The sequence below is a fragment of the Anaerostipes sp. Marseille-Q3525 genome (assembly GCF_018223505.1).
Lineage (GTDB): Bacteria > Bacillota > Clostridia > Lachnospirales > Lachnospiraceae > Anaerostipes > Anaerostipes amylophilus.
The window spans coordinates 57,672-110,241 of sequence record NZ_JAGTTT010000007.1 but is presented as its reverse complement, the minus strand read 5'-3'; the positions used below and the strand labels follow the sequence as shown (position 1 = coordinate 110,241).

The 52,570-nt window shown below is 37.2% G+C and carries 45 protein-coding genes (1 of these 45 running past the window's edge); 1 reads left to right on the top strand and 44 read right to left on the bottom strand.

Features of this window, described 5'->3' with window-relative positions; genetic code table 11:
* Positions 1-157: 157 nt before the first annotated feature.
* The 28 genes from rpsO to miaB form a co-directional block, all read right to left on the bottom strand.
* Entirely contained in the window at positions 158-424 is a 267-nt protein-coding gene (gene rpsO, locus KE503_RS05280; RefSeq protein ID WP_022375142.1) for a 30S ribosomal protein S15, read from the bottom strand.
* A gap of 127 nt (positions 425-551) precedes the next feature.
* Positions 552-1,370 (bottom strand): pyrroline-5-carboxylate reductase, encoded by an 819-nt coding sequence (gene proC / locus KE503_RS05275; RefSeq protein ID WP_212384643.1) that lies wholly within the window; start codon positions 1,368-1,370, stop codon positions 552-554.
* A 17-nt stretch (positions 1,371-1,387) separates the two neighbouring features.
* Complete coding sequence (locus KE503_RS05270; RefSeq protein WP_022375140.1) at positions 1,388-2,305, bottom strand: RluA family pseudouridine synthase; 918 nt, start codon at positions 2,303-2,305, stop codon at positions 1,388-1,390.
* Complete coding sequence (gene lspA / locus KE503_RS05265) at positions 2,289-2,798, bottom strand: signal peptidase II (protein WP_117944588.1); 510 nt, start codon at positions 2,796-2,798, stop codon at positions 2,289-2,291. The genes KE503_RS05270 and lspA overlap by 17 nt, the downstream gene beginning before the upstream one ends.
* 12 nt (positions 2,799-2,810) lie before the next feature.
* Positions 2,811-3,905: a 3-dehydroquinate synthase gene (gene aroB / locus KE503_RS05260; protein WP_055197307.1), complete on the bottom strand. Its 1,095-nt coding sequence runs from the start codon at positions 3,903-3,905 to the stop codon at positions 2,811-2,813.
* Positions 3,880-4,464, bottom strand: coding sequence for a DivIVA domain-containing protein (locus KE503_RS05255; protein ID WP_022375137.1), 585 nt, complete (start codon positions 4,462-4,464; stop codon positions 3,880-3,882). The genes aroB and KE503_RS05255 overlap by 26 nt, the downstream gene beginning before the upstream one ends.
* A gap of 9 nt (positions 4,465-4,473) precedes the next feature.
* Positions 4,474-5,226, bottom strand: a complete 753-nt coding sequence (locus KE503_RS05250; protein WP_212384642.1) for a YlmH/Sll1252 family protein — start codon at positions 5,224-5,226, stop codon at positions 4,474-4,476.
* 2 nt (positions 5,227-5,228) lie between these two features.
* The gene (locus tag KE503_RS05245; protein WP_022375135.1) at positions 5,229-5,777 is read right to left on the bottom strand and encodes a cell division protein SepF; all 549 of its coding nucleotides are present in this window, start codon (positions 5,775-5,777) and stop codon (positions 5,229-5,231) included.
* 13 nt (positions 5,778-5,790) lie between these two features.
* Complete coding sequence (locus KE503_RS05240; RefSeq protein ID WP_022375134.1) at positions 5,791-6,486, bottom strand: YggS family pyridoxal phosphate-dependent enzyme; 696 nt, start codon at positions 6,484-6,486, stop codon at positions 5,791-5,793.
* Between the two features lie 35 nt (positions 6,487-6,521).
* Entirely contained in the window at positions 6,522-7,901 is a 1,380-nt protein-coding gene (locus tag KE503_RS05235; RefSeq protein WP_212384641.1) for an HlyD family efflux transporter periplasmic adaptor subunit, read from the bottom strand.
* Complete coding sequence (locus KE503_RS05230; RefSeq protein WP_055197299.1) at positions 7,902-8,846, bottom strand: TIGR01212 family radical SAM protein; 945 nt, start codon at positions 8,844-8,846, stop codon at positions 7,902-7,904.
* Position 8,847: 1 nt separating this feature from the next.
* Entirely contained in the window at positions 8,848-9,810 is a 963-nt protein-coding gene (locus tag KE503_RS05225) for a D-alanyl-D-alanine carboxypeptidase family protein (RefSeq protein ID WP_249182969.1), read from the bottom strand.
* A 39-nt stretch (positions 9,811-9,849) separates the two neighbouring features.
* Positions 9,850-10,242 (bottom strand): methylglyoxal synthase, encoded by a 393-nt coding sequence (locus KE503_RS05220; protein ID WP_022375130.1) that lies wholly within the window; start codon positions 10,240-10,242, stop codon positions 9,850-9,852.
* Positions 10,243-10,254: 12 nt separating this feature from the next.
* A complete protein-coding gene (locus KE503_RS05215; protein ID WP_022375129.1) occupies positions 10,255-11,370 on the bottom strand; it encodes an FtsW/RodA/SpoVE family cell cycle protein in 1,116 nt (371 codons plus the stop codon).
* Positions 11,371-11,385: 15 nt separating this feature from the next.
* On the bottom strand, positions 11,386-11,646 hold the full coding sequence (gene minE, locus KE503_RS05210) for a cell division topological specificity factor MinE (protein ID WP_022375128.1): 261 nt from the start codon (positions 11,644-11,646) through the stop codon (positions 11,386-11,388).
* Between the two features lie 14 nt (positions 11,647-11,660).
* Positions 11,661-12,446, bottom strand: a complete 786-nt coding sequence (gene minD / locus KE503_RS05205) for a septum site-determining protein MinD (protein WP_022375127.1) — start codon at positions 12,444-12,446, stop codon at positions 11,661-11,663.
* Between the two features lie 18 nt (positions 12,447-12,464).
* Positions 12,465-13,205: a septum site-determining protein MinC gene (gene minC, locus KE503_RS05200; protein ID WP_022375126.1), complete on the bottom strand. Its 741-nt coding sequence runs from the start codon at positions 13,203-13,205 to the stop codon at positions 12,465-12,467.
* 20 nt (positions 13,206-13,225) lie between these two features.
* Positions 13,226-16,141, bottom strand: a complete 2,916-nt coding sequence (locus KE503_RS05195; RefSeq protein WP_212384640.1) for a penicillin-binding transpeptidase domain-containing protein — start codon at positions 16,139-16,141, stop codon at positions 13,226-13,228.
* A complete protein-coding gene (gene mreD / locus KE503_RS05190) occupies positions 16,141-16,656 on the bottom strand; it encodes a rod shape-determining protein MreD (RefSeq protein ID WP_022375124.1) in 516 nt (171 codons plus the stop codon). Before mreD ends, KE503_RS05195 begins: the two co-directional genes overlap by 1 nt.
* 11 nt (positions 16,657-16,667) lie before the next feature.
* Entirely contained in the window at positions 16,668-17,534 is an 867-nt protein-coding gene (gene mreC / locus KE503_RS05185; RefSeq protein WP_022375123.1) for a rod shape-determining protein MreC, read from the bottom strand.
* A gap of 27 nt (positions 17,535-17,561) precedes the next feature.
* Positions 17,562-18,518 (bottom strand): rod shape-determining protein, encoded by a 957-nt coding sequence (locus KE503_RS05180; protein WP_117944583.1) that lies wholly within the window; start codon positions 18,516-18,518, stop codon positions 17,562-17,564.
* A gap of 11 nt (positions 18,519-18,529) precedes the next feature.
* Positions 18,530-19,228 (bottom strand): RadC family protein, encoded by a 699-nt coding sequence (radC, locus tag KE503_RS05175; protein WP_022375121.1) that lies wholly within the window; start codon positions 19,226-19,228, stop codon positions 18,530-18,532.
* 124 nt (positions 19,229-19,352) lie between these two features.
* Positions 19,353-20,648, bottom strand: coding sequence for a methionine gamma-lyase family protein (locus tag KE503_RS05170; protein WP_212384639.1), 1,296 nt, complete (start codon positions 20,646-20,648; stop codon positions 19,353-19,355).
* Positions 20,620-21,582, bottom strand: a complete 963-nt coding sequence (gene miaA, locus KE503_RS05165; RefSeq protein ID WP_022375119.1) for a tRNA (adenosine(37)-N6)-dimethylallyltransferase MiaA — start codon at positions 21,580-21,582, stop codon at positions 20,620-20,622. The genes KE503_RS05170 and miaA overlap by 29 nt, the downstream gene beginning before the upstream one ends.
* Positions 21,583-21,586: 4 nt before the next feature.
* The gene (cdd, locus tag KE503_RS05160) at positions 21,587-21,964 is read right to left on the bottom strand and encodes a cytidine deaminase (protein ID WP_055197289.1); all 378 of its coding nucleotides are present in this window, start codon (positions 21,962-21,964) and stop codon (positions 21,587-21,589) included.
* A gap of 24 nt (positions 21,965-21,988) precedes the next feature.
* A complete protein-coding gene (gene mutL / locus KE503_RS05155; protein ID WP_212384638.1) occupies positions 21,989-23,971 on the bottom strand; it encodes a DNA mismatch repair endonuclease MutL in 1,983 nt (660 codons plus the stop codon).
* A gap of 3 nt (positions 23,972-23,974) precedes the next feature.
* On the bottom strand, positions 23,975-26,602 hold the full coding sequence (gene mutS / locus KE503_RS05150; RefSeq protein WP_212384637.1) for a DNA mismatch repair protein MutS: 2,628 nt from the start codon (positions 26,600-26,602) through the stop codon (positions 23,975-23,977).
* Positions 26,595-28,007, bottom strand: coding sequence for a tRNA (N6-isopentenyl adenosine(37)-C2)-methylthiotransferase MiaB (gene miaB, locus KE503_RS05145; protein ID WP_212384636.1), 1,413 nt, complete (start codon positions 28,005-28,007; stop codon positions 26,595-26,597). The genes mutS and miaB overlap by 8 nt, the downstream gene beginning before the upstream one ends.
* Before the next feature lie 314 nt (positions 28,008-28,321).
* Here miaB and KE503_RS05140 point away from each other — a divergent pair, with 314 nt between their 5' ends.
* Positions 28,322-30,004 carry a Na/Pi cotransporter family protein gene (locus KE503_RS05140; RefSeq protein WP_022375114.1) on the top strand — a complete coding sequence of 561 codons (1,683 nt, stop codon included), beginning with the start codon at positions 28,322-28,324 and terminating at the stop codon, positions 30,002-30,004.
* A gap of 353 nt (positions 30,005-30,357) precedes the next feature.
* Here the strand turns inward: KE503_RS05140 and KE503_RS05135 are convergent, their stop codons facing one another.
* The 16 genes from KE503_RS05135 to KE503_RS05060 all read right to left on the bottom strand — a co-directional run.
* Complete coding sequence (locus KE503_RS05135) at positions 30,358-31,641, bottom strand: M56 family metallopeptidase (RefSeq protein WP_212384635.1); 1,284 nt, start codon at positions 31,639-31,641, stop codon at positions 30,358-30,360.
* 133 nt (positions 31,642-31,774) lie between these two features.
* Positions 31,775-32,146, bottom strand: a complete 372-nt coding sequence (locus tag KE503_RS05130) for a BlaI/MecI/CopY family transcriptional regulator (protein WP_022375112.1) — start codon at positions 32,144-32,146, stop codon at positions 31,775-31,777.
* A gap of 194 nt (positions 32,147-32,340) precedes the next feature.
* Positions 32,341-34,263 carry a glycoside hydrolase family 13 protein gene (locus KE503_RS05125; RefSeq protein WP_212384634.1) on the bottom strand — a complete coding sequence of 641 codons (1,923 nt, stop codon included), beginning with the start codon at positions 34,261-34,263 and terminating at the stop codon, positions 32,341-32,343.
* Positions 34,264-34,290: 27 nt separating this feature from the next.
* Complete coding sequence (locus KE503_RS05120) at positions 34,291-36,729, bottom strand: glycogen/starch/alpha-glucan phosphorylase (protein ID WP_212384633.1); 2,439 nt, start codon at positions 36,727-36,729, stop codon at positions 34,291-34,293.
* A gap of 62 nt (positions 36,730-36,791) precedes the next feature.
* Positions 36,792-38,237, bottom strand: coding sequence for a glycogen synthase (locus KE503_RS05115; RefSeq protein WP_117944577.1), 1,446 nt, complete (start codon positions 38,235-38,237; stop codon positions 36,792-36,794).
* Positions 38,230-39,363, bottom strand: coding sequence for a glucose-1-phosphate adenylyltransferase subunit GlgD (gene glgD, locus KE503_RS05110; protein ID WP_022375108.1), 1,134 nt, complete (start codon positions 39,361-39,363; stop codon positions 38,230-38,232). The genes KE503_RS05115 and glgD overlap by 8 nt, the downstream gene beginning before the upstream one ends.
* 13 nt (positions 39,364-39,376) lie before the next feature.
* On the bottom strand, positions 39,377-40,561 hold the full coding sequence (locus tag KE503_RS05105; protein ID WP_022375107.1) for a glucose-1-phosphate adenylyltransferase: 1,185 nt from the start codon (positions 40,559-40,561) through the stop codon (positions 39,377-39,379).
* A 16-nt stretch (positions 40,562-40,577) separates the two neighbouring features.
* Complete coding sequence (gene glgB / locus KE503_RS05100; RefSeq protein ID WP_212384632.1) at positions 40,578-42,758, bottom strand: 1,4-alpha-glucan branching protein GlgB; 2,181 nt, start codon at positions 42,756-42,758, stop codon at positions 40,578-40,580.
* Between the two features lie 342 nt (positions 42,759-43,100).
* Positions 43,101-44,318: a threonine ammonia-lyase gene (ilvA, locus tag KE503_RS05095; protein ID WP_022375105.1), complete on the bottom strand. Its 1,218-nt coding sequence runs from the start codon at positions 44,316-44,318 to the stop codon at positions 43,101-43,103.
* Position 44,319: 1 nt separating this feature from the next.
* Positions 44,320-45,255 carry a signal recognition particle-docking protein FtsY gene (ftsY, locus tag KE503_RS05090; protein WP_022375104.1) on the bottom strand — a complete coding sequence of 312 codons (936 nt, stop codon included), beginning with the start codon at positions 45,253-45,255 and terminating at the stop codon, positions 44,320-44,322.
* A gap of 13 nt (positions 45,256-45,268) precedes the next feature.
* Positions 45,269-48,826, bottom strand: coding sequence for a chromosome segregation protein SMC (gene smc, locus KE503_RS05085; RefSeq protein ID WP_212384631.1), 3,558 nt, complete (start codon positions 48,824-48,826; stop codon positions 45,269-45,271).
* Positions 48,827-48,844: 18 nt separating this feature from the next.
* A complete protein-coding gene (rnc, locus tag KE503_RS05080) occupies positions 48,845-49,531 on the bottom strand; it encodes a ribonuclease III (protein WP_022375102.1) in 687 nt (228 codons plus the stop codon).
* Positions 49,532-49,538: 7 nt separating this feature from the next.
* On the bottom strand, positions 49,539-50,546 hold the full coding sequence (gene plsX / locus KE503_RS05075; RefSeq protein WP_022375101.1) for a phosphate acyltransferase PlsX: 1,008 nt from the start codon (positions 50,544-50,546) through the stop codon (positions 49,539-49,541).
* Positions 50,547-50,641: 95 nt separating this feature from the next.
* Positions 50,642-50,827: a 50S ribosomal protein L32 gene (gene rpmF, locus KE503_RS05070; RefSeq protein ID WP_008391606.1), complete on the bottom strand. Its 186-nt coding sequence runs from the start codon at positions 50,825-50,827 to the stop codon at positions 50,642-50,644.
* Positions 50,828-50,831: 4 nt separating this feature from the next.
* A complete protein-coding gene (locus KE503_RS05065; protein ID WP_055197272.1) occupies positions 50,832-51,341 on the bottom strand; it encodes a YceD family protein in 510 nt (169 codons plus the stop codon).
* 129 nt (positions 51,342-51,470) lie between these two features.
* Positions 51,471-52,570, bottom strand: partial view of an acetate/propionate family kinase gene (locus KE503_RS05060; protein ID WP_055197270.1) — the 3' portion only. It continues 91 nt past the right edge of the window; the window shows 1,100 of its 1,191 coding nt (coding positions 92-1,191); its start codon lies beyond the right edge, outside the window — the gene reads right to left on this strand; the stop codon is at positions 51,471-51,473.

Here is a 52,570-nt window from a genome sequence, read left to right as displayed (position 1 = left end):
GTATAAAGTCAACTATTTCAATAGGTTGTTCCTAATTTTAACCAATAATTGTCAATCTATTTATATGAAAATTCCTTTATTTTGACATATTATCTTATAATATAAAAACCTGCTGCCACATGACTGTAACAACAGGTCTTAAATTCGTATTGTAAGATTATTTTCTTAATCCTAATTTTTCAATTAATGCACGATATCTTTCAACATCTTTGCTCTTTAAGTAAGCTAATAAGTTACGTCTCTTACCAACCATCTTAAGAAGTCCTCTTCTTGAATGATGATCTTTAGGATGCTGATTGAAATGATCTTGAAGCTCGTTGATTCTAGCTGTTAAGATTGCTACCTGAACCTCTGGTGAACCTGTGTCTTTTGCGTCTTTACCGTATTTAGCTACGATTTCTGCTTTCTTTTCTGATGAAATCATTGTGTTTTCCTCCTTGAATTCTATTGATCGCCAGATACCAGGAAAGGGTTGGAGTGCCCAAATCTGAGTATCGGTTAACTAACTTCTATATAATATCATAATTATATTAGTTTTGTAAAGTATTTTTTTATTTTTCTTTCTTTTTTGGTTTCCCAAGCTCATGGTTTTTCTTTGCCGCCGCATTGACAGCTTCGATCACTGCACTTCTAAATCCTTTTTTCTCTAGTGTATTGACAGCCTCGATCGTTGTTCCTGCTGGTGAACATACGGCATCTTTTAATTCACCTGGATGCTGCCCTGTCTCTAATACCATTTTGGCACTTCCAAGTAATGTCTGTGCAGCAAATGTATAAGCCTGTTTTCTTGGGAGTCCCTGTGCTACCCCTGCATCTGCCATTGCCTCAATAAACATATAAACATATGCTGGTCCGCTTCCGCTGACTCCGACAACTGCATCCATCAGATTCTCTGTAATCTTTTCAGCTTTTCCAAAACTCTGGAAAATATGATGAACCTTATCAAATTCTTCTTCTGTCACATATTCATTACAGCATAATCCAGACATTCCTTCTCCGACAAGTGCTGGCGTATTTGGCATTACACGCACAATCTTCATTTCTTTTCCAAACTGGCGTTCTGTTGCCGCCATGGATACTCCTGCAGCAATCGTTACGATGATCTGTTCTGTTGAAACTTCATCTTTGATCTCTTTGATCACTTCCGGATACACTTGAGGTTTTACAGCCAACACTACAATCTCTGCTTCCTTTGCTGTCTTTTTATTATCCGTTGTCGTTAAGATTCCAAATTGTTCTTTTAATTTTGCTGTTTTTTCTTCGTGTGGGTTTGATACGATCAATTCATCTGGACTTACAACATTTTGTTTCAAAATTCCAGTGATCATTGCCTGTGCCATATTTCCACATCCGATAAATCCAAGTTTCATTGTGCCTTCTCCTCCTGTCATTGATCTAATTTCTTCAGTAGTTTTTCAAAATACTCTGGAAGTGGTACTTCAAACTCCATGTATTCTCCGGTTCTTGGATGTACAAATCCTAAAACCTTTGCATGAAGGCACTGACCTTCCAGTGTATATTTTGATTTCTTTGGTCCGTATACATCATCTCCGAGTAAAGGATGCTTGATCGATGCCATATGAACACGAATCTGATGGGTTCTTCCTGTTTCAAGCTGACACTCAATATAAGTAAAACCTTTTTTGAGTCTTCTTAAAACTTTGTAGTGTGTCACTGCATGTTTCCCATCCATAACGATCCCCATCTTCTTGCGGTCTTTCAAACTGCGGCCGATCGGAGCATTTACGGTTCCTTCTTCTTCCTTAATATTTCCATAAACGATCGCATGATATTTTCTTGTGATCGAATGATCATATAATTGTTTGGCAATGCTTTGATGTGCCATATCATTCTTACATACGATCAGAATTCCCGTTGTATCCTTATCTATCCGGTGAACAATCCCTGGACGCAGTACACCATTGATTCCTGACAGATCGTCTTTGCAGTGTGCCATCAATCCATTTACCAAAGTTCCTGTATAATGCCCTGCTGCCGGATGCACCACCATATTTTTCGGTTTATTGATCAGTATAACATCCTGATCCTCATAAACAATATCAAGATCCATTTTTTCTGGAAGGATTTCAAGTTCTTCTGGTTCTGGTATCTGAAGTGTGATCTTATCTCCCTCTTTGCATTTCTTATTGCCTTTGGAAATCTTATCATTTAACTTTGCACGTTCTTCCTTGCACAGTTTATTGATATAACTTCTTGTAAGATCATCACACTGTTCTGCCAATATAACATCCAGTCTTTTTCCAGCCAGATCACTTGTCACTTTAATTTCAATCGTTTCGTCCATGTTTTCCTTTCCTGCTCAAAAATTCAAAGTCTTCTTCTTTGTAATAAAACAAGATCAGTCCTATTAGTAATACCATTGTCACTGTAACATAAATATCAGCCACATTAAAAATAGGAAAATCAATCAGTTTAAAATAAAAGAAATCTACAACATAACCTCTTGCCACACGATCGATCAGATTACCAAATGCACCTGCCATCAGTAATACATAACAGATTCTTAATGGTGTATATTTTCTCTCTTCTGGTATTCTTATGGAGATATATGTTAACAATACTGCCACTGCCACTGTGATCAGCAAAAATAAGATCTGCTTATCTTGAAGTATTCCAAAGGCTGCGCCGCGATTTTCAAGATATTGCAGTTCAAACACCCCTGATATGACAGGAATTCCCTCACTGCCACGCAGATCCGCTAATGCCCAAAGCTTTGTCAGCTGGTCTGCAATGATCAATATGATAATCAGACTAAATATCTTTATATGCTTCTTCATTATCTTTCCCTGTTATTTTTTTAATGCATTTTCCATTTCATCATCGGTTACACTCATATCAATATATGCTTCTCCGATGGAATGTAATAATATGAATTTAATTTTATCTCCAACCATCTTCTTATCGGATTTCGTTGTTTTGATAATATCCTTAATAGAAAGTTCACTGATATCTCCATTCATACCAAACTTTATAAACACTTCTTTGATATCTTTTACTTCTTCTTCTGTAAGATTTCCTTTCATCTGCGATATTCTGGCTGCCAGACAACATCCTGCTGCCACACATTCTCCATGAAGCCATGTAAAATCTTTTAATTTCTCAATTGCATGTCCTAACGTATGACCAAAGTTTAATAAGGCACGTTCTCCTTTTTCTTTTGGATCACGCTCTACAACGTCTCCTTTGATCAGACAGCTTCTATAGATCATCTCTCTTACTGCTTCATGTTCTCTTTCTTTGATCGGTGTAATATTATCTTTGATCCAATCATAATATTTTGCATCTTTGATCAATCCATGTTTGATAACTTCTCCCATTCCAGAAAAATATTCTCTCTCTGGCAGAGATTTTAATGTCGCTGTATTAATATATACAAGCTTTGGCTGATGGAATGCACCGACCATATTCTTATATTGAAGAAAATCAACTCCTGTCTTGCCCCCGATACTACTGTCCACCTGTGATAACAATGTTGTTGGCACCTGCACAAAATCAATTCCTCGAAGATATGTTGCCGCCGCATATCCTGTCATATCACCAACAACCCCGCCTCCTAATGCGATCAGAAGATCCTGACGGTCAAAATGGTTAATGATCAGTTCTTCATATAACGCTTCTATCGTCTTTAACTGTTTGTGTTTCTCTCCTGCTTCAAAGCTGAATGTGATCGTTTTCGCAGCCTTTGAAGAAATCAAGTCATACATCTGCTTTAAATAAAATGGGGCTACATTGCTTTCTGTTACAATACATATTTTCTTGTGTTCAATTTCCAGAAATTCCATCTGTTTTAGAAAATCATCAAAAGAATCTTTCAAAATAATATCATATGATTTTCTACCATCTGTTCGAATCTCAATCTTACTGTTCTTTTCCAAATTGTTCATGATTCTTATCCTGCTCCTCTTCTTCCTTCTCTCCTGCGATCTGAAATTCCATCTCATATACAGGATTGTTTAAAATATCCATCTGTCCATTTATAAACTGTTTCATTCTTGCTTTATAGCTTTGATAATCACTTTCTAGCTTTCGGATCAATTCCTGATAATTCTTGATCATTTGTTCATGTTTTTCTTTTTCTTCCTTGAAATCTTCTTTTGCACTCACTCTGATTTTATCTGCTTCTGCCTGTGCCTCTGAAACAAGTTCTTTTGCATTTCTTGATGCTTCAGCTTCTAATGTCTGGGCTTTCTGTGTTGCATTCTCAATCGTTTCTTTGGATGTTTCTTCCGCAAGAACTAATGCTCTCTTTAATGATTCTTCAATTGTACGATAATGACTTAAATTCTCTGTCAGTGCAGATACTTTTTCTCTTAATTCATTATTTTCTTTGTAAACTTTTTCATAATCTTTTGCAAGATCTTCTAAAAATTCATCAACCTCAACTGCCTTATAGCCAAATCCCCTCTTTAGTTCTTTTCCTAATACTTCAACTGGTGTAATCATATATTCCTCCTATTGAAAGATCGCCAGTGTAAGAAACTGACGGCCTTTTTTTGATGTTTTGCCCAAATCTTCTACCAGAAACTTTCCATATCCTCTCACTGATATGATATCTCCTTGTCTGATCTTTTGTCCTGATGATATACAAAGTCTTCCATTATGAAATACTTTCTGGGCTTTTAACAGCTTATCGCTTGATGTTCTTGAAAGTCCATATGCCTGTGACACCAGAACATCTAACCGCATAGATGCCACAAACCCTTCTTTTCTCTTATATTTCTGAATATATCCTGTTTCTTCCCATACGACTTCTTCTACTGCTACTCTTGTATGCCTTACCTGTCCTAACTGTTCTTTTAGTAAATCCATAATATGAGACATACAAAAAATATAAGCACATTTTTCATCAACAAGAATATCCCCGATCAGATAACGTTCAATCCCCAGATTCATTAAAGCACCCAGATAATCTCTGTGGCTTAATGTTTCTGCAAACTTATCAAAAACAGGTGAGATCCTGGCACATGCCAATGGAATCTCACCCTCATAACCAAATAATTCTTTCGAACCAAACAGTACCACAGCTCTTGTAAAGTGTTCATGTCCTCCAACAAGCTGTGGATGTGCATAATCAAGTTCTTTCTTCATATCTTGATAAATACTCTGTTCGTATTCATTTAAAAAATGTGTATGTTTATAAACATTCTGGCTGTATGATTTTTGTGCCAGTTCCAAAAGTCGTTTCTTTAATAATTCTTCTTTCATGTTTACTTTAATTGTGGTGAGATCGTATTTCCATTCATGATCTCACTTTTCAGGTCTCCACTGACTTCAATACTGTCTGGTGCTGCAATAAAAATGTTGTTGGATACTGCCTGCAGGGAACCATTGATCGCATAAGTTGCTCCACCAATAAAATCAATGCTTCTTTGTGCAACTGTAAGTTCCACACCTTCTAAATTGATCACAACAGTTCTTCCTTTCTTTAAAAGATCTGCCGCTGTCTGCGCTTCTGCAAAATCCTGTGGTTTGATAACGTAGACTTCTACTCCTCTTCCATTCATGGATACCACCTTGCTTCCAGTACTTGTAAACCTTTTCTTCTTCTCTTCCCTACTTAATACATGATCAAAAGGCTGGCTTACTTCTTCTTCAGATTCTTCCACCGGTTCCTTTTCTTTCTTCTTAAAAAATGAAAAACCTACTTTCTCTGGTTCTTCCTCTTCTTCATCTTCGTATTCTTCATACTCTTCATCGTATTCTTCATCTTCTGTCAGCTTCATAAAGTTCAGCAGTTTGTCAACTGTACCTTTCATCGATCTTCCTCCGCTATATGTTATAATTGCGCTCTCCAAAAATTGCTGTACCAACTCTGATCATTGTCGCTCCTTCTTCTACTGCGATCTCATAATCATTCGTCATACCCATGGAAAGTATACTCATATTTACATTATCAAAGTTTTTGTTCTTGATGTCAACAGATAATTGTTTCATCGCGCGAAAATATTTACGGTTATCTTCGGGATCATCAACAAATGGTGCAATCTGCATCAATCCCTTGATCTTTACATGTTCAAGTTTTGAGATTTCTTTGATCACATCTTCTACGTCCTTTGGATCTAATCCAAATTTAGTATCTTCATGTGCAAAGTTAACCTGAATAAGAATTGGAACCTCTTTAACATTGTGTTTTACTGCTTCTTTATCAATTGCCTGTGCCAGTTTTACAGAATCCACAGAATGGATCAATGCTACCTTATCTACAATATATTTGATCTTATTTGTCTGCAAATGTCCGATCAGATGCCATCTTACCGGCCAGCTGATATTTGCATACTTATCTCTGATCTCCTGTACTTTGTTTTCTCCAAAATCCAGAACTTTTTCTTTTCTTAACTCTTCCACCATCTCTAATGGCTTTGTTTTGCTGACGGCAATGACTGTAACCTCTCTTGGATCTCGCCCCACGCGTTCGCAAGCTTCTTTCACATGTTCTTTCACTTCATTATAACGTTCTATCAGCATATTTCTTCCTTCTTTCTGTTGATTGATAATGTCATTTAATAAATAATCTGATTTTCCTTGATCGTCGTTCCATCCAATACGATAAAGTCATATGCACTGACTCCCTGATTCGTATCATTGGCTATGATCGAGTAATCATCTTTCTGTGTCAGAATATCGATCGGTTTAAAATCTGCATAACCACGATTTGTGCAATATACCCCTTGCAATGTCTTCTTCTTCTCGATCAAAAATGTCTGATTAGAGTCCATTGCCTGCAATACAACATTCTCCCCTACTTCATCAGGATCCAGATAACAGTATTTTTCACTTCTGCCATAAATGGTATACGTTTTTTGTTCTACCGTTACCTCACCATTCTTACTAGTGCTTCGTACGGCAAACTGTTCCGTCGTACTATTATCACCTTTTGTAAGGTATTTGACCGGAACCTGATAAAACTTTTTCTTAACAATTGATGTATTTGGAATCTTTAACCCTTTATAAGAATCTAAAGTAATGTCAACCTCAAGATAACGTTCACTCAAATAACGAACCGCATAATCATTTAATTTTAGATATCCAAAATAATTTTTACCTTTTTTGATGGTTTCTACTGTTGCTGTTGCTTTATTCTGATCTTGCATAAATCGTATTGATACTTCTTTTTTGTCTTTGAGCATCTTGTACTCTTCTTCTTTTAATGGAACAACAATCTGCCATTTTTCACTCTTATTGATCCTTGCAACAACTTTATTCTTTTTTACTTTATCTGCTGTATTATATTTTTGTTTTCGATATCTTGTCTGATCAAAGTCTGATGCATTGATATCACTTACTTTTTTCCCATCAAATTTATCCGAATAAAATTCTACCACACCACTTGAAGTACTTTTCTGTGTCTGAAAACTTTCTGTCCCCATCGCATCCTGTACTGATGCGATCACTTTCTTCATTGCATCTTCATTGATATTTAAAATAGCATTCTTAAGATCGTATTTTAAATCATACACTTCTGAAAAATTATTATCATTGTAAACGGACTGATACTCATTGATCTTACGTGATACCTCATCATCATCCATCACATTTGTCGTCTTTTGCAACTCTTCTACTTTTTCTGCAAATGTTTCCTGAACTTTCTTATCCTTGTCTACAGTAAAAACAGTTCCATCTTTCTTGACCCGCTTTCCTTCTTCTACATAATATGTAATGTATCCAGACTGTGATGTCTTTAATAACTGTTCATCCCTGACTGCAATTCCCGTCAATGATAATGTGTTTGTAATCTTATCTTCGGTAACTTTATATACACTCAGTTTTTTCTTGCCCATAAATATTATGACATTGATCACGATATAAACAAAAATTACCGCAAATATGATCATTCCAATATTCCAGCGCATTTTTATTTTTCGTTGTCGTTTTTTTGCCATTTAACAAATCCTCCATCGCCTGAGTGCTGCTCCGTTTTGATAGTCTGCCTTACACCCCTGTGTAAGATTTCTCTCCTCCATTATCGCATCAAACTGGTCTCTTAATTTCCACCAGCTGATTCCCCAATTTGAAAATGACGCATCTTCTTTTGGTACACGGCTGAATAGTCGTTCGATCACCATATCACTTCTAACATAACTGATAAAAGTTACAAGTCTTTCCAAATATTCTTCTGCGGAACACATACTGACCTTGCCTTCCTCAAATTCTTTGTACAATCTGGAACCTTTCGGCACATATAATGAATGTAGTTTTACGATCTGTACCGGAAGTACTGACAGGATCTTTGCCGTCTCTATAACATCTCTTATATCATCACCTGGAAGATTCAATATGATATGTGTACAAATTTCAAATCCATAAGGTGCTGTCATTAAAACCGCATCCAGATATTCTGCAAGACTGTGTCCTCTGTTGATCTTCTCCAAAGTCTTATAATTTACTGTCTGAAGTCCATATTCTATTGATATTTTCACACCATATGTGTCTGAAACATTCTTCATACAGTCAAGATAGTCTCTTGTAATGCAGTCTGGCCTTGTTGATATTGAAATTCCAACAATATCTTCCATCCTGGCTGCTTCGATCATATATTCTTCTAACTGTTTTACTGGAAGAAATGTGTTCGTATAATTTTGAAAATACGCAATAAATTTTTTTGCTTTGTATCGCTTGGCTATCTTTTCTTTTGTTGTTAATAACTGTTCACTTACAGAGGTTTCACAATTCATTGCTTCAAAGCCTGTTCCAACCCCTCCGCAAAAACTACACCCATCTCCATCCATACGATTCGGACAAGTCACTGGAAGATTTACCGGCAGCTTATATACTTTTTCTCCATATATTTGTTTTAAATGTCCACTGTAAGTTTTATATCGTTCCATTTTAGTTTTCCTTTGATAAAATATCTGTCATTGTATGGTAAAGTGCTGATTTTGTTGCTCCTTTTAATACCACTGAAATAAACTCTTCTCCGTCTTTATTCTTTGTAAGCAGAATCAGACAAGAACCTGCCTGTGTTGTTGTACCTGTCTTCCCACCAATCATGTATACATTACTTGGTAATGTATAAGTACCTGCAATATACTGGTTTGTAGATGCCATATCATAGACTTTCAACTGTCCTTTAGAGCCTGTATATTCAATTCTACTGCTTGATCTTCCCGCAATATTGAAAAATTCATTGTGTTTCGCTACTTCCTTAAAAATCAGGTATAAATCATATGCTGTAGAATAATGATTGGCTAAATGTAAACCATTTGGGTTTGCAAAATGTGTATTTGTTGCACCTAATTCTTTAGCACGCTTATTCATTAATTTTACAAAGCTTGTCAGATCTCCAGAGACTTCTTCTCCTAATGCTACTGCCGCATCATTTGCTGACATAATGATCAGGGCATTGAGTAGTGCTTCTACTGTGATCTTGTCTCCCTTTTTTAGATGAACTGCCACTGCTGCACCATCTGGGAATGTAATATCATGTTTGATCGTAACAACTTTATTTAAATCTAAATTCTCCAGTGTGAGAAGTGCTGTCATGATCTTTGTTGTACTTGCTGGATATGCCTGATCAAATACCTTCTGGCTTACTAATACTTTATTCTTTGTATTATTCACAAGAAGTACTTCTTTGGCATCTGGATAATCCTCATTCTCTGCCTTCTTCTTTGATACAACTGCTACTTTAGAGCCTTTAGATTCCCAGCGGTCTGACAATGCTGATTCTTTCATTGCTGTTCCTGTTGTTTTATAATGCTGTTCATAATCAAGTGATGCTGCGCTGGATGACTGGCACCCTGACATTGCTACCATCATGATCGACATAATCATACATATTATTTTCTTCATCTTCATAATCTTTGTAAAAAAAGACCGTCTCCTGACAGTCTATTTATACATATTCCTCCAATCCAAATCTCCTCGATCCAGTGCAAGGATCAATACTTCCGCAGTTGGAAGATTCGTAGCACATGGAATATTATACTGGTCACAGAGATTTAAAACATTATAAAAATCCGGTGTTCTCTTCTTATTTGACGGATCCTGTAAAAAAATCAAAAGGTCTATTTCATTGTTGGATATCTTGCTTCCCATCTGCTGCATTCCGCCAAAATGTCCCGCAAGAAGTTTATGAATCTTTAAATTGGCAACATCTTCGATCATCTGTCCGGTCGTACTTGTTGCATATAATTTATGCTTTTTTAAAATATCCTGATATGCAATACACAAATTCTGCATCAAGTTCTTTTTCCCATCATGGGCAACTAATCCTACATTCATAAATAGAACCTCCTAGTGTCTTTTTCTTTGTAAATATATGTTAAGTACCATTCCGATCGCAATCGATGCCGACATCAACGAGCTTAACCCATAACTGATAAACGGAAGTGGCTGTCCTGTATTCGGCATAGTTCCTGTCGCAACAGCTATGTTGATAAATGACTGAAATCCCATATAGCAGGCAACTCCCACAGCAACATAAGTACCGATCAGATTTCCTGATTTCTTCGCCACATTCATACATTGATATACAAGGCATGCAAATATAACGATCAAGATCACGCATCCAACAAATCCAAATTCTTCTCCGATCACTGAGAAAATAAAATCTGTCTGATTCTCGGATACCAAATTTACATCGCTGGCTGATACATTCGATATTGTATTACTTCCAAAACCTTTTCCAAATAATCCTCCAGATCCGATTGCCATAATTGAATTGCTTGTCTGAAGAGCTGTTGAATCTGCATAATTCTCTGGATGTAAAAATGACATGATCCTGGCCACCTGATGCGGCTCTAGTAAAACCTGTCCAGGCGTCTGGACGTACCATAAAAAGATTGCTAAAAGTGGTACTCCAATAATCAATACACGAACGATCAGTTTAGAAGACAATCCTGCCATAAATATCATTCCAAGAATGATAAAACAAATATCGAGTGTTGAGGAAAGACTTGGCTGCTTCAAGATTAAAAGAAGCGGTACTGCACATACTAATGCAAGCTTTCCAAGGATCTTAGGTTCGTTAAGATCATCCTGATGTTTGACAAGGAATGCTGCAATCACAATAATCATGATCACTTTACTAAGTTCTGATGGCTGAAATGTTCCCAATGGTCCAAGGGAAAACCACCTCTTTGCTCCATTCACATCTTTTCCAAATAACTTGACGCCGATCAGCATGATTACATTAAAAATATACAATATTTCTGCATTTCTTGTAAATACCTGAAAATCAATCAGTGATACTACAATAATAATACCAAGTCCCATTGTAATACCAAGTGCCTGTTTTACAACGAATGAAGGATTTGCACTATGAATAAATAAAAGTCCCATTGCCATCAGTACAAGTACATTAAATAAGAGTTTGAAATTGTAATTTTGCAATCGATAATTTCGCAGCATGTTCTTTCTCCAATGTTATTTTCTAAGCTCGCGAATCGGAATATTGGCATATAATGCCGGTCCTTCGGATTCTTCGCTGTTTTGTGTAATCTGAATGTCCAATCCGTCCGGGTCGATCTCCATATATTTGGAGATTACCTTAATGATGTCATTTTTGATCAGTTCCATCGTCTCAGGAGAGCAATTTGACCGATCTGAAACAAGCAGCAATTTCAAACGGTCCTTTGCTACTTCTCCTGAACTCTTTTTCTTAAAAAAATTATCAAAAAAACCCATCTTTTATCTCCCCTCTACTTTTTAAATACATGTGCAAGTCTCTGGAAGAAAGTTGGTCCTGTAATTTCCATAAATGGGACTTCTTTGCCCATCACGCGGTCACAAATATTTTTATAAGCTTTTCCTGCTGGTGTATTGCTTCCAACCAGCGGCTCTCCCTGGTTTGTGGAAATAACGATATTCTCATCATCTGGAACGATTCCGATCAGGTCAACTGCAAGAATATCAAGCACATCGTCTTTTGAGAGCATATCTCCTCTTTCTACCATATCCATACGAATTCTGTTGATCACAAGATCAATCTTATGTATGTCATTTGCCTCTAATAAACCAATGATACGGTCCGCATCACGGATTGCGGATACCTCCGGAGTTGTAACGATCAATGCTCTGTCAGCTGCAGCGATCGCATTCTTAAATCCCTGCTCGATTCCAGCCGGGCAGTCTAGAATGATATAATCAAATTCATCTTTTAATTCCTCTACAAGTTTTGCCATCTGTTCTGGTGTTACAGATGTCTTATCTCTTGTCTGAGCAGATGGTAATAAGAAAAGGTTTGGATATTTCTTATCTTTGATCATTGCCTGCTTAATTCTGCAATTTCCTTCCACAACATCAACCAAATTATATACGATCCTATTTTCAAGCCCCATGACAACATCCAGATTACGAAGTCCGATATCTGTATCAATCAATACAACTTTCTTTCCTTCTTTCGCTAATCCTGTTCCCACATTGGCAGTGGTTGTTGTCTTTCCAACGCCACCTTTTCCAGATGTGATTACAATAACTTCACTCATTTTATTTTCCTCCATTAACTATACTATGATTTCATTTAAGAGCGCTTTTGATATGGGCTCGATATAAATATTTCCTTCTTCAACAAATGCAATCTGTGCTTCCATCGGTTGATTATCACTGTTCTTGGATCTTCCAAAGAATTTTTTCTTCTTCTCCGGTTCTCCATCTGCACTTCTTGCTATATGCTTTCCAATGCGTATCTGCATGGGCTGCATGTCCAATGCCGCAACAAATGCATGATCATCTCCACCGCTTCCTGCACTTAGATATCCCTTAGCACAACCAAGAACAACAACATTTCCTTTCGCGCTGACTGATGCTCCAGGATTGACATCTCCGACAACAACAACACTTCCATCAGATTCAAGACTCTGTCCAGACCTTAAGGTTCCTCGGTAAAACTGTCCATCTCCCTTTCTTCTCTCATCAATCAGAGATTGCGATCTTTTCTGTTCCTTCTCCTCAAGTTTCTTTAATGCCTCTTTAAATGATGTCTCCATGATCTTATCATCTTCTATGACATATGCGATCGTCAATGTTGTCTTTTCGGCAATAATCCCTAAAACTTCTTCAAGCTGTTGGGATGTGAGTTTCCGACCTTCGATCTTCAATGCGATCTGGGTCTGTCCGTTAAAGAAATCTTTTGCCTGTATAAACTTCTCACAAATAGCAGCTTTGAGCTGTTCAAACTTCATCTCAGGATCAAGCACCATAGTAAGCCCAATGCTGTTTCCTTTTAACAATACCGGATGATTCATACGATTCCTCTCTTCTTTTCTTAGTCTCCCGCAGTACCTACATTGGTTTCTGTGACTGATTTATTATTCTTCTCCATCTTCGCCTTTGTCTTATCATTTGCAAAATAATACTCATAAATATCCTTTGCCGTAGATGCAGCATTGGATGAAGTATATCCAAACGGAATAACTACTGTCGTCGTGATCTCTGGTTTCTCATATGGTCCATAAGAAATAAACAGTGCATGGTTTGGACGTTTCTTATTCTCCTGTGCAGTACCAGTCTTTCCTGCAACCTTTACTTTCATTCCTTTGAAAATACTACTTACAGAACTGTCATTTCCATTCACTACACCTCTCATTCCTGTCTGTACCGCATTCCAGTACTTCGTATCATAATGGAGCTGTCTGACTTTCTTGACACCATACTTCTTAATCATCTTTCCATTATCGTCTGTGATCTTATCCATGATACTAAGATTATATACTGTACCTCTGTTTGATAACGTTGTCACATAATTAGAAATCTGACTTGGTGTGAAACTGTTACGTCCCTGTCCAATGGCAGAACGTACAGAAGTCTCATCAGAAACCTGTGGAGATGACTCATCAAGTTCAATTCCAGACTTCTTATTCAGTCCAAGATCTGTTGCGTATTTTTCCAGATATTTTAATCCTTCCTTACTGCTGTATGAACCTGATTTGTTTCCTAATCTATATCCTACTTCATAAAAGAAATAATTACAAGATGCTTCTATCGCTGTAGATACAGTTCTTGGTCCATGACGATCCGGATACTTCCAGCATTTTGCTGGTGGCGTGATCTTATCATACAAACCTGTACAGTTGATCACCGTGCTCGTTGTAATAACTTTTTCATTCAGACCTGCTAGTGCTGATAATGGTTTAAATGTAGATCCTGGTGCTGTTTTGTGTTTTAATGCCTGGTCATATAACGGCGTTGATGCTGAATTAGCCAGCTGTCTGTAATATCCGGAATCTGTTCCATTTGATAAACGATTACTATCATATCCTGGATAACTTACCAATGCTTTTACCTTTCCAGTCTTAGAGTCTGTAATAACAACAGAGCCAGAACATGGATCCATTCCAAGCTGTGCCGGTGTGATCTGCAAACTTTTTAATTTCTTACGGATAAAATCATAACTGTTTAAAGATCCAGATTTCAAGGCAGAATAATCACTGTCGCCTTTCTTCTTAAGGACTCCCTGTTCATAAAGCAGAAGACATACTTCTCTTCCACTTAATTTACCCTTCATGATACTCTGTTCACAAACCGTCATATCGAAATCATCTGCCTCAATCAATGCATCTTCAACATATGCTGCCAGTGCTTTCATGATCTCTTCTGTATCATTATACTTACTATTGATATTCAAAGATGAAATATCTATCCATTCTTTATTCACCGCATATCTTAAGAATTCGCTTAAACTGATTTTCTCATCTTTCCATCTCTGGTATGTTTTATCTGTCGTATCAATAGAGCTGCTTAAGAGAATCTTCTTACTTGATAACAAACTATATACATAAGATGAATATGCCTGTTTCTCATCACTTTCATCCTTATAAGCTTTCTTTTCATTCAATACCAGATTCTTTGATGTTTTGATCGCGGCATCTTCAAGCCTCTGAATCTTTTTGTACATCTTCTTTTCGTAAGATGTTGCATCATTGCCATTCAGATCCTCAAGATCGAGCACACTATTTCCAATAAATGAATAATATACTTTCTTGATCGGTATCATAATATTCTCACGGTCATTTCCTGCACTGTCAGAACTTGTGAGCTTGGATAATACGATTCCTGCGATCTTTTTCTCAAGAAGATTGTATACATATTCCTGCAGATCACTGTCTATAGATAATGTAATATTATTTCCTGTCCCGGATTTCACTGTCTTCGTAGTTTCTACGATTTTTCCCACATTATTGACAACCAATGTCTTGCTTCCGCTGTCTCCGTGCAGATACTTCTCAAACTGTTTTTCTATACCTGCTTTTCCAACTGTTTCATCACTGGAATAGTAATCTTTATCTTCTTCTTTTTTACCTTTGTTATAAGTTTCTAATTCGTCTGTGTTGACTGTTCCTGTGTATCCAATAATATGAGACACTGCCTCGCTTTTATTATATACACGAATAGACTTTGTATCAATATCGATTCCTGGAAGTTCTGAACTTCTTTCTTTGATCTCCGCAATACTCTTGCTATTAATCTCATTTGCAATCGTAACCTTCATATACTGTGAATATCTACTCAAAAATGCACTGTATCTTACTGACATGATCTTTAATGCATCTTCTTTGGAATATTTTTTATCAATATCAAACATCTTTCCAGTTCCTGATGATCCCATCGTTCCATCTCTTAAATACTGAAAGACTTCTTCTGCTGTCGCATTAAGCTGTTTGTTTCTTAATTCCTTCTCTGACTGTGAAAGATCAGAAGTATCACTTCCGATTCCAAAAACATCTCTCTTAAATTTCTTAAGTCTTGATCCTGTCTCTGTAAATCTTAGTTTACCGCTTCCTGTATATTCAATTGGAATATCATTGATAAATGAATCTCCATTACGTTCAAGAATCTTGATTACTTTGTAGATTACTTCATTCTTCTCATAACTCTCTGATGTCCCATTTTGCTTAGCAAGTGTCTGGAATGCACTGTCATTTTGGAAATTTACAGTGTAAACCAACTTATTATATGCTAATAATTTTCCATTGACATCATAAATATTTCCTCGTGTACCTGATGTCTTGACTGTCTTTTGTACTTTGTATGTAAAATCCTGCCTATGAGACTGTCCTTCCACGATCTGAAGCACAAATACCCTTCCGATCAAAACACAATAAAGTACTGCGATCAGTACGATCAGTGCAAGCAGTCTGTTTGCTAATAATTTTTCTGCTTTATCGTAAATTTTTCGTAACACTAGAACATACTCCTTTTTTCACCATCTCTGATCCTAATATCTACTTCCAACAATATCTTATAAATGATCAATGCTGTGATTCCTGTATAAACAGCCTCTGGAATCATTACTTTAAACAAATAAGAAAAGAACTGAAGTCTTCCTCTTAATGCAAAAAAGAAGAAAAAGATCACAAAGCTGTATACAAGAGAATTTGCTGTCAAAAGGCCGATCGGAAGTAAAATATCATCTTCATAAAAATATGCATGAAACCATCCATTTACATATCCAAACATGAGATATACAAATGCATATTGCCCTAGCACACTTCCTGAAAAAATATCAATCAACAACCCACAGACAAACCCTACCACGATCCCCGCTTTCTTTCCTCTAATAAATGCTATTGTAACTGTTAAGATCAGTAAGATATTCGGCATAACATCTGCAAGTTTTAAAAACTCAAACACTGATGTCTGCAATAGAAAGCAAACAAGTACAGATATTACATAAAACAAAATTCTCTTAATCTTCATATCTTCACCTGCTATTCCTTAGTTCCTGTATCGAGGTTCTCTGTTTTCTTAAGATCTGTGATAACTAATACTTCTTTTAAATGCTTAAAGTCAACGATCGGTGTAACCTTAGCTGTCTTTGTAAGTTTTGTAGAATCAAGCTTGATATCAGATACCTTTCCAATCGTGATCCCTTCATTAAATTTAGAACTTACATAAGATGTTACCAACTCATCTCCGTTCTTAACTTTCGCATCCTTACTGATATATACAACTTCCAGATATCCGTCTTCCATTGTATCAAGACTTCCATTTACAATGCAAGAATCATTCGTCTTTAAGAACATTGCACTGACCATGCTTGTGTCATTGATGATCGTTCGCACTTTTGCTGTATGTGCAGATACATCATAAACGATTCCTACCAGACCATTTCCTGCAATAACATTCATATCTTTTTTGAGGCCATCTTTGCTTCCTTTGTCGATCATAAATATATCAAACCAGTTTCCTGATCCTTTACTGATAACTCTAGCTCCGACTGTATGATATTTTTTGTATTTTTTCTTCAATTTCAGCAGATCCTGAAGTCGTTCTAATTCTACCTGATTCTGTTCAAGCACACGATTCTGCATCTTTAATGCATCAACTTTCTCCTGAAGCTTCTCATTCTCTGCTTTCAGTGCTTTCTTGCTTTTTGCCTTCTCATTCCATGAAAAAACAAAATTTCCGATGGAATTAGTGCCTTCCTGCATCGGTGATAAAACCGTAAAGAATACATTCTTTACCGGTGAGAGCACCCCTCCTGCAAAAACACTAATCCCTGCTAACAATCCACATATAACGATAAAGATTGCCAGCAGATGATTTGAATTAAATTTTTTCTTTTGCAATTTCATACATCTGTCCTCATTTCATCATTTACTTTATTTTAAATATGACTGCATTCCTAAAATTACATGATCTTGTGGTTCTGGTTTGATATGAACCGTTACCTTCAGTTCTTCTTTGATCCATTCTTCTGTCTTTGTAAATCCACAAGCTCCTCCAGATATATAGATTCCTTCATTCACAATATCAGTCGCAAGTTCCGGAGTGACAACCTCCAGTACCGCTTTTGCCTGCATACAGATCTCTCGAATCTGATCTCTTGCTTTTTCTTCCACAATTGCTGCCGGAATCTTTACTTCTTTTGGAAGTCCACTTACAATATCTCTTCCTTTTACAGAAATATCCTGCTGCGTCTCATTCTCGGCATATGCCATCTTTAATCGTCTTGCATTCTTCATACCGATCTCTAATTTGTAATTCTTCTTTACATAATCTTTGATCCACTCATCGATCTGATCCCCACCATATGGCAGTAATCTGCTTTCTACAATTCCGCCTAAGGAAATCACAGAAATTTCTGTTGTACCCGCCCCGATATCAATGATCATATTACCACATGGGGCTTCTACATCAATTCCGCTTCCGATCGCTGCAAGAATTGGTTTCTCTATCAGTTTGATATCCTTTACCTTTCCTGCGGCTTCCCATGCAAGATCATCAAATGCTCTCTTCTCTACATTTGTAATATCCACAGGTACAGCTATCACCAGCTCTGGCTTGTGTACTCTCTTAAAGTATCCATCAAGCACTGTTCCTAATAAATACCTCATATTTGTGTAATCTGAAATAACCCCATGTTCCATAGGTTTTATAACCCTCACACTATATGGCTGTTTCTCATACATATCAAATGCTTCATCTCCGATTGCTTTGACTTTATCATCTTCATCAAAAGCAATCATGTTCTTAATCTTTAAAAATTCTTTCTTCTTTGTTGCAGCAATTCTTAAATGTCTGCTTCCTAGTTCAATTCCTAACTGTGTCGTTTTCATATTTCTGCTCCTTATATCATGTGTTCTTCCCGAAAACTTATATATGTTCTGTCTCCAATGATAATATGGTCACACAATGGTATTCCAAGAAACTCTCCTGCTTCTTTCATGCGCTTCGTTGTGAGAATATCCTGCCTGCTTGGTGTTGGATCACCCGATGGATGATTATGGATCATTAGAACTGATACCGCTTCACACCGCAATGCCTCAAGAAATAGTTCTCTTGGCGAAGCCACTGTCTGATTTACCGTTCCTACAGAAACTTTAAGTTCTTTGATAACTTTATTTTTCCCATTAAAAAAGATTAAAATCATCTCTTCCCTGTTTAAATGCCGCATCTGTTCCATATAATAATCTGCAATCGATGACGGATCATGAAAACTTATCTTATCTTCTACTTTTGCCTGTGCTAATCGTTTGGATAATTCAGCAATGCATAAAATCTGCATTGCTTTTACTTTCCCGATTCCAGGTATCTTTTGTAATTCTTCTCTGGAAGTATGACAGATTCCAAGAAGCCCTTCATAAAAAGGATTCATTGATAAAATCTGCTTAGAAAGATCCACCACTGTCAGATCTTTCGTTCCACTTCTTAAGACTACTGCCAGCAATTCTGCATCTGACAAAGCCTCTACTCCACTTTTTTCACACTTTTCATAGGGTCTTTCTGAAATTGGTAATTCCTTTAATGTCTGATGTTTTTTCTCCATATCTGATCCTTTCTACCGAAAAAATCCCAAAGATCAAAAACATTTCCCATTTATAAATTTTATCATAACTTTTCTTTTATGTATAGAAATCAAACCGTTGTTTTCCTTAAATTTTTCTTATTTCTTATACTTCTGGAATTTCAACTAATCCTTTTTCTTCCATTCTCTGTAGTGACATGATAATTCCGTATTTTGCATGAGGGTAAGTAAGCCCTCCCTGGAAATAAACCGCATATGGTTCTTTCATCGGTCCATCTGCACTTAATTCAATGGATGCACCAGATACAAATGTTCCTGCTGCCATAATGACCTGACTATCATATCCTGGCATATCCCATGGAATTGGCGTTACATGGCTGTCAATCGGAGATGCTTTCTGAATTCCCTCACAAAATGCAACCAGTTTCTCTGGATCATGAAATTCTACTGCCTGAATGATATCATGGCGTTCTTCTTTTCCATCTGGAATGACTTTAAATCCTAATTTCTCATAAAGGTTTGCTGCAAAGATTGCTCCTTTAACCGCTGCATTAACAACCGTTGGTGCCATAAAGAACCCTTGGATAAACTGACGGTTTACCCCTAGACTTGCTCCTACTTCCTTTCCAAGTCCCGGTGTTGTAAGTCTGTATGCACACTGTTCGATCAGGTCACTTCTTCCACAGATATAACCACCGATTGGTGCTAGTCCCCCACCTGGATTCTTGATCAGAGAACCAACAATCATATCGGCTCCAACTTCTGATGGTTCCTTTTCCTCCACAAATTCACCATAGCAGTTATCAACCATAACGATCAGATCTTTGTTGATCTCTTTTACAAATGCAATCGCTTCCCCGATCACATCAACCGATAATGTTGGTCTTGTAGCATATCCTTTGGATCTCTGGATATGAATCAGTTTCGTTTTGTCATTGATCGCATCTTTGATTCCTTCAAAATCAAAACTTCCATCTTCTAACAGATCTACCTGTGCATATGTAATCCCATATTCTTTCAGGGATCCTTTGGATTCACGGATTCCGATCACTTCTTCTAGTGTATCATATGGTTTTCCTGAAATAGCAAGAATTTCGTCTCCTGGACGTAAATTTGCGGATAATGCCAGACCTAATGCATGAGTTCCACATGTGATCTGTGGTCTTACAAGTGCATCTTCTGTTCCAAAAACATCGGCATACAAAGCTTCCACTGCTTCTCTTCCAGAATCATTATATCCATATCCTGTTGTACCACCCAAATGCATCTCTGCGATCTGGTGTTTCTGCATCGCATTTAATACCTTGATCTGATTTAACTGTGCGATCGCATCTAATTTTTCAAAACGGTCTTTTAACCCTTTTTCTACTTCTTGTGCGTAGTCGAAGACTTTCTCTTCGACTCCCATTTCCTTATAATAGTTCTTTAACTGATTCATCATAGATCCCCTTTTCTTTTAATATTGTAAGCATATATGTTAAAATCTCATCTTCTGATCCAAATTTTGACTTATCTACCATGACAACTTCTTTTTCTCTTCCAAACCAAGTCAGCTGGCGCTTTGCAAAATGTCTGGTGTCTTTCTTGATCAGATCGATCGTATCTTCTAGAGATAAATTTCCTTCCAGGTATTCAAATACCTGACGATATCCAATTCCCTGCATGGAAACCATCGTCTTTTCATAGCCTTCTTCTTTTAATCGTTTTACTTCATCGATCAAGCCTTGTTCTGCCATGATATCAACTCTTTTGTTGATTCTGTCATATAAGATATCTCTTTTATGATTTAATACAAAATAAGCAAAATTATATGGTGATGTCTTTGCTGCTTCTTTCTCATTGTGTTCTGAGATCGGATATCCATTTAATTTATAAAATTCTAATGCGCGGATCACTCGTTTGACATTATTTTTATGAATTTTTTCTGTAGACTTTGGATCAACTTGTTTTAACATCTCATACAGACTGTCATTTCCTTCTGTTTTTGCCTTTTCTTCCAATTGTCTTCTATATTCCTGATCTCCGTCTTCCTTTGTAAAATCAATATCATAAAGAAGACTTTGAATATAGAATCCTGTTCCACCGACGATCAGTGGAATCTTTCCTTTTGCATAGATTTCTTCTAATGCATCTTTTGCCATCTGCTGAAATCTTGCCACATGGAATTCTTCCCTTGGGTCAAGTTCATCCACAAGATAATGTTTGACCCCTTCCATCTCTTCTGGACGGATCTTCGCGGTTCCAATATCCATTTTCTTATAGACTTGCATGGAGTCTGCGGAAATGATCTCTGCATTTAAGATTTTTGCTAATCGGATCGATAACTCTGTTTTTCCAACCGCTGTCGGTCCTGTTAAAATTACCATTGGTTTCATCTATTTAAAATCCTTTCGGCATAAGTTCTGATAATCGATAAGTTTCAAATCCATCTGGACTTTGACAGATCACTTTGAGTTCTGGATTAAATTCATGCAGAAACTGTCGGCAGATCCCGCATGGATACACAGTTTCTTTGTCACTTCCATTGGATGCGATCGCAATCACTTCAAAATCATGGTATCCTTCGCTAACTGCTTTGACTGCTGCCGTTCTTTCTGCACAGATAGCCGCTCCATAAGAAGAATTCTCCACATTACATCCTGTAAATACTTTTCCTTCCTTTGTAAGAATTGCTGCTCCTACCTGAAATTTTGAATATGGTACATATGCTTTTTGTTTTGCTTTATCCGCAAGATTTAATAATTCCTGATCTGTCATGATATTTCCTCCTTATCTGGCTTCCTATACGATTCTTTTAAACTTCTTATCTATCTCATATTTACTCATTTTAATGATCGTCGGTCTTCCGTGTGGACACTGGTATGGATTCTCAAGTTTCATCAGTTCATCTAAGAGATGTTCCACTTCCATCAACGATACCCTCTGGTTTCCTTTGATCGACATCTTACATGCCATCGTTGCGATCTTACTTGCGATCACTTCAGTATCCATTGTCCCGTTTTCCTGGCTCACTGCATCTAAAAGTTCCATAAATAAATCTCTTTCCCCAATTCCATAAAGATTTGCGGGAACTTCACGGATACAATATTCATTTCCACCAAAGGATTCTATCGTAAATCCTAAACCTGCGAATGCATCTTTGTATCTTTCTAATGCTTCTGCTTCCATCATGGAAACCGTTACTACCATTGGCGGCTCTAATCTCTGACTGTAGATTTCTTTTTCTTTAAAATTCTTCATCAGTCTTTCATAGTTCACCTTCTCATGTGCCGCATGCTGGTCCATAATGAATAACTGGTCTTCGTATTCGATCAGCCAGTAGGTCTTAAAGAGCTGTCCTAAGATCTTGCGGTCAGGTCTTGCCTGTACAGAAAAGACCGGATCTTCTCTTAATGTCATCTGGTTACTGCTTAATTCATCGGTCTTGTATTGCGGGAATTCTTTTTTCTGTGTGTTGTAGTTTAAGCCTGCGTAGGTTGGTTTCTTTGCGGTTTGAGATGATTCGCTCTTTAAACGCTCTTGTTTCATACCCTCAGGCTTTGCCCTATGTCCTATTGAATTTGCTGCAATTGACGACTTTTCAATCTGCTGCACACCTTGTCCTTGCTGATTCGTCTGACTTTGTCGCATCTTTGCAAAGTCTTTCATCGTCTGGTCCATCTTCTGAGTCTCTTCTTTCCTTCGATTTACCTCAAATGGCTCAGGCTTTTTCACTTCTTTTGTTTTCGGCTGCTCTTTCTTCTTCGGTGTTTCTCTTAATACATCCTGCACCAGATCTTTCTGAAGTAACGCCTCCTTGACTGTATCCACAACCAGTTCATAAATCTCTCTTCCATTGCGAAATCGTATCTCCATCTTCGTCGGATGGACATTGACATCCAATAATTCCTGATTAATCTTAAAATCAAGACACACAAACGGATATCTATGTTTCATCGTAAAAGTACGATATCCTTCTTCAATCGCCTTGTAAATGATCGAGCTTTTGATATATCTTCCATTGATAAAATAGCTCTCATAATTTCTGTTGCCTCTGGAAACATAAGGTTTTGCGACAAATCCTGTCACTTTGACATCTTCACTTTGTGCTTGTACAGGAATTAACGCTCCTGCCACATCTCTTCCATAGATATGATAAATGATATCTTTAACTTTTCCATTTCCAGAAGTATAAATCTTATTCTTGTTATTATGAATAAATTTGAAGGAGATTTCGGGATGGCTTAGGGCAATGTGCACCATCATCTGTTCCACATATCCTGCTTCGGTTGTCGCACTCTTTAAGAACTTTCTTCTTGCTGGTGTATTATAAAACAGATTCTTTACAAGAAATGTCGTTCCATCGGGTGCTCCGATGTCATCAAAAGCTTCTTCCTCTCCTCCATAGATCTTATAGGATACTCCACTAAAACTTTCTGCTGTCTTTGTTACTAGTTCAACCTGTGCAACCGCACTGATACTTGATAATGCCTCTCCTCGAAATCCAAGAGAAGATACACTTAACAGATCTTCAACCGAACGGATCTTACTTGTTGCATGACGCAAAAATGCAGTCTTTACCTGATCTTTTGGAATTCCGATTCCATTATCTGTAACTCTTATTAACGTCATTCCGCCATCTTTGATCTCAACCGTGATCGCATTGGCATTGGCATCAACTGCATTTTCCACAAGTTCCTTTACAACAGAAGCTGGTCTCTCAATGACTTCTCCTGCTGCGATATTATCGATTGTCTTTTGATCCAGTAATTGTATCTTCGCCATAAATTACTCCTCGTTCTTTAACTTTTCCTGTAATACATACAGGTAATTTAATGCTTCCAGTGGTGTCATATCGGAAAGATCTTTTTCTCTTAGTTCTGCCATAAATGGATGTTCCATTGTTGGCTCATCACTTTCCCTGAAGAAGCTTAACTGTTCGGCCTCTCCATATGGCATGATGTCTTTAGCACCTGATGTCAGATCGTGTTCTTCCAGCTCTCTTGCGATCTCTTTTGCACGGTTGATCACTGCATCTGGTACTCCTGCAAGTTTCGCTACCTGAACTCCATAACTCTTGTCTGCACCGCCTTTTACGATCTTACGAAGGAATACGATATCGTCTCCCTGTTCTTTGACCGCGATACAGTAGTTATGTACACTGTCGATCTTACCTTCTAACTCTGTCAGTTCATGGTAATGTGTCGCAAACAGAGTTTTTGCACCAAGAAGCTTGGAATTACTGATATATTCCACAACTGCCCATGCAATAGACAGTCCGTCAAATGTACTGGTTCCTCGTCCAATCTCATCTAAGATCAGCAAGCTGTTTTTTGTCGCATTTCTTAAAATATTGGCAACTTCACTCATCTCAACCATAAATGTACTCTGTCCGGAAGCAAGATCATCAGATGCCCCGACTCTTGTAAAGATACGATCTACGATACCAATATTAGCTTTTGCCGCTGGTACAAAAGAACCAATCTGTGCCATTAACACGATCAGGGCAACCTGCCTCATATAGGTTGATTTACCTGCCATGTTTGGTCCCGTGATGATCGCGACACGATTCTTCTTATTGTCAAGGTATGTGTCATTAGAAATGAACATATCATTTGGAATCACCTGTTCTACAACCGGGTGTCTTCCATCTTTGATATCAATTGTTCCTCTTACATTTAATTTTGGACGCACAAAATGATTGCGTTCTGCGACATATGCAAAAGAGGCCATTGCATCAATCTGTGCGATCACATTGGCTGTTCTTGAGATTCTCTCCATCTCTCCTGCTAATGTTTCACGGATCGTAACATAAGTTTCATATTCTAACGCATACAGACGATCTTCAGATCCTAAGATCGTATCTGCCAGCTGGTTTAATTCTTCTGTTGTATATCGCTCAGAATTTGCCAGTGTCTGCTTACGAATATAATAATTGGGCACAAGATCTTTGTAAGAATTTGTTACATCCAAATAATACCCAAAAACTTTATTATATTTAATCTTCAGATTCTTGATTCCAGTTTTCTCTCGTTCTCTTTCCTCAAGTTCCATCAACCACTGTTTTCCTTCTGTTTTCGCACGTTTTAATTGATCAATATCATCTTTAAACCCTTCTTTGATGATTCCGCCTTCTTTGATCGCAAGCGGTGGTTCTTCAATAATGGAATCTTCTAACAGATCATGAATATCTTCTAATGGGTCTAAATCTTCTCTTAACCCTGATAATAGCGAATCTTTACATTCTTCAAGAATCGTTTTGATCGCTGGTAAAAGTTCCAATGATGTCTTAAATGCGATCATATCTCTTGGATTTGCTGTCTTATAACTTACTTTTGTCATCAGACGTTCCAGATCATAAATTGGATTTAAGTATTCTCTTAATTCTTCTCTCACGATCGTCTGATTCGTAAGTGTTGTGATTGCATCGTATCTCTCTTCGATCTTTTTCTTGTCAACCAATGGCTGCTCTACCATATTTCTTAACATTCTGGCTCCCATGGCTGTCTTTGTCTTATCTAATACCCATAAAAGGGAACCTTTTTTCTGTTTATCTCTTAATGTCTCGCACAGTTCTAAATTTCTGCGGCTGGAACTGTCAATGATCATAAATTCACTTGTCTCATATGCATCAATATGCATCAAATGATCTAAGGAACTTTTCTGTGTCTCATGCAGATATCCAAGTAATGCACCAGTTGCGATCACTCCCATTGGATAATCCACAAGTCCAAGACCTTCTAAATTTCCTACTTTAAACTGACGTTTGATCCGTTCTTCTGCCTGTTCTTCATCAAAATGATATGGCTCAATGCTTGAGATCACGATAGACATCTTATCTTTTAAATAATCAAAATCCATACCACTGATCAGGAATGCATCATTGCAAATAATCTCTGCCGGCTCGAATTTAAAGATTTCATCTCGTACCTTTGCTAAACTGTCCATGGAGGTTGTTCTGAAATCTCCTGTTGTGACATCAACAAATGAGATTCCATAGCTTCCATCACTTGCAAAGATACACATCAGATAATTATTCTTCTCATCATCAAGACTCTGCTGTGAAATATTCGTTCCAGGTGTTACGATACGCACGATCTCTCTCTTTACGATCCCTTTTGCCTGGCTTGGGTCTTCCACCTGCTCACAGATTCCGACTTTGTATCCTTTTTCTACTAATTTATTTAAATAAGAATCTACAGCGTGATAAGGAACGCCACACATTGGTGCGCGCTCCTCAAGTCCACAGTTCTTTCCTGTTAATGTAATCTCTAATTCTTTGGATGCCGTCAGTGCATCATCAAAGAACATCTCGTAGAAATCTCCGAGGCGGTAGAATAAGATACAATCCTTATTCTCTTCTTTGATCTGCATATACTGCTGCATCATCGGTGTAAGTTTTCCTTTTTTAGCCATGGATCTGTTCTCCCATATAATAGAAACCTTTTTCCTCAACTAATTTGACATCGGCCATTGTACCGATCTGTTCTTTGCATCCTCTGAAATGAACTAACAGGTTATTTTCCAATCTTCCTGTTAACATTCCTTCTTCGTGTGTATTTTCCTCTTCGATCAGAACTCTCTCGATATCTCCTACTTTCTTCTTACAGTTCTTTGCTGATGTCTCTTTTAATAAGGCAAGAAGTCTATCAAAGCGGTCTTTGATGACATCTTTATCCACCTGATCCTCCATGCTTGCTGCTGGTGTTCCAGAACGTTTGGAATATACATATGTGTATGCACTGTCAAATCCGACTTCTCTTACAACATCTAATGTCTCTTCGAAGTCTTCTTCTGTCTCTCCAGGGAATCCTACGATAATATCTGTTGTAAATGATACTCCAGGGATTCTCTCCTGAATCTTCTTAGCTAATGCAATATACTGTTCTTTTGTATAGTGACGGTTCATCAATTTTAACAGACGGCTGCTACCTGACTGCATTGGAAGATGCATATGTTTACATACTTTCTTGCTTGTTGCCATCACTTCGATCAGCTCATCAGATAAATCCTTTGGATGTGGAGTCATAAAACGGATTCTTTCTAATCCTTCGACTTTTTCTACTTCTCTTAATAACTGGGCAAAAGACATTGGTTCCTCTAATGTCTTTCCGTAAGAGTTTACGTTCTGTCCAAGAAGCATAACCTCTTTGACTCCTTCTGATACTACCTGTTTTACTTCTTTAATGATATCTTCCGGCTTACGGCTTCTCTCTCTTCCTCTTACATATGGTACAATACAGTAACTACAGAAGTTATTACATCCATACATGATATTGACTCCACATTTGAATGAAAACTTACGGTCACTTGGAAGATCTTCCACAATCTGGTCTGTATCTTTCCAGATATCAACGATCATCCCCTTAGAATCAACTCTTGCTTTTAATAATTCAGCTAATTTGAAGATATTATGTGTTCCAAAAATGATATCTACGAATTTATAACTTGTACGGATTTTCTCAATGACATGTTCTTCCTGCATCATACATCCACATAATCCGATCATCATCTGTGGATTTCTTTCTTTCATCTTCTTAACCTGTCCTAAGTGTCCATATAACTTTGTATTGGCATTTTCACGGACAGTACATGTATTAAAAATTAAGAAGTCTGCATCTTCTGTCTCAACTTCTTCATATCCGATCGTTTCTAGGATTCCTAATAACTTTTCTGAATCTTTTTCATTCATCTGACAGCCAAATGTTGTTACATGGCATGTTAACTTACGTCCTAATTCTTCAGACTTTTTCTGAACCCATTTTTTCATTTCTTCCATATATTCGTACTGTCTTGACGACTCATTCTTTAACTGTTCCATTCTATTATTTCTCCTACTTTATCTAATTCATCTCTATTTTTACAGTATCTCTGATTATATCATGAATATTTTGCTTAGACAAATATTAATTTGCTGGTTTGATGACGTAATCGAAACCACTACCGGATGTGTATGGAGAATGTTACTGGCTGTAAACTGATGTTTTCTCAGACAGAAGATGTGAAGTTTGAATATTTCTATCTCATACATGCAACTCTATCACAAATCAAAATTTTTCTTGTCACATTGCCTCGTATAAAGTAAAATATAAGTAATATTTATGTTAAGTTATTGTTAAAAAGGAGAAATGTTGTATGGACTATACTATCATACTTGCTCTGATGGGAGGCCTTGGCCTCTTTCTTTATGGAATGAAACTGATGAGCGATGGACTTGAGAAAGCTGCCGGTGCCAAACTTCGCCGGATTCTTGAAATATTTACTACAAACCGTTTGACCGGTATGTTAGTCGGTATCTTTTTTACCGCAGTCATTCAGTCCTCCAGTGCTGCTACTGTTATGGTAGTAAGCTTTGTAAATGCTGGGCTTATGAACTTATCTCAGGCTGCCGGAGTTATCCTTGGTGCCAATATCGGTACTACTGTTACTTCTCAGCTTGTATCTTTTAATCTTTCTGAGATCGCACCTGTCTTTTTGATGGCTGGTGTTATCATGGTATTATTTATGAATAATCCTACGGTTCAGAAAATTGGAGAAGTTGTTCTTGGATTTGGTGTTTTATTTATGGGATTAACTTCCATGTCAAGTGCTATGTCTGTGTTAAAAGATTCACCATTGATCACGTCTTATCTTCAGACACTTGATAACCATTTCCTTGGAGTTTTATTTGGATTTATCATGACTGCGATCTTACAGAGTTCTTCAGTCACTGTAAGTATCGTTTTGTTAATGGCCTCACAGGGATTATTAAGCCTTCCGATCTGTTTCTTTATTATCCTTGGATGTAATATGGGATCTTGTGTATCTGCATTACTTGCCAGCTTAAGTGGTAATAAGGGTGCGAAACGTGCTGCGATGATCCATTTCTTATTTAACGTATTTGGAAGTATCATCATCTTTACAGGACTTAGTATCGCACTTGAGCCTATTACTAACTTCTTCTTAAGTATTTCCGGTGGAAATCTTGGACGAAGTGTTGCAAATGCACATACAACATTTAAGATCATTGAAGTATTATTCATGTTCCCATGTACACCTTTAGTTGTTGCATTAACTGAGAAGATCATTCCTGGAGAAGATCAAAAAGTACATCATAATGAATTACAGTACATCACAGAGATTTCCTTAAAATCTCCTGCAACTATGATTCCTCAGGCTAAGAATGAATTAAAACGTATGGCAGATATGGCACAGGAGAATCTGGATCGTTCCATCAAAGGATTTTTAAATCAGTCTGATGAATATCTGAATAAGATTTATCACAGAGAAGAAGACATCAACAATGTCAGCCATGCGATTACAGATTATCTGGTAAAATCAAACCAGTTATCTTTGCCTTTGGCCGATCAGAAGATTTTAGGTTCCATGTTCTATGTAGTCAATGATATTGAACGAATTGGAGATCACGCAGAGAACTTTGCTGATTATACAAAGACCGAATTAAAACATAATACTGGTCTTACTGGCGATGCAAAAGAGGAAATCAAAAAAATGTATGAAGCTGTCTCTAAACTGTTAAAACTTTCTTTAGAAAGTTTTATGGCTCAGGATGGTGTGAACACACAAGAAGATAAACTTGCTGAGATTGCTGCTTTGGAAGCTTCCATCGATAAGATGGAACGCCGCTACCAGAAGCATCATATCAAACGTCTTGCCAAAGGTGACTGTGAGCCAAGAGCTGGTTTATTATTCTCTGATATGCTTTCTGAATTAGAGCGTATCGCTGATCATAGTGTCAATATCGCATACTCTATGAGCGACGAAGATGAAGATGAAATGCTTGCTGCTGAGAATGAGGCCCTCGCTACGAATAATTAATTTCAATCGAATCAAAAAATATATAAATGATAAAAAAAGAATCCGCAAACCAAAGATACATAAAGTATCGAAAGGTTTGCGGATTCTTTTTAGTAGCTGTACACCCAATCCGAATGTATATCACATAATAATAACAAGATCGGCAGTGCAAGATACTTAATTGCCGCTAGTGTGAAATATACAAAATGTGGAAGAAAAATATTGCCTTTAAATTTTCCAATGATGTTTTGTATAGAGTTCTGACTGATATAGCTTCTTCATAAGGCATTCTCCTTCCTGTCCGTCCTTATTTTTGTTTCAAATCCTATCCCTCTTTCCTTTTTATAATTCTATTTATGATCCTTCTTATTGTTTTATTTTTTATTATCCAGATATGTAAACATAAAAACTTTTACTTTCGTCTTATATCTGTTTTCTACAAATACCCTGTAATTTCCCTCTTTCTGAATCTTGATCGAACAGTTAACATCCATGGAATTCATTGCATACCATTCTTTTCCCCGATCATCAATGATCCCTGAAACAAATTTTGAATCCTTCTTGGTATTCTCATCCATGGAATTTCCATTTGAAATCTCTACTGTCTCTCCTTTCTTTAGATAGACAGAGTTCGATTCCATTCTTGTCCCGGCTTTTAATTTCTGCACGAATACAAGATCATCTTTTTTTCTGGTAATTCTTTCTTTCATTGGTACAACTGGAAGCTTCTTTGCGAGTCTGACTTCATCATGTACTTCCAGTTTCTCAACATCCGTAACTTCTGCGATTGGCTCAGGGTCCATATATTTTTCCCTAAGATCACTAACTGTTATGACTGTTCTCATATAAATATCGTGATATCCTCTTGTAATAAATATCACAGCAAACATGGAAGTCACAAACAATAATGTACCCATACAAAGCCCTGCAAAAATCTTTATTATGTTCATACTTTCAATTGCCCTAATCCTGTATATCCTTGTCTTCAGCTGATTCTTATCTTCATATAGTGTTGCACAAAGATACGCCCCTTTTTCAAATGGTTTTATTCCTAGTCTGCATATGGTTGTAAAATATTCTTTCTTATTCTTTAAGATCTTTGTAACCGCCTGATCACAATAGCTTTCATTCCAGCTGTCTACATCAAAGACAAATCTCTGGATTAGTGGATTCCACCAGAAGACAATACGGCTGAATGCACAAAGCTGTTTCCATAGGATATCCTTATGACGGCAATGCATCAGTTCGTGTGCAAAAATGACATCCAGTTCTTCCTTGGAATAATCTTTTACTGGCAGCAAGATGACCGGTTTTATGATACCGCATATGATTGGTGTTGCGATCGTATAGGTCTGTTTCACTATTACATTTTGATGAATTCTAAGTTTCTTCTGCCACTCGTCCTTTACCTTTATCACATCTTTTTCACATAAACATGCTGTATTGATCAGATATTTCAACCTCTTGTGGATCTGAATACTATGAACGAAAGCTTTGCCCCATCCAACTGCCCAGATCAGCAAAAAACATCCAAACACATAAGGCAATGGATAATCTATTGAAAATGTCACATTATCATCGTACACACGGAATAATAAAACAAATACAACAGGTATCAAAAATGATAAGATCACAACTCTTAGTAATCTTATGCTCATCTTTATCAATCCCATTTTCTCAAGTGGCTTTTCTAATAATTTAAAACAGATAAATATGCAGCTTCCTGTCAATGCATTTAACAAAATCAAACTCATTATATAAATAATAGTCTGTTTGATCGTATAAATTATATTAATCCAAATCATCAATTAAATCCTGTAATTCTTCTTTCTCCTCTGGTGTGATCGTCTTTGTCAGTGTCTGGAACATTTCCTTGACCGAACCATCGTGCCAGAAATCTTTCATCTTTCTCATCTGTTCCTCACGGTATTCTTCCTCAGAAATGATCGCTGTGATATAACTGTAGTTTCCTCTTACTTCTGTGTTTAGAAAACCTTTGTCTTTTAGTTTTGCTATATAAGTTTTTACTGTGCTTCTTGCATAATCACGATCATAATGGTCTTTTAAATATTCGATAATATCATATGCCGTGATGTCATCTCCTAGTTTCCAGATACTCTTCATTATCAAAATTTCCACTTCTGATAATTCTTTTAATTTCATTCTTTTATCACCCTCCTTTATTGGTTATATTTATAGTTGATTATAACTATAGTTAATCTGAATGTAAATGATTTTCTCAAATTATTTCTTTTTCTCTATTGTGCATAATTTCATCGCTTGTTTTTCGTTAAAATGCACAAAAAAGGCAGCTTCTCTTTGAAACTGCCTTTTTCTTTGGTCTTAATGCATTTTTGTTACAGCTCTATGATCTTGTAATCCATTGGTGCTGCCTTTGTCTTAACCACAGTCTTTGTTAAATTCTTTGACAGTAGCTGTAATTCACTCTCACTTACACCTTCTTTAGCTTCTGCAAGATCGATCTCAATCTCTTTTTCCATTTGTGTTGGATTGATAAGAAGCAGCAATGCTTTATTCTCACATGCCTCTCCAAAAACATCTTTTTTGCTACTGATAAAACGCAGGATGGCTAGTACATCATCGTCTGCTGCCATATACAATGCATGTCCTGTCTGCAATACCTTTTCCTGATTTCTCATATTAGTAAGTTTCAGAACATCCTGATATGTTTCTTTATCATTTTCAAAAAATGTTCCCCTGTTAAATGGATCCATCAATCCATGCATTCCGTATTCATCTCCATAATAAATACATGGCATTCCAGGAACAAAGAACTGGACTGCTATCGCAAGCCTTGTGAGGGATTTTCCTTTCTGATCCATCTTTGATGTTATGACATATTCTGCCTGCTGCTCTCTCGATGGAAAGTTCTCGTTCATTCCTGTTGCAAGTGTCGTCCGAATTCTTGGAATATCATGAGAGGATAATAGGTTCATCAGTGCATAATACAGTGGTTTTGGATAGTTGCACTGCTGGGATAGCAAGAATGTCTTCATATCTTCGGCGCTTTGATTGCCGAGTAAATAATCTGTGACATTGACTTTCAACGGATAGTTCATTGCGCTGTCTAAGCCTTTTCCCAACGCATATTTACGTTTCGTTCCGTAGCTTTCTTTGGTTGTGACATCTTCCCATACTTCCCCGATCAAGGCATAATTCTTGAACTTATTCTTTAGTTCACTTCGCAGTTTAAAGATAAATTCATCTGGAAGCTCATCTGCTACATCAAGACGGAACCCTGATGCTCCAAGACTTAACCAGTGTTTGATCACCGAATCTTCTCCTGTGATAATGTAATCCACAAATTTCTCATTTAGTTCATTGACTTCCGGAAGGGTTTCAAATCCCCACCAGCTCTTATAAGTTCCGTCCTCATTAAAGTCATACCAGTCGTAATACTTCGATTCTTCTCCCTGATATGCACCGGGTTCCTGATAGTTTCCCCTCTTATTAAAATAGACGCTGTCATCTCCAGTATGGGAATATACGCCGTCTAAGATCACATGAATCCTTCGTTCTTTGGCAAGCTGGCATAGCCGCTTGAAATCTTCGTTATTCCCAAGGAATGGATCGACTTTCTTATAATCTGATGTATTGTAGCGGTGATTTGATGCTGCTTCTCCGATTGGGTTTAAATAAATACAGTTGATTCCTAATCGTTTAAGGTCATCTAGTTTTGATATGATTCCTTCGATATCTCCTCCAAAATAATCACACGGATCATAAAATTCTTTTCCAGGAAGTGGTCCAAAGATTGGGCGTTCTTCCCATTCATCGTGAAGATACACATCTCTTCCCATACTCTCATGGTATGCTTTTCCACGTTCCATATTCTTTTTATTTCCCTGACAGAAACGGTCTGGAAAAATCTGATACATGATTCCTTTAGACATCCATCTTGGTGTGTCAAAGTCTTTTTCATATACCGTGATCTGGAAACTTTGTGGAGTGTCATCATAGATCATCCCTTCTCCCTGTGTCTGTCCATGCTTCGCTCCATAAAAATAACATCTGCCATGTTCCCAGATTCGAAAATAATACCACACAATCCCTGCTTCATTTGTAATCTTTAAATGTTCTTCCATACAGTCTTTTTTTCGTTTCATCTCGTATTCCCGATGAAAGGTTTCGGAATACATAATAATCTCTGCTTTGCTGACCGACTCCCCTGTTTCATAAAGCCTTATGGTCATCTCACTTCCGCAGGTGACTGCTCCTACGGGAGTTCTGTATTTTTCTATTGACGCGTTATGAATCATAATATTAATCTCATCTTCTTGTAACTCTTATTTTACTGGTTTCAGGTTCCAGATTTTTTCATTATATTGTTCAATCGTTCGGTCTGATGAAAAATATCCGGATTTTGCTGTATTGATCACTGTTTTTTTGATCCATTCCTCTTTTTGATCTACATACAGCCGGTACATCGTTTCATATGTTTCGATGTAAGATGGAAAATCTGCCAGAACATAATATGGATCTGCTTCTCCATATTCCCCAAATAGTAACGACTGGTAGATTTCTGAATATTTCTTGCCGTAGTATAACAGATTTCCTTCGATCAGGCAGTTGCATACATCACGAATCCATGGATTATTTTCAAATATGATTCCTGGATTGTATGTATGATAGGTTTTTTTATTATAATTACCTTCTGCACTATCTCCGAAAATAAAGATATTTTCTCTTCCGACTCTTTCAGCGATCTCTATATTCGCTCCGTCCATGGTTCCGATCGTTAATGCTCCGTTCATCATAAATTTCATATTTCCAGTTCCAGAAGCTTCCATTCCGGCAGTTGATATCTGTTCACTGATATCTGCTGCCGGAATCAACATTTCTGCAACAGACACACAATAATCTTCTACAAAAACAACCTGAATCTTTCCTTTCATATCCGGATCTTTGTTAACCATCTCTGCCACAGAATGAATCAGCCTTATGATCTCTTTTGCTTTCGTATACCCAGGTGCCGCCTTTGCTGCAAAAATAAATGTGATCGGTGTCGTAATACATTCCGGATCTTTTTTGATCCTCTGATAAACATAAATGATATGCAGACATTTCATTAACTGCCGTTTATATTCATGCAGACGTTTACAATGTACATCAAAGATGGAATCTGGATTAATTTCAATTCCTTGTTTTTCTTTAATATATTTTGCAAATCGAATCTTATTATTCTCTTTTACTTCGCTGTATTTCTTTAAGAATTCTTCATCCTCTTTATATAGAAGAAACTGTTCAAACAGATGATAATCTTTAAGAATATCTCCCTTTATATATTCTTTCGCCAAATGATAAAGTCCCTGATTTGCAAGCCCAAACCAACGTCTGTGTGTGATCCCATTTGTGATCGCAAGATATTTCTGTGGAAAGATACGATACGAACTATTAAATATCTTCTCTTTCAGAATATCCCCATGAAGGTTTGATACTCCGTTCACTCTTCTGCATACTGCTACACATAAATTTGCCATGCGGATCTCATTGTTTCCGATAATCGCCATACTTCGCACTTTTTCTTCATCATGACTGTAATATGCCCTAATCTTATTACAGTATTTTTCATTGAACGCGCAGACGATCTGATAAATTCTTGGAAGCAAAAAACGAAACATATTTTCATCCCAGCATTCCATGGCTTCTGTCATGATCGTATGGTTTGTATAATGGAACATTTTCTTTACAATCTGATAAGCTTCGTCCCATCCAAATCCTTCTTCATCCATCAAAATCCTCATTAATTCTGGAATTGCAAGAGCTGGATGTGTTTCATTGATCTGAATTACAACATGATCTGGCAATGTATGCAGATCACTAAATATCTGTTTATGTCTCTTGAGCATTGACTGCATTGTTGCAGATGCAAGAAAATAAAACTGTTTTAACCTTAACTGTTTCCCCTGCATATGGTCATCGGATGGATATAATACTTTTGATATTGCTTCGGCAAATGTCTGATCTGCCATTGCTTTATCATAGATTCCTTCATTAAAAGAATGAAGATCAAATCTTTGTTTACTTCTTGCACTCCATAAGCGAAGAGTTGCCGGAGTTTTGGTTTTGTATCCAATGATCGGCATATCATATGGAACTGCGATCACTGTATTATAATCTTTCTGCTTGATCTCTAAACCATTCTCTGTCCAGTTTTCCTCAATTGTTCCGTTAAAATGAACTTCTACACTTAATTCGGGCCGTTCAATTTCCCATATATTTCCGTCTCTTAGCCAGTCATCTTCCATCTCGATCTGAGTTCCATCGACAATCTTTTGACGAAACATCCCATATTCATAGCGGATTCCACAACCAACTGCTGGCAGTTCCATGGTTGATAGTGAGTCTAAGAAACATGCTGCAAGCCGCCCAAGTCCACCATTTCCAAGTCCTGCTTCGTTCTCTTCCTCTGTGATCGCATCAAAGTCAATTCCCATCTCCAAGAATGCTGCTTTATATGTTTCATATAGTCCTAAATTGATCAGATTATTTGAAAATGCTCTTCCTAAAAGAAATTCTGCAGACATATAATAAAGTTTCTTTGCCCCTTGTTCCTGAACTCTTCTTCTGCTGTCCGCCCAGGATGTCATGATATCTTCCCTGATACACTCTGCTGCCGCTTTATAAATTTCATCATTGGTCGCCTCACCGATCGTTGTTCCTAAGGCATGAATCAGTTTACTCTTGATCCTTTGTACGATCTGTTTGCTGTCTGTTACGTTCATCTATGCCTCCTTTCTGTGAAAAAAACAGGGCATCTTATAGATGCCCGTTGTTTTTCTGAAATTTATAATACGCTCTTATACATGTCCAGATAAATTTTTGCAGATTTTGCAAAACTGTTATCGGATTCCATAGCTCTTCTGATCAGTCCATGTTTTCTCTTTGGACTCTGCAGAGTCTGTAATGCATAATGGATTGCTCCAAGCATCTCGTGTGCATTGTAGTTTGCAAATGAGAATCCATTTCCTGTATCTTCGTATTCATTGTAGCTTTGTACCGTATCACGCAGTCCACCTGTCTCACGTACGATTGGAAGTGTTCCATATCGAAGTGCGATCATCTGTGAAATTCCACATGGTTCAAATTTGGATGGCATTAAGAACAGATCACTCGCTGCATAAATCTGGTGTGCGATCGCATTATCATATGCGATGTATGAACATACTCTTCCTTTGTATTTATTTTCCATATAACGGAAGAATTCTTCATATTCATAATCACCCGTTCCAAGAATTACAAATGCAACATTCTCTGTACACATGATCTCATCTAACATGTATTTTACAAGATCCAGACCTTTCTGCTCTGTTAATCTTGTAACCATACCGATGATCGGAACTCCTGGTGTGATGGATAATCCAAGATTCTTGATAAGTTCGATCTTATCCTTTTTCTTTCCAGATAGATCATCTTTGTTAAAATGATATGGAATAAGCGGATCTGTCTCTGGATTAAATTCTTCCTGGTTCATTCCGTTTAAGATTCCCCATGTATCTCCTGCTCTTGCATTCAAAATTCCTTCCTGACGATATGCGAATGCAGGATCACGGATCTCCTGTGCGTAAGTTGGACTTACTGTACTCAAGCGATCTGCAAATACGAGGGCTGCTTTCATAAAGCTTGCACACTCATAATTATGCATAAATTCTGGTGTATCATATTTTGGATCGATTCCTAACCAATGTTCGAACTGATCAAATCCAAACTCTCCCTGATACATCATGTTGTGAATCGTAAAGATCGTTTTCGCATTTCCAATATCCCAATGTCCGTACTGTGTACGAAGTAAGATTGGGATCAGCCCTGTCTGCCAGTCATTACAGTGAATCACATCTGGAATAAATCCAATACGGCTTGCTGCCTCGATCACGGCACGGCAGAAGAAAGCATACTGCTCTCCTTCTGCAAGTCCACCGCGGTATACAGCATCTCCAAAGAAGCCTTCATTATCGATCAGATAATATGTAACATCATTGTAAAATAGTTCTTCTACACCGACATATGTTTCTCCACCAGCAAAGTTGATGTTGAAATCTGCCCGATGTTTTGTCTGGGCGCCATACTTGCCTTTCATCTGACTATGAAAAGGCATGATCACACGAGCATCAGCACCAATCTGGTTTAATTCTTTTGGAAGCGTTCCCATAACATCGGCCAACCCTCCAAGTTTCACAAATGGTGCACATTCAGCTCCTGCTAACAGCACTTTCAGTGAATTATTTTTACTCATTAACACTTGCTCCTTTCGGAATGAATACTGGATGGTTTGAAGATCCTGATAAGTGTGCCTTTGAATAAACTTTTACATGTCGGTCTAAGATTGTATGATTGATCTCTGCTTCTGGTGCGATAAATCCTTCTGCCATAACTACAGAATTCTTGATCACTGCACCTTCTGCAATCTGTGATCCACGGAAGATGATGGAATTCTCAACTGTACCATCTACTTCACATCCACTACAGATCAAACTATTGCTGACTTTCGCATTTGATCCATATTTTGCTGGTGCTCCATCGGCAGATTTTGTATAAATTCTTCTTCTTGCAAGGAATAACTCATTGTAAACTTCTGGTTTTAACATATCCATATTAACATTATAGTATGCTTCCAAAGATGTGATACATCCAACATATCCTTTGTATTCATATCCCTGAATAGCCAGTCGGTCAAAGTTTGGAACAATAACATCAAAGAAGAAGTGTTTCTTATTATGTGCGATCGCTGTTTCGATAAAATCGATCAACAGTGTTGTTTTCATAATATAAGTATCCATACTCTTCTTATTAGAGCGATGTTTTCCTTCTGAATAGCACATATCAAGAACTTTGTCATCTTCATCTGTCTTTAAATAAACTCCTTCATAATCGCAGTTTGTTGCATCATCGCTGTTATCAAAATACATCAGTGAGATATCTGCTCCAGATTTGATATGTTTATCTAACATATCCTGAAAATCTGCATTAAAGATCACATAAGAACGTCCTAATAATACATATTTTTCTTTTGCTTTCTTTAAGAATCCAAGTGTTCCACGAAGTCCGTCCATAACACTTGCGTATTCTCCAGATGGAGATGCATCATTGATATATGGTGGGAAAATATATAATCCACCACGTTTTTTATTTAATCCCCAGTCTTTACCTGAGCTTACATGGCTTAATAAGGAATCATAGTTTCTTCTTGTTAATAATCCAACATTTTTAATTCCTGCATTTACCATGTTACTTAACATAAAGTCTACTGTACGATAACGTCCACCAACAGGAAGTGCTGATAAACTTCTGGATCGTACAAGGTCTTTTAACTTTCTATTTTCTTCTCCTGCATTGATAATACCTAACATCTGTTTATCCATATCTTCAATCCTCCTAGTGTAAGATGGTATCTGGGTAGATCATTGCTCCGTCTTCAACAGTTGCATTTTCTAATGCTACACAATGATATCCGATTACAGTTACATTATTTCCTTCTCCAACCTTGCAACCCTGTTCGATAACAACTTCTTCATCGATCAGTGCTTTGTCAATCTGGCAGCCTGTTCTTACCACAGTATCTTTCATGATCACACTGTTTTTAACAACACTGCCTTTTCCAATCTTAACACCAGAATGGATGACACAGTTTTCTACTTCTCCTTCAATGATACATCCATCGGCAAGAATAGAATTCTTAACAGATGCACCTGGTGCTACAAAATGAGGTGGTAATGAGAAGTTTCTTGTGTAGATTCTCATCTTATCATCATTTAAGTCAATCTGAGGATTTTCATCTAGAAGTTCCATATTAGCTTCCCATAAGCTATCGATCGTTCCTACATCTCTCCAGTATCCATCAAATGAGTAAGCATACATCTTTCTTCCATCTTCCAACATTCTTGGAATGATATTCTTACCAAAGTCATGTTCTGATTCTGGATCATTTCCATCATCGATCAGATACTGACGGATCAGTTTCCATTTAAAGATATAAATACCCATAGAAGCTTTTGTACTCTTTGGTTCTGCTGGTTTTTCTTCGAATTCATAAATACGTTCATCTTCATCTGTATTCATGATTCCAAAACGTTTTGCTTCTTCATATGTAACATTCAAAACAGAGATTGTACAATCTGCATCTTTTTCTTTATGATACTGAAGCATTTTTGCATAATCCATTGTACAGATCTGGTCTCCAGATAATACGATGATATGGTCTGGATCATAATTATCAATAAAGTTGATGTTCTGATAAATCGCATCTGCTGTTCCACGATACCAGTTACCTGTTTCCCCACGCATATAAGGAGGTAATACATATGCTCCACCATTTAGATCATCCAGATCCCAGAATCCTCCAGTACCAATATATGCATTTAACTCTAATGGTTCATACTGTGTTAATACTCCGACAGTATCAATTCCTGAGTTTGCACAGTTTGATAATGGGAAGTCAATGATCTTATATTTTCCACCATATGATACAGCTGGTTTTGCTTTCTTCTGAGTTAATGCGAACAGTCTGCTACCTTGTCCCCCTGCAAGCAGCATCGCAACGATTTCTTTCTTGTTAATCATAACTCTTGTTCCTCCTTTATTTTACACCTTGATTTTTATTCTTATTAGTTCTTCTTGTCTTTCTTGCTTTCTTTTTTGGCTGCTCCTTTTCTTTTGTTACAGTTTTGGTTGTTTCTTTTGTATCTTCCTTCTTTGAAGTCTCACTCTTTGGTGCAGGTTTCTTCTCCTGCACTGCTTTCTTGATAGGTTCTGCCTTCTTTGTCTCTTCTACAACTTCTTTTGTTACTTTCTTAGCTGTCTCAGTTTTTTTCGCAGCTGTCTTTCGTGGTTTTTTCTCCACTTCCTCGATCTTATAATATACAACGCTTAGTGGTTTTAAGGAAATCTGTGCACACTGCTGATATGTTGCCTTTCCTTCTGATGGTACTTTCACACGTTTTGTTGAAACTTTTGTTTCTGAAACATCACCATCTCCACCAAAATCAAGCTCACTGCTGTCTAAGATCTTCGTAAGTTTTGATTTCTTTGGCAATGGAATCAGATACTTATCCCATTCCATCGGTGTAAAATTGCAGACACAAAGGATCTGTTCCTGTTTTCTTCCTCTGCCTCTCTTACTCTTTCGTATAAATGCTACAACACTATGATCTGCATCACGCTGTAAACACCATTCAAATCCTGCTGGATCCTGATCTAATTCATAAAACGCTGGATGAGCTTTATAAATTTCATTTAATTTTGCTACATATTCATGGAAAGAATCATGCATCTCATACTGGTCAATCAAGAACCAGTCAAGCTGTTCCTTGTCTCTCCACTCGACAAACTGAGCAAATTCTCCACCCATAAATAATAATTTCTTACCAGGATGTGCGATCGTAAATCCATATAATGTACGCAAAGATGCAAACTTCTCATCATATGCTCCATACATCTTATTGATCATGGAACCTTTGCCATGAACAACCTCATCATGTGAATATGGCAGAATATAGTTCTCACTGTATGCATAATCCATAGAAAAAATGATCGCTCCATGATTATCTTTACGATATAATGGATCAAGTTCCATATAATAAAGGGAATCATGCATATATCCCATATTCCACTTATAAACAAATCCAAGTCCATCTGGATCATCGATATCACTTGTGACTTTTGGATATGCTGTAGATTCTTCTGCGATCGTTAGGAATCCTTCATATGTTGTACGAAGTGCTTCATTTAGATTACGAAGGAAATCAACCGCTTCATAGTTGATATTCGTTCCATCTTCGTTCGGCACATATTCACCTTCCTGTTTTCCAAAATCAAGATAAAGCATTGCTGATACAGCATCAATACGGATTCCATCAACATGATAAATATCTGCGAAGAACATTGCACTTGAGATCAGGAAACTTTGTACTTCTGGCTTCCCATAATTAAATAATAATGTTCCCCAGTCTGGCTGGCTTCCTTTTCTAGGATCTTCATGATCATAAATATGTGTTCCATCAAACATCGCCAATCCATGTTCATCTCTTGGGAAATGAGCTGGTACCCAGTCAAGGATCACACTGATTCCTGCTTTATGCAATTCATTGATCATATAATTGAAATCTTCTGGTGTTCCATATCTTGATGTTACCCCATAATATCCTGTTACCTGATATCCCCAGGAAAGATCGTATGGATATTCTGTGATCGGCATTAATTCGACATGTGTATATCCCATCTTTTGAAGATAAGGGATCAGCATATCAGCAATCTCTCTGTAATTATAAAACTCTCTCTCTTCTTCCTGTGGCATACGCCATGTTCCAAGATGCAATTCATAAATGGACATTGGTTGATCTATTGCCTGACGTTTCTTTCTCTGATTGATAAAACGTTTGTCAGACCATTTGAAATCGTCAAAATCCCAGACTTTTGATGCTGTATCAGGTCTGCACTCTGCATAGAACGCAAATGGATCACTCTTATAACGACAGATTCCATCGTATCCTTCTACATAATACTTGTACAGATCACCTTTCTTAAGTCCTTCAATCTCTATCGTATAGATTCCATCTTTGTCACCCTTCATTGGGTGGGCGAGTGGATTCCAAAAGTTGAAATCTCCTACGACACTTACTGATTTTGCATTTGGAGCCCAAACAGTAAATCTGTGAGTCTTTGTCTTCTTCTGGTAATGACAGCCAAACGTTAAATATGCTTGTCTGGCCTTCCCAGTCTGAAACAAATACAAATCCTCACGATTGATAGTTTCACTCATAGTATAACTCCTCCTTAAAATTTCCAAAACAAATAAAAAAGCGTAAACAGTCATGAACAATCTTCTTGTAAATGGCTTATTTACGCTTATTAGTCATATCTTTAATTTCTATATGTATAGCAAAGAATGTGACACGCTGTCATCTTACAAGATATTTCATATTCAAAGAACAATGTACTGTAAATATCTTTCGTTTCTTGTCCACTTTCTGGTCATTTATCCGCTGTTCAAAAAGTGTTTGTTTCACTAACTTTATTATACCAAAAATCAAAGTATATTTCAACAAATTGTACAATATTTAATACTTAAATTATTGTCATATTGTGAAATTCATCCAACCAATTAATATACAGATTTTGAATTTCTGATTTTAGGATCATATCCAGCTTTTTTCAATGCTTTGATGATCTTATTTTTGTGTTCACTACCGAATGCTTCCATTGTGATCGTAAGTTCTACCGCACTGTTTCTGTTGATACTTACGAACTGGTTATGTTCAAGCTTAACGATATTTCCCTGTGTTTCAGCGATCACCTGAGATACTCTTGTTAGTTCTCCTGGTTTATCTGGAAGGAATACAGATACTGTAAAGATTCGATCTCTCATGATCAGTCCATGCTGTACTAAAGATGCAATTGTGATCACATCCATATTTCCACCACTGATGATAGATACAACTTTCTTATTCTTTACGTCCAGATGTTTTAATGCTGCAATCGTTAATAATCCAGAGTTTTCTGCTAACATTTTATGATTTTCTAGCAGATCTAAGAAACATGGGATCAATTCTTCATCTTCTACTGTGATAATGTCATCAAGATTCTCCTGAACATATGGGAAAATAATCTTTCCAGGTGTCTGTACTGCTGTACCATCAGCAATTGTACTGACATGATCACATGATACAACTTTTCCTGCTTCTAAAGAAGCTTTCATACAAGCTGCTCCTGCTGGTTCGACTCCAATGACTTTGATCTTTGGATTTAATAACTTGGCAAGTGTTGATACACCTGTTGCAAGTCCACCTCCACCGATTGGTACAAGAATGTAATCTACTGTTGGAAGTTCTTTGAAGATATCCATAGCGATCGTTCCCTGTCCTGTTGCAACCGTTGGATCATCAAATGGATGAACAAATGTATATCCATGTTCTGCTGCAAGATCTAATGCATGTGCACATGCTTCATCATATACATCTCCATGAAGGATTACTTCTGCTCCAAGATCTTTTGTTCTGTTTACTTTTAACAATGGAGTTGTTGTTGGCATAACGATTGTTGCTTTTACGCCCTGTCTCGCTGCTGCTAGTGCAACCCCCTGTGCATGGTTTCCAGCAGATGCTGTGATCAGTCCTTTTGCTTTTTCTTCTTCAGATAATGTACTGATCTTGTAATATGCACCACGGATCTTGTAAGCTCCTGTAAGCTGCATGTTTTCTGGTTTTAAATAAACATCATTTCCTGTCTGGTTTGAAAAATATTCACTTTTGATCAGCTTTGTAGGAAGGACAACCTCCTGCACTTTATTATATGCTGCTTCAAAATCTTTTAGTTCTAACATTTTAATTTTCTTCTCCTTTTTCAAATAGTGCATTAACGAACATATCTGGATCAAATCTCTGAAGATCATCTACCTGTTCCCCAATACCAATATATTTTACCGGTATTCCTAATTCAGACTGGATTGCGATTGCAATACCACCTTTTGCTGTCCCATCTAATTTCGTTAAAATAATACCAGAAATATCTGTTGCTTCTTTGAACTGTTTTGCCTGTGCCATGGCATTTTGTCCTGTTGTTCCATCTAATACGATAAGTGTCTCTAGGTAAGCTTCACTGTATTCTTTCTGAATGATGCGATTGATCTTACTTAACTCATTCATCAGGTTCTTTTTGTTATGAAGACGTCCAGCTGTATCACATAATAATACATCAACATCTCTTGCTTTCGCAGCTGCTACTGCATCGTATACAACTGCTGCCGGATCTGCACCTTCTGCCTGACTGATGATATCAACACCAGCACGATTTGACCACTCTTTTAACTGCTCGATCGCTCCTGCACGGAATGTATCAGCTGCTGCAAGCAATACTTTCTTTCCCTGTCCTTTTAAAGATGCTGCAAGTTTTCCAACAGATGTTGTTTTACCTACACCATTTACTCCAATTACAAGTACCACGCTTTTTTTATCAGCAAAATCATAAGCAGTATCATCAAGACGCATTTGGTCTTTGATGGAGTCGATCAAAAGCTGTCTGCATTCTTCCGGCTCTTTGATCTTATTTTCTTTTACTTTTTTCTTCAAATCTTCAATGATATTCATGGTTGTATCAATTCCCATATCACTCATGATCAAAATTTCTTCCAGTTCTTCGTAAAAATCTTCATCGATTCCAGAAAATCCACTGAAAATAGAATCAAAACTTGAGGCGATATTGTCTCTTGTTTTTGATAACCCTTGGGCAAGTCGTTTAAAAAAACCTTTCTTTTCTGACATAGCTGTTCTCCTTTTATTCATCTAAATCATTCTCGATCAAATTAACAGAAACCTGTGTGGATATTCCCTTCTCCTGCATCGTGATACCATATAAGACATCTGCTGCCATCATCGTTCCTCTCCGATGTGTGATCACGATAAACTGGGTATCCTTTGTAAGTTTATGCAGATATTTTGCAAATCTTGTAACATTCGAATCATCTAATGCCGCTTCTATCTCATCTAACAGGCAGAATGGCGATGGTTTTAAGTTCTGAATTGCAAATAACAATGATATTGCTGTTAATGCTTTTTCTCCACCGGAAAGCTGCATCATATTCTGAAGTTTCTTTCCAGGTGGCTGTGCAATGATCCTTATTCCTGATTCTAACACATCATCATCGGTAAGTTCCAGTCTTGCTTCTCCTCCACCGAACAATTCCACAAAAACCTCCTGAAATACTCTCTGGATGTCTTTGAATTTTTCATTAAACTGACGTCTCATAGCTTCTTCAAGCTCTTCCATCAACTCTGCTAAATGTGCCTCTGCTGTTACGATATCTTCATGCTGTTTCTGCATAAATTCATAACGCTCAGAAACTTCTTTATAATCTTCGATCGCATTGATATTAACTGGTCCAAGATCTTTGATCTGTTTCTTTAATCGGTTGATTGTTTCTTTGATCCTTAAAAGACTTTCTGTCTCATTCAGCTCCAATCTTTGCTTCGCCTGATGGTAAGTAACCTCGTAGTTTTCCCACATATAATCAAGCAATTCTTTTTTCTTTTGCTTTTTACCATCTTTCTGACTTTCCAGACGATAGATTTCTTTATCATATCCACTGACACGTTCTATCATCTCTTCGCGTTCTTTCAAGATATCTTTGTAAAGTATTTCTTTTGTTTTTACTTCTTCCTGAATCTTTTGATGTCTCTTTTGATCTGTTATGATCTTTTGTTCCATCAAGTTCAAAGAATCTTTAAGTTCTTCAATCTGCTGTTGTAATGTCTTTACATTCTCATTGACATCTCCTACATCTTTTTGATTCTCATTAAATTCTTCACTAAGACGTTCAATCTCGGATCTTATACGCTCCTGATTATCTTCCTGAAACTCTAGTTTCTGCGATTCCTGACTTAAACGCATATGAACTTTTGATACTTCCATTGCATGCTTTTCTGCACATTTTCGAAGATATTCTAATTTCTCATCAATTACTTTGATTCGTTCTTCGTCCTGTTCATTCGCACTTTCAAGATCCATCTGCTCATCCTGCAGTCTGTCTGCATCTTCTGTTGCTGTATATAACTCTCGTTTCAGTCTATCTTTTTGCAGCACTAGCTGTTCTTTTCTCTTTGTCAGTTCTTCCTGTCTGTTTTCGATTGCTGTGCGTGACATCTGTTGTGTATTCAATTCCAGAGATATCGCTTGAATGTCTTGCTCTAAGTTTACCATATTTTGCTGATATTCTTTGAGTTTTTTTTCATTTTCATCATATTTTTTTTCATCTTTTGCTATTGTCTGAGTCCATTTATCAAGTCGTCCCTTTAGTTCTTCAACTTCTCTGGATCTTCCAAGTAGATTACTCTTATTCTTAAATGCACCACCTGACATAGAACCTCCACGATTCAAAGAGTCTCCCTCAAGTGTTACAATTCTTACATTATGATGATATTTATCAGCAATCCTGATTCCTGCATCCATATCTTCTACAACAAGAATCTTCCCAAGAAGCGATGAGAACAGTTCCTTATATGTTTCATCGTATTGCACAAGCATATTAGCCGATCCGACCACTCCCGGTTCTGAAAGAATTTCTTCTCTTGCAAATGATTTTCCTTTTATTGCATCTAACGGCAGGAATGTCACTCTTCCATAACGATTCTTTTTAAGATATTCAATCATTTTCTTCGCTGTTTTCTGTGTATCCGTTACAATGTTCTGGATACTTCCTCCAAGAGCTGTTTCGATTGCTGTCTCATACTTTGCTTCTACCTTAATGATATCTGCAACCACTCCAATGATCCCTGACTCCACAGCTTGCTGTTCCATGATCTTTTTGATTCCAAATCCATATCCATCATAACGTTCTGCCATATTCCGCACCGTTTCATAGTTTGAACGGATTCTATGGTATTTTTCTCTTTTTTTATCAATCTCTGTCTGAATCTGCCGACGTTCTACTGATAATGTTTCTTCGATTCTTTTGGCATTATGACATTCAATCTCTAACTGCTCTTTCTTTCCTTTGATTGCTTTGATCTTATTGTTAAAAAGAGTTTTTTCGTTCTGCTGTTCTTTTATCTGTTGTTCTAATTCTTCCATCTGCTGCTCAAGACCAACAATCTGCACATTTAACTGTTCTTTTACAGTCTGTGATCGTTCGATAGCTCCAGCAACTCTCATACGGCCTTCTCTTACAGCATTCACTCTGATCTCAATCTCTTCGTGTTCTTTCTCAAAATCCTGAATCTGTTTCTGATACAGTGCAACTTCGCTTTCTTTTTGAATCTTTTGATCCATAACAGCTTCATATTCCTTACGGATCTCTTCTGTCTCCACTTCGAATCTCTTTAATTGCTGCTTCTTCTCATTCAGATCTTTAAACAGCTTATCTTTTGATTCCAGATATATACTTTCTCTCATACGTTCTGTATTGATCTGTTCTTTCAGTACCTGAATCTGCCCTTCTTTTTGCTGCTTTGTGATCTTCATCTCTGAAATTTCTGCTGCGATCGTTTCTATTTCCTGTTTTAAACTGTCCAAAAGTTCTTCTTGTTTTCCATATTTTTCTTTTGCTTTGGCAAGTGCATGTTCTGTCTGTTTCATCTCTCGCTGTGCAATCTCTATCTTTTGATCCAGCTCATTTAATTCCTGTTCAAGATTTCGATTTTCAAATAAAAACAATTTTACATCTTCATCTTTTAACTGATCTCTTAAAAGCAGATATTCTCTTGCACGTTCAGATTGTTTCTGAAGAGGTGAAACCTGACGTTCCAATTCTGTCAAAATATCTGTTACCCTTACAAGATTTTCTCGTTCGATTTCTAATGATCTCTGTGTCTCCAGCTTGTTTTTCTTATATTTTACAATTCCTGCCGCTTCATCAAAGAGTTCTCTTCGATCTTCTGGTTTTCCACTTAAGATCTGTTCGATCTGTCCCTGTCCAATGATAGAATAACCTTCTTTTCCAATTCCCGTATCAAAAAAAAGTTCTACAATATCTTTTCGCCTGCAGGCACTTCCATTGATCAGGTATTCGCTTTCACCAGAACGATATACTCTTCTGGCAACCGTCACTTCTTCAAACTGAATTGGCAGACTATGATCACTGTTATCTAGAGTAATCGCAACATATGCTGATCCCATTGGTTTTCTTAATTCTGTACCAGCAAAAATGACATCTTCCATTTTAGAACCACGAAGCTGCTTCGCTCTTTGTTCTCCAAGTACCCAACGCACTGCATCCGCAACATTGCTTTTTCCACTTCCATTTGGTCCTACGATTCCTGTAATTCCATGTTCAAATTTAAAAATCATTTTATGGGCAAAAGATTTAAAACCATTGACTTCAATACTTTTTAAATACATGTCCACCTCTGCTTCATGTTATTTTTTGTGGCTTTTGATCGCTTCAAAGGCTGCATGTTGTTCGGCCGCTTTTTTGCTATGCCCAGCTCCTGTTCCGATCACTGTATCTCCAAGTCTTGCCTCTACTGTGAAGATTTTTGCATGATCTGGTCCTTCTTCCTTGACTAGAACATATTTTAATCTGCCTTTTCCTTCTCCCTGAACAATCTCCTGAAGATTTGTCTTCGCATCAAAAAATAAAACTTTATTTTCTACGTCTTTAAATAAATATGTTTCAACAAATTTTGTTGCAGTCTCAATTCCCTGGTCTAAATAGATTGCACCGATCACTGCTTCAAATGCGTCTGAAAGAATAGAATCTCTTGATCTTCCACCTGTCATATCTTCTCCTTTGCTTAAGAGAACATATTTACCTAAATTAATATCTCTTGCACATCCTGCAAGTGTCGGCTCACACACAAGACTTGCTCTGATCTTACTTAGCTTACCTTCTGGCTCTTTTGTATAAGTTCTGTAAAGATAATTGCTTGTTACAAGTTCTAATACCGCATCACCTAAAAACTCCAGGCGTTCGTTATTTTTATCTTTGCTCATTCTTCGTTCATTCGCATAGGAACTATGAATAAAAGCATTCCAAAGAAGGGATGGTTCATGAAATTTAATTCCTATCTGCTCTTGAAATTCTTCCACACTTTTTGCATCCATTTCTATTTTATCCTTTCACAATCTGATCTTTTACTTTCTGTGTAATATTTTCTTCCGCAAATGCAATACACTGAACGATCGCATTTTTCATTTCTTTTGCTGTTGCTGATCCATGGGCTTTTACAACTAGGCCATTTAAACCAAGAAGTGGTGCTCCACCATACTCTGAAGCATCAAATTTCTTTAATGTTTTCTTCAGTGCTGGTTTCGCCAGTAATGCACCGATCTTACTCTTTAGTGTTGACATCATTCCTTCCTTGATCTGGCTTACTAATACCGCTGATAATCCTTCTTCAAGTTTCAAGACGATATTCCCAGCAAATGCATCACATACAACAACATCCGCTGCACCATATGGAATTTCTCTTGCCTCGATACTTCCAATATAATTAATATTTTCACATTCTTTTAATAATGGACCTGTCTCCTTAACAAGCTGATTTCCCTTCGCTTCTTCCACACCAACATTGACAAGACCGACTCTTGGATTCTTGATTCCAAGGACATCTTCCATATAGATAGATCCCATCTGTGCAAATTGGAGTAAGTATTCAGCTTTCGCATCCATATTTGCTCCTGCATCAACTAACAGCATAGGCCCTTTGGCTGTTGGCATAACTGCACCTAATGGTGCTCTTTTGATTCCTTTGATCCTTCCAACAACAAACTGTCCTCCAACAAGGATCGCTCCCGAACTTCCGGCTGACACAAATGCATCTGCAGTCTTATCTTTCACCATTTTCAGTGCAACCACCATGGAAGAATCTTTCTTCTTACGAATCGCTTCTACTGGTGATTCGTCACAAGAAATTTCTTCTTCTGCATTTATGACTTCTACCTGTTCACTCTTATACTGATATTTGCTTAATTCTTCATGAATTTTCTGGGATTTTCCTACTAAAAATACTTTGAGATTATTTCTTTCATTCACAGCATCAACTGCACCTTTTACAATCTCTCCTGGTGCGTTGTCTCCACCCATAGCATCAACAGCAACTTTGACTAATTTCTCCATACGACCTATTCTCCTTTTCTTTTAAAATAGGAAATGCCATACGCATAAACCTTCTTAAAAAGTCTAAACGTATGGCATTTTTCTTTGATTTACCATTATTCAGCGTGTGCTGAAACAATTTCCTTTTTATTGTAAGATCCGCAGGCTTTACATACTCTGTGAGGCATCATAAGAGCACCACATTTGCTGCATTTTACAAGTGTTGGAGCAGTCATCTTCCAGTTTGCTCTACGTCTGTTTCTTCTTCCTTTGGATGATTTATTCTTTGGACAAATTGACATTGGTTTACACCTCCTTAAAATTCTTAAAAATATCCTGAATCGCTGCCATACGAGGGTCTGCCACCGTACGATCGCAGCCACACTCTTTTTTATTCAGATTCGTTCCACATACCGGACAAAGTCCTTTGCAGTCTTCCTTGCACAAAACTTTGGACGGAAGTTTTGGAACAACTTCATCGAAGATCAATATATCAAGATCAAGTTCCTTGTTCTCGATATATGAGGAGTCTTCCTCATCAAGATCCGAAAAATCTAATTCTTTCGTCACCTTGACGGAAACCGGATAACTCACTTCCTCAAGGCATCGACTGCATGGAATTCCAAGCGTAACTTCTGTCTCAAATGAAAATGATATCTTATCCTTTCCAATATTTCTAAAAACGATCGAAAAATCACTCTTCTCTCGAATAGGATAAGACACACCTTTTAGCTTAATCTCATTCAGATTGATTGACGCTTCGACGGTTTCTTCATATTTAGGTACTGAAATAATTTTTGATAATTGAATCTTCATACGATCTCCTAAATTTTCATACTGTACTATTATACGAATGTGCTTCTGGTTTGTCAAGTAATTTTCCTTACTTTTAAAAAAAACAATCCAGAAGCACATTTTAACAAGTTCTATTTTTTCATAAAATAATTATTTTACAAGGGCTACTGTGTCTCTTGCGATCATTAATTCTTCATTTGTTGGTATACACAGTAACTTAACTTTCGCATCATCTTTAGAAATCACCGCTGGTTCTCCAGCAACCTTATTCTTCTCTTTATCAAGATCTGCTCCAAGATATCCAAGATATTCACAGATTGCTGCACGTGTAATATCATCATTTTCTCCAAGTCCTGCTGTAAATGTGATTGCATCTACACCATTCATAGCTGCTGTATAAGCACCAATGTATTTTGCTACACGATATGCATATGCATCTAATGCTGCAGCTGCAGCTTTATTACCTTCAGCTCTTGCTGCTTTTACATCTCTAAAGTCAGAAGATACTCCAGATAATCCATAAACTCCTGATTCTTTATTTAAAATATTTAATACTTCAGATGCTGTTTTATTTTCTTTGTTTGCAATAAATTCAACAATCGCTGGATCAAGATCTCCAGAACGTGTTCCCATGATCAATCCTTCAAGCGGTGTTAATCCCATAGATGTATCTACAGATTCTCCACCTTTGACTGCTGTTACACTTGCACCATTTCCAAGATGACATACAATAATTTTTAAGTCTTTGATATCTTTTCCTAACATTTTTGCTGTCTCTAAAGATACAAACTGATGAGATGTTCCGTGGAATCCATAACGACGGATACCATCTTCATCATAGTATTTTCTAGGAATACCATATAAGAATGCTTTCTCTGGCATTGTCTGATGGAAAGCTGTATCAAATACTGCTACCATTGGAAGTCCTGGCATTAATTCCTGACATGCACGAACTCCAATTAATCCAGCTGGGTTATGAAGTGGTGCGAATACGCTGCATTCTTCAACTTCTTTGATAACCTCATCTGTGATCAGGCATGATTTTGTAAATTTCTCTCCACCATGAACGATACGATGTCCTACAGCACCGATCTCATCAAGGCTTTCTACAACTCCGTTTTCTTTATCTGTCAGCTGATCGATAACAATTCCGATTGCTGTCTTATGATCTGGCATAGCAGGTGTAGATTTGATCTTGTCTTTTCCTGCTGGCTGATGTGTTAATGCTCCGTCGATTCCGATTCTTTCGC

Coding starts and splice junctions, on each gene's coding strand:
- rpsO (WP_022375142.1), bottom strand. CDS start 424: ATGATTTCATCAGAAAAGAAAGCAGAAATCGTAGCTAAATACGGTAAA.
- proC (WP_212384643.1), bottom strand. CDS start 1,370: ATGAAACTTGGATTTATCGGATGTGGAAATATGGCACAGGCAATGATC.
- KE503_RS05270 (WP_022375140.1), bottom strand. CDS start 2,305: ATGGACGAAACGATTGAAATTAAAGTGACAAGTGATCTGGCTGGAAAA.
- lspA (WP_117944588.1), bottom strand. CDS start 2,798: ATGAAGAAGCATATAAAGATATTTAGTCTGATTATCATATTGATCATT.
- aroB (WP_055197307.1), bottom strand. CDS start 3,905: ATGAACAATTTGGAAAAGAACAGTAAGATTGAGATTCGAACAGATGGT.
- KE503_RS05255 (WP_022375137.1), bottom strand. CDS start 4,464: ATGATTACACCAGTTGAAGTATTAGGAAAAGAACTAAAGAGGGGATTT.
- KE503_RS05250 (WP_212384642.1), bottom strand. CDS start 5,226: ATGAAAGAAGAATTATTAAAGAAACGACTTTTGGAACTGGCACAAAAA.
- KE503_RS05245 (WP_022375135.1), bottom strand. CDS start 5,777: ATGAAAGGTACAGTTGACAAACTGCTGAACTTTATGAAGCTGACAGAA.
- KE503_RS05240 (WP_022375134.1), bottom strand. CDS start 6,486: ATGCTGATAGAACGTTATAATGAAGTGAAAGAACATGTGAAAGAAGCT.
- KE503_RS05235 (WP_212384641.1), bottom strand. CDS start 7,901: ATGGCAAAAAAACGACAACGAAAAATAAAAATGCGCTGGAATATTGGA.
- KE503_RS05230 (WP_055197299.1), bottom strand. CDS start 8,846: ATGGAACGATATAAAACTTACAGTGGACATTTAAAACAAATATATGGA.
- KE503_RS05225 (WP_249182969.1), bottom strand. CDS start 9,810: ATGAAGAAAATAATATGTATGATTATGTCGATCATGATGGTAGCAATG.
- KE503_RS05220 (WP_022375130.1), bottom strand. CDS start 10,242: ATGAATGTAGGATTAGTTGCCCATGATGGGAAAAAGAACTTGATGCAG.
- KE503_RS05215 (WP_022375129.1), bottom strand. CDS start 11,370: ATGCTGCGAAATTATCGATTGCAAAATTACAATTTCAAACTCTTATTT.
- minE (WP_022375128.1), bottom strand. CDS start 11,646: ATGGGTTTTTTTGATAATTTTTTTAAGAAAAAGAGTTCAGGAGAAGTA.
- minD (WP_022375127.1), bottom strand. CDS start 12,446: ATGAGTGAAGTTATTGTAATCACATCTGGAAAAGGTGGCGTTGGAAAG.
- minC (WP_022375126.1), bottom strand. CDS start 13,205: ATGAATCATCCGGTATTGTTAAAAGGAAACAGCATTGGGCTTACTATG.
- mreD (WP_022375124.1), bottom strand. CDS start 16,656: ATGAAGATTAAGAGAATTTTGTTTTATGTAATATCTGTACTTGTTTGC.
- mreC (WP_022375123.1), bottom strand. CDS start 17,534: ATGAAATTGCAAAAGAAAAAATTTAATTCAAATCATCTGCTGGCAATC.
- KE503_RS05180 (WP_117944583.1), bottom strand. CDS start 18,518: ATGAAAACGACACAGTTAGGAATTGAACTAGGAAGCAGACATTTAAGA.
- radC (WP_022375121.1), bottom strand. CDS start 19,228: ATGGAGAAAAAACATCAGACATTAAAGGAATTACCAATTTCAGAAAGA.
- KE503_RS05170 (WP_212384639.1), bottom strand. CDS start 20,648: ATGATGAATCAGTTAAAGAACTATTATAAGGAAATGGGAGTCGAAGAG.
- miaA (WP_022375119.1), bottom strand. CDS start 21,582: ATGAAACCAATGGTAATTTTAACAGGACCGACAGCGGTTGGAAAAACA.
- cdd (WP_055197289.1), bottom strand. CDS start 21,964: ATGACAGATCAGGAATTATTAAATCTTGCGGATAAAGCAAAACAAAAA.
- mutL (WP_212384638.1), bottom strand. CDS start 23,971: ATGGCGAAGATACAATTACTGGATCAAAAGACAATCGATAATATCGCA.
- mutS (WP_212384637.1), bottom strand. CDS start 26,602: ATGGCTAAAAAAGGAAAACTTACACCGATGATGCAGCAGTATATGCAG.
- miaB (WP_212384636.1), bottom strand. CDS start 28,007: ATGGAACAGTTAAAGAATGAGTCGTCAAGACAGTACGAATATATGGAA.
- KE503_RS05140 (WP_022375114.1), top strand. CDS start 28,322: ATGGACTATACTATCATACTTGCTCTGATGGGAGGCCTTGGCCTCTTT.
- KE503_RS05135 (WP_212384635.1), bottom strand. CDS start 31,641: ATGAGCATAAGATTACTAAGAGTTGTGATCTTATCATTTTTGATACCT.
- KE503_RS05130 (WP_022375112.1), bottom strand. CDS start 32,146: ATGAAATTAAAAGAATTATCAGAAGTGGAAATTTTGATAATGAAGAGT.
- KE503_RS05125 (WP_212384634.1), bottom strand. CDS start 34,263: ATGATTCATAACGCGTCAATAGAAAAATACAGAACTCCCGTAGGAGCA.
- KE503_RS05120 (WP_212384633.1), bottom strand. CDS start 36,729: ATGAACGTAACAGACAGCAAACAGATCGTACAAAGGATCAAGAGTAAA.
- KE503_RS05115 (WP_117944577.1), bottom strand. CDS start 38,237: ATGAGTAAAAATAATTCACTGAAAGTGCTGTTAGCAGGAGCTGAATGT.
- glgD (WP_022375108.1), bottom strand. CDS start 39,363: ATGGATAAACAGATGTTAGGTATTATCAATGCAGGAGAAGAAAATAGA.
- KE503_RS05105 (WP_022375107.1), bottom strand. CDS start 40,561: ATGATTAACAAGAAAGAAATCGTTGCGATGCTGCTTGCAGGGGGACAA.
- glgB (WP_212384632.1), bottom strand. CDS start 42,758: ATGAGTGAAACTATCAATCGTGAGGATTTGTATTTGTTTCAGACTGGG.
- ilvA (WP_022375105.1), bottom strand. CDS start 44,318: ATGTTAGAACTAAAAGATTTTGAAGCAGCATATAATAAAGTGCAGGAG.
- ftsY (WP_022375104.1), bottom strand. CDS start 45,255: ATGTCAGAAAAGAAAGGTTTTTTTAAACGACTTGCCCAAGGGTTATCA.
- smc (WP_212384631.1), bottom strand. CDS start 48,826: ATGTATTTAAAAAGTATTGAAGTCAATGGTTTTAAATCTTTTGCCCAT.
- rnc (WP_022375102.1), bottom strand. CDS start 49,531: ATGGATGCAAAAAGTGTGGAAGAATTTCAAGAGCAGATAGGAATTAAA.
- plsX (WP_022375101.1), bottom strand. CDS start 50,546: ATGGAGAAATTAGTCAAAGTTGCTGTTGATGCTATGGGTGGAGACAAC.
- rpmF (WP_008391606.1), bottom strand. CDS start 50,827: ATGTCAATTTGTCCAAAGAATAAATCATCCAAAGGAAGAAGAAACAGA.
- KE503_RS05065 (WP_055197272.1), bottom strand. CDS start 51,341: ATGAAGATTCAATTATCAAAAATTATTTCAGTACCTAAATATGAAGAA.